At 65.4% G+C, this 57,279-nt stretch carries 47 protein-coding genes and 3 tRNA genes (2 of these 50 cut by a window edge); 16 read left to right on the top strand and 34 right to left on the bottom strand.

Features of this window, described 5'->3' with window-relative positions:
* On the top strand, positions 1-86 hold the 3' end of the coding sequence (gene rmf, locus N5C91_RS25805) for a ribosome modulation factor (protein WP_081519407.1). The gene continues 133 nt to the left of window position 1, outside the view; the window shows 86 of its 219 coding nt (coding positions 134-219); the start codon falls outside the window, past its left edge; its stop codon occupies positions 84-86.
* Positions 87-189: 103 nt separating this feature from the next.
* On the opposite strand, the gene N5C91_RS25800 is transcribed toward rmf, so the two are convergent.
* Both N5C91_RS25800 and N5C91_RS25795 read right to left on the bottom strand, forming a co-directional pair.
* Positions 190-1,215, bottom strand: a complete 1,026-nt coding sequence (locus tag N5C91_RS25800) for a quinone-dependent dihydroorotate dehydrogenase (protein ID WP_279832938.1) — start codon at positions 1,213-1,215, stop codon at positions 190-192.
* A gap of 53 nt (positions 1,216-1,268) precedes the next feature.
* On the bottom strand, positions 1,269-1,490 hold the full coding sequence (locus tag N5C91_RS25795) for a DUF2835 domain-containing protein (protein WP_236198579.1): 222 nt from the start codon (positions 1,488-1,490) through the stop codon (positions 1,269-1,271).
* A gap of 149 nt (positions 1,491-1,639) precedes the next feature.
* Between N5C91_RS25795 and N5C91_RS25790 the strand changes: the two genes are divergently transcribed.
* Complete coding sequence (locus N5C91_RS25790) at positions 1,640-2,521, top strand: DUF6685 family protein (protein WP_236170941.1); 882 nt, start codon at positions 1,640-1,642, stop codon at positions 2,519-2,521.
* A 6-nt stretch (positions 2,522-2,527) separates the two neighbouring features.
* On the opposite strand, the gene N5C91_RS25785 is transcribed toward N5C91_RS25790, so the two are convergent.
* The gene (locus tag N5C91_RS25785) at positions 2,528-2,938 is read right to left on the bottom strand and encodes a helix-turn-helix transcriptional regulator (RefSeq protein WP_236170942.1); all 411 of its coding nucleotides are present in this window, start codon (positions 2,936-2,938) and stop codon (positions 2,528-2,530) included.
* 124 nt (positions 2,939-3,062) lie between these two features.
* On the opposite strand from N5C91_RS25785, the gene N5C91_RS25780 reads away from it, so the two are divergent.
* Positions 3,063-3,275 carry a helix-turn-helix domain-containing protein gene (locus tag N5C91_RS25780; RefSeq protein ID WP_236170943.1) on the top strand — a complete coding sequence of 71 codons (213 nt, stop codon included), beginning with the start codon at positions 3,063-3,065 and terminating at the stop codon, positions 3,273-3,275.
* On the opposite strand, the gene N5C91_RS25775 is transcribed toward N5C91_RS25780, so the two are convergent.
* Complete coding sequence (locus tag N5C91_RS25775) at positions 3,266-3,796, bottom strand: hypothetical protein (protein WP_236170944.1); 531 nt, start codon at positions 3,794-3,796, stop codon at positions 3,266-3,268. The genes N5C91_RS25780 and N5C91_RS25775 overlap by 10 nt on opposite strands.
* Positions 3,797-3,998: 202 nt before the next feature.
* Here N5C91_RS25775 and N5C91_RS25770 point away from each other — a divergent pair, with 202 nt between their 5' ends.
* The gene (locus tag N5C91_RS25770; protein ID WP_138525895.1) at positions 3,999-4,214 is read left to right on the top strand and encodes a hypothetical protein; all 216 of its coding nucleotides are present in this window, start codon (positions 3,999-4,001) and stop codon (positions 4,212-4,214) included.
* Positions 4,215-4,700: 486 nt separating this feature from the next.
* On the opposite strand, the gene N5C91_RS25765 is transcribed toward N5C91_RS25770, so the two are convergent.
* Positions 4,701-9,563: an NAD-glutamate dehydrogenase gene (locus N5C91_RS25765; RefSeq protein ID WP_279832934.1), complete on the bottom strand. Its 4,863-nt coding sequence runs from the start codon at positions 9,561-9,563 to the stop codon at positions 4,701-4,703.
* A 303-nt stretch (positions 9,564-9,866) separates the two neighbouring features.
* Between N5C91_RS25765 and N5C91_RS25760 the strand changes: the two genes are divergently transcribed.
* The 8 genes from N5C91_RS25760 (at position 9,867) to N5C91_RS25725 (ending at position 18,765) form a co-directional block, all read left to right on the top strand.
* Positions 9,867-10,739 (top strand): DUF1353 domain-containing protein, encoded by an 873-nt coding sequence (locus N5C91_RS25760; RefSeq protein WP_279832931.1) that lies wholly within the window; start codon positions 9,867-9,869, stop codon positions 10,737-10,739.
* Positions 10,740-10,800: 61 nt separating this feature from the next.
* Positions 10,801-11,760, top strand: coding sequence for a MoxR family ATPase (locus tag N5C91_RS25755; RefSeq protein ID WP_045211803.1), 960 nt, complete (start codon positions 10,801-10,803; stop codon positions 11,758-11,760).
* A 1-nt stretch (position 11,761) separates the two neighbouring features.
* Positions 11,762-12,706: a DUF58 domain-containing protein gene (locus N5C91_RS25750; protein ID WP_279832926.1), complete on the top strand. Its 945-nt coding sequence runs from the start codon at positions 11,762-11,764 to the stop codon at positions 12,704-12,706.
* Positions 12,703-13,200, top strand: coding sequence for a DUF4381 domain-containing protein (locus N5C91_RS25745; protein ID WP_236170948.1), 498 nt, complete (start codon positions 12,703-12,705; stop codon positions 13,198-13,200). Before N5C91_RS25750 ends, N5C91_RS25745 begins: the two co-directional genes overlap by 4 nt.
* Positions 13,193-14,227: a VWA domain-containing protein gene (locus tag N5C91_RS25740; RefSeq protein WP_279832925.1), complete on the top strand. Its 1,035-nt coding sequence runs from the start codon at positions 13,193-13,195 to the stop codon at positions 14,225-14,227. The genes N5C91_RS25745 and N5C91_RS25740 overlap by 8 nt, the downstream gene beginning before the upstream one ends.
* Entirely contained in the window at positions 14,224-15,984 is a 1,761-nt protein-coding gene (locus N5C91_RS25735; protein WP_279832924.1) for a VWA domain-containing protein, read from the top strand. Before N5C91_RS25740 ends, N5C91_RS25735 begins: the two co-directional genes overlap by 4 nt.
* On the top strand, positions 15,981-17,627 hold the full coding sequence (locus tag N5C91_RS25730) for a BatD family protein (RefSeq protein ID WP_279832922.1): 1,647 nt from the start codon (positions 15,981-15,983) through the stop codon (positions 17,625-17,627). The genes N5C91_RS25735 and N5C91_RS25730 overlap by 4 nt, the downstream gene beginning before the upstream one ends.
* Before the next feature lie 37 nt (positions 17,628-17,664).
* A complete protein-coding gene (locus N5C91_RS25725; RefSeq protein WP_279832919.1) occupies positions 17,665-18,765 on the top strand; it encodes an alpha/beta hydrolase fold domain-containing protein in 1,101 nt (366 codons plus the stop codon).
* Positions 18,766-18,857: 92 nt separating this feature from the next.
* On the opposite strand, the gene N5C91_RS25720 is transcribed toward N5C91_RS25725, so the two are convergent.
* Complete coding sequence (locus N5C91_RS25720) at positions 18,858-19,274, bottom strand: carboxymuconolactone decarboxylase family protein (RefSeq protein ID WP_279832917.1); 417 nt, start codon at positions 19,272-19,274, stop codon at positions 18,858-18,860.
* A gap of 114 nt (positions 19,275-19,388) precedes the next feature.
* On the opposite strand from N5C91_RS25720, the gene N5C91_RS25715 reads away from it, so the two are divergent.
* Positions 19,389-20,186, top strand: coding sequence for a cyclase family protein (locus N5C91_RS25715; RefSeq protein WP_279832915.1), 798 nt, complete (start codon positions 19,389-19,391; stop codon positions 20,184-20,186).
* A 176-nt stretch (positions 20,187-20,362) separates the two neighbouring features.
* On the opposite strand, the gene N5C91_RS25710 is transcribed toward N5C91_RS25715, so the two are convergent.
* The 10 genes from N5C91_RS25710 to N5C91_RS25665 form a co-directional block, all read right to left on the bottom strand.
* Positions 20,363-22,744, bottom strand: a complete 2,382-nt coding sequence (locus N5C91_RS25710; protein WP_236170955.1) for an RND family transporter — start codon at positions 22,742-22,744, stop codon at positions 20,363-20,365.
* Between the two features lie 14 nt (positions 22,745-22,758).
* The gene (locus N5C91_RS25705) at positions 22,759-23,841 is read right to left on the bottom strand and encodes a YCF48-related protein (protein ID WP_236198571.1); all 1,083 of its coding nucleotides are present in this window, start codon (positions 23,839-23,841) and stop codon (positions 22,759-22,761) included.
* A gap of 363 nt (positions 23,842-24,204) precedes the next feature.
* A complete protein-coding gene (locus N5C91_RS25700) occupies positions 24,205-25,572 on the bottom strand; it encodes a DUF1329 domain-containing protein (RefSeq protein WP_236170957.1) in 1,368 nt (455 codons plus the stop codon).
* Between the two features lie 62 nt (positions 25,573-25,634).
* Positions 25,635-27,602, bottom strand: coding sequence for a DUF1302 domain-containing protein (locus N5C91_RS25695; RefSeq protein ID WP_236198570.1), 1,968 nt, complete (start codon positions 27,600-27,602; stop codon positions 25,635-25,637).
* A 487-nt stretch (positions 27,603-28,089) separates the two neighbouring features.
* Positions 28,090-30,762, bottom strand: coding sequence for an aminopeptidase N (pepN, locus tag N5C91_RS25690; RefSeq protein WP_279832911.1), 2,673 nt, complete (start codon positions 30,760-30,762; stop codon positions 28,090-28,092).
* Positions 30,763-30,911: 149 nt separating this feature from the next.
* A complete protein-coding gene (locus tag N5C91_RS25685; protein WP_279832908.1) occupies positions 30,912-31,739 on the bottom strand; it encodes a DUF2797 domain-containing protein in 828 nt (275 codons plus the stop codon).
* Positions 31,739-31,999: a DUF1315 family protein gene (locus tag N5C91_RS25680; protein ID WP_024765109.1), complete on the bottom strand. Its 261-nt coding sequence runs from the start codon at positions 31,997-31,999 to the stop codon at positions 31,739-31,741. The genes N5C91_RS25685 and N5C91_RS25680 overlap by 1 nt, the downstream gene beginning before the upstream one ends.
* 171 nt (positions 32,000-32,170) lie before the next feature.
* Positions 32,171-33,043 (bottom strand): rhomboid family intramembrane serine protease, encoded by an 873-nt coding sequence (locus N5C91_RS25675; RefSeq protein ID WP_279832903.1) that lies wholly within the window; start codon positions 33,041-33,043, stop codon positions 32,171-32,173.
* Entirely contained in the window at positions 33,040-34,020 is a 981-nt protein-coding gene (locus N5C91_RS25670) for a metallophosphoesterase (RefSeq protein WP_279832901.1), read from the bottom strand. The genes N5C91_RS25675 and N5C91_RS25670 overlap by 4 nt, the downstream gene beginning before the upstream one ends.
* A complete protein-coding gene (locus N5C91_RS25665; RefSeq protein WP_236170963.1) occupies positions 34,020-34,907 on the bottom strand; it encodes an NAD(+) kinase in 888 nt (295 codons plus the stop codon). Before N5C91_RS25665 ends, N5C91_RS25670 begins: the two co-directional genes overlap by 1 nt.
* 112 nt (positions 34,908-35,019) lie before the next feature.
* On the opposite strand from N5C91_RS25665, the gene N5C91_RS25660 reads away from it, so the two are divergent.
* Positions 35,020-35,958 (top strand): DUF1853 family protein, encoded by a 939-nt coding sequence (locus N5C91_RS25660; RefSeq protein ID WP_236198565.1) that lies wholly within the window; start codon positions 35,020-35,022, stop codon positions 35,956-35,958.
* Here N5C91_RS25660 and N5C91_RS25655 read toward each other — a convergent pair.
* The 3 genes from N5C91_RS25655 to N5C91_RS25645 form a co-directional block, all read right to left on the bottom strand.
* The gene (locus N5C91_RS25655; protein WP_279832900.1) at positions 35,946-36,890 is read right to left on the bottom strand and encodes a pyridoxal-phosphate dependent enzyme; all 945 of its coding nucleotides are present in this window, start codon (positions 36,888-36,890) and stop codon (positions 35,946-35,948) included. The two genes, N5C91_RS25660 and N5C91_RS25655, sit on opposite strands and share 13 nt — an antisense overlap.
* A gap of 10 nt (positions 36,891-36,900) precedes the next feature.
* Complete coding sequence (locus tag N5C91_RS25650; protein WP_279832899.1) at positions 36,901-38,361, bottom strand: chromosome partitioning protein ParA; 1,461 nt, start codon at positions 38,359-38,361, stop codon at positions 36,901-36,903.
* Between the two features lie 287 nt (positions 38,362-38,648).
* On the bottom strand, positions 38,649-40,682 hold the full coding sequence (locus N5C91_RS25645; protein ID WP_279832898.1) for an NADPH-dependent 2,4-dienoyl-CoA reductase: 2,034 nt from the start codon (positions 40,680-40,682) through the stop codon (positions 38,649-38,651).
* 216 nt (positions 40,683-40,898) lie between these two features.
* On the opposite strand from N5C91_RS25645, the gene N5C91_RS25640 reads away from it, so the two are divergent.
* Together N5C91_RS25640 and N5C91_RS25635 are read left to right on the top strand one after the other, a co-directional pair.
* Positions 40,899-42,017: a carbon-nitrogen hydrolase family protein gene (locus tag N5C91_RS25640; protein ID WP_236198563.1), complete on the top strand. Its 1,119-nt coding sequence runs from the start codon at positions 40,899-40,901 to the stop codon at positions 42,015-42,017.
* A complete protein-coding gene (locus N5C91_RS25635; RefSeq protein ID WP_236198562.1) occupies positions 42,014-43,051 on the top strand; it encodes an AraC family transcriptional regulator in 1,038 nt (345 codons plus the stop codon). Before N5C91_RS25640 ends, N5C91_RS25635 begins: the two co-directional genes overlap by 4 nt.
* A 251-nt stretch (positions 43,052-43,302) precedes the next feature.
* On the opposite strand, the gene N5C91_RS25630 is transcribed toward N5C91_RS25635, so the two are convergent.
* The 15 genes from N5C91_RS25630 to N5C91_RS25560 form a co-directional block, all read right to left on the bottom strand.
* Positions 43,303-43,379: transfer RNA gene (locus N5C91_RS25630), tRNA-Asp, on the bottom strand.
* Positions 43,380-43,475: 96 nt separating this feature from the next.
* Positions 43,476-43,552, bottom strand: a tRNA-Asp gene (locus N5C91_RS25625).
* A 15-nt stretch (positions 43,553-43,567) separates the two neighbouring features.
* Positions 43,568-43,643 (bottom strand) — tRNA-Val (locus N5C91_RS25620).
* Positions 43,644-43,846: 203 nt separating this feature from the next.
* A complete protein-coding gene (locus tag N5C91_RS25615) occupies positions 43,847-44,614 on the bottom strand; it encodes an SDR family oxidoreductase (RefSeq protein ID WP_236198560.1) in 768 nt (255 codons plus the stop codon).
* Entirely contained in the window at positions 44,611-45,822 is a 1,212-nt protein-coding gene (locus N5C91_RS25610) for an O-succinylhomoserine sulfhydrylase (RefSeq protein WP_279832896.1), read from the bottom strand. The genes N5C91_RS25615 and N5C91_RS25610 overlap by 4 nt, the downstream gene beginning before the upstream one ends.
* Before the next feature lie 27 nt (positions 45,823-45,849).
* Positions 45,850-47,355 carry an amidophosphoribosyltransferase gene (purF, locus tag N5C91_RS25605; protein ID WP_236170971.1) on the bottom strand — a complete coding sequence of 502 codons (1,506 nt, stop codon included), beginning with the start codon at positions 47,353-47,355 and terminating at the stop codon, positions 45,850-45,852.
* 106 nt (positions 47,356-47,461) lie between these two features.
* Entirely contained in the window at positions 47,462-48,004 is a 543-nt protein-coding gene (locus N5C91_RS25600) for a CvpA family protein (RefSeq protein WP_138525869.1), read from the bottom strand.
* 104 nt (positions 48,005-48,108) lie between these two features.
* The gene (locus N5C91_RS25595) at positions 48,109-48,765 is read right to left on the bottom strand and encodes an SPOR domain-containing protein (protein WP_236198558.1); all 657 of its coding nucleotides are present in this window, start codon (positions 48,763-48,765) and stop codon (positions 48,109-48,111) included.
* Positions 48,766-48,800: 35 nt separating this feature from the next.
* Complete coding sequence (folC, locus tag N5C91_RS25590) at positions 48,801-50,081, bottom strand: bifunctional tetrahydrofolate synthase/dihydrofolate synthase (protein ID WP_279832892.1); 1,281 nt, start codon at positions 50,079-50,081, stop codon at positions 48,801-48,803.
* Complete coding sequence (gene accD, locus N5C91_RS25585) at positions 50,078-50,953, bottom strand: acetyl-CoA carboxylase, carboxyltransferase subunit beta (protein WP_279832891.1); 876 nt, start codon at positions 50,951-50,953, stop codon at positions 50,078-50,080. The genes folC and accD overlap by 4 nt, the downstream gene beginning before the upstream one ends.
* Before the next feature lie 241 nt (positions 50,954-51,194).
* Positions 51,195-51,818 (bottom strand): phosphoribosylanthranilate isomerase, encoded by a 624-nt coding sequence (locus N5C91_RS25580; protein WP_279832889.1) that lies wholly within the window; start codon positions 51,816-51,818, stop codon positions 51,195-51,197.
* A 57-nt stretch (positions 51,819-51,875) separates the two neighbouring features.
* Positions 51,876-52,733 (bottom strand): tRNA pseudouridine(38-40) synthase TruA, encoded by an 858-nt coding sequence (gene truA / locus N5C91_RS25575; RefSeq protein ID WP_279832888.1) that lies wholly within the window; start codon positions 52,731-52,733, stop codon positions 51,876-51,878.
* A 19-nt stretch (positions 52,734-52,752) separates the two neighbouring features.
* Positions 52,753-55,647 (bottom strand): FimV/HubP family polar landmark protein, encoded by a 2,895-nt coding sequence (locus tag N5C91_RS25570; RefSeq protein ID WP_279832887.1) that lies wholly within the window; start codon positions 55,645-55,647, stop codon positions 52,753-52,755.
* Between the two features lie 168 nt (positions 55,648-55,815).
* Positions 55,816-56,826 (bottom strand): aspartate-semialdehyde dehydrogenase, encoded by a 1,011-nt coding sequence (locus N5C91_RS25565; protein WP_279832886.1) that lies wholly within the window; start codon positions 56,824-56,826, stop codon positions 55,816-55,818.
* Positions 56,827-56,920: 94 nt separating this feature from the next.
* A protein-coding gene (locus N5C91_RS25560) for a FimV/HubP family polar landmark protein (RefSeq protein ID WP_279832884.1) crosses the window boundary here: on the bottom strand, positions 56,921-57,279 show its 3' portion. It continues 829 nt past the right edge of the window; the window shows 359 of its 1,188 coding nt (coding positions 830-1,188); its start codon lies beyond the right edge, outside the window — the gene reads right to left on this strand; it ends in the stop codon at positions 56,921-56,923.

Below are 57,279 nucleotides of genomic sequence, written 5' to 3'. Positions count from 1 at the left end.
GTGAGGGCCGCGGCGACAACTGGGATGGTTTGACCGGCGCCGCCGGTATTCAACGAGTGAACCAATTGCAGCACGCAACAGGCTGAATCCAGGGTCACCCACGACTTCCCCAAGCCGCCCCATCCGGGCGGAAAAGGGCGCAAGCCCAAGGGCTCCGAAAGGAGCCCTACTTATTTCTGCTACCTGTACTTATGCCCGCTTGGCCGCCGCAATGGCGTCCACTGCTTCGCGGATCAGCGCCGGGCCCTTGTAGATGAACCCGGAATAGATCTGTACCAGGCTCGCACCTGCGGCGATCTTCTGCGCTGCGTGCGCGCCCTCGGTGATGCCGCCGGCGGCGATGATCGGCAGGCGACCGCCCAGCTCAGCAGCCAGCACCTTGACGATATGCGTACTCTTCTCGCGCACCGGAGCGCCGGACAGGCCGCCAGCCTCGTTGCCGAATGGCAGGTGCTCGACGCCTTCGCGGCCCAGGGTGGTGTTGGTGGCGATTACTGCATCCATGCCCGATTCGATCAGCGCAGCCGCGACCATCGCGGTTTCCTCGTCGCTCATGTCCGGGGCAATCTTGATCGCCAGCGGCACTCGGCGGCCATGCTGCACCGCCAGGTCTTCCTGGCGCTGGCGCAGTGCTTCGAGCAACTGCTTGAGCGAATCGCCGAACTGCAGGCTGCGCAGGCCGGGGGTATTCGGCGAGCTGACGTTGACGGTGACATAGCTGGCGTGGGCGTAGACCTTGTCCAGGCAGATCAGGTAGTCATCCACCGCGCGCTCGACCGGGGTATCGAAGTTCTTGCCGATGTTGATCCCCAGCACGCCCTTGTACTTCGCCGCCTTGACCCGCTCGATCAGGTGATCGACACCGTGGTTGTTGAAGCCCATGCGGTTGATGATCGCGGTGGCCTGCGGCAGGCGGAAGATGCGCGGCTTGGGATTGCCCGGCTGCGGACGCGGGGTGACGGTGCCGATTTCGACGAAGCCGAAGCCAAGCTGGGCAAAACCGTCGATGGCGTCGCCGTTCTTGTCCAGGCCGGCGGCCAGCCCCACGGGGTTGGCGAACTCAAGGCCCATCACCGTCACCGGCAGGCTCTTCGGAGCCTGCGTCAGCAAGCCGTTGAGCCCCAGACGACCACCGGCACCAATCAGGTCGATGGACAATTCATGGGAGGTTTCCGGGGAGAGCTTGAACAGGAGCTCGCGGGCCAGGCTGTACATGGTCGGGCATCGGTCGGCAAAATGGGGCGCTATTATAGCCAGCCCGCCCTCGCTCAGGCGAGGCGACGCAGCGCCAGCAGCCGCCCGGAATCATCGAATTCCAGCTCGAAACTGCCGTGAACTCCACAGTGAGTGACGAATGGACGCAGATGATGCGCCGGCAGATTGACTCGCCGACCATCGCGACTGACCACTTCGACCCGGTTGGCATGCCCGCGATAGAGGGCCTGCAGCCGATCCACCGGCAGGGAAATATCCAGCACAACGCAAGCCATGGAGGCCTCCAGCAAGTGAAGGAAAGAATTTTGCCACAACGCATGCGCCCAATGGCGCCAGGGTTTTCTATGCTTAGGGCAATTCGCCGCGCATCGGGCCCGGCGCTTCCTGCACTGACCAGCCGGCCATCGGGAGTCTTGCGTCGTCCATGAGTCAACCACCTCGCCCCCGCAGCGTGACCAGCCGGTTGGCCGCCCTTGCCCAGCGCCTGGGCATCGGCAGCGCCGACGGGAAGAACGTCGCCGAGCGAAGCCGGAGCCTCTCGCTACCCTTCGAGCCCCTGCCCGACTGGCCCGCCGGCCTCGGCTGGCAGTCCGGGCCGCCACTCCATCGACTGATCGATCTGCCTCGTGGTGCGCTGTCTGGCCCCGTGCAGGAAGACAAGGCCCGTATTCACGCCGTGCTCAAGCGGCTGGTAGCCAGCCACCGCGAGGAGCATCCCGCCGTCGACGTGCGCAGTATCGATGGCCTGTGCTGCCGCGGCCTGCTCGACAGCCCGCTGGCAGGGCTGGAGGAACTCTCCAATTGCGAGCAGTGCCGCAAGGTGCGGATCATCAGCTACAACGACTTCACCAAGGTGCTGGGCGTGGCCCTGCCCGGGTTCGAGCGCAAGGCGCAATTGCAGTTGCGCAGCGCCGGCTGGCATGGCACGCGGTTGTTCTGGGACGACGACAACCACCCCTGCGAACTGGCCAATGCGGTGGTCTATGCTCGCCGCCGCGGGCTGGAGATCATCCTGCCGGCGAGCATCCAGCGCTTCGAGCTGCAAGCTGCCGCGCTGGATGAACTCGAGCGCGACTTCCACATGCTGGCCATGCCGGCCAAGGCCTGGAGCGATGCCGCCTTCATGGCGCTGCTGCTGGAAACCGGCATGCCCTACGCGCGCTTCGCCCTGTTCAACTCGGAAACCCCGGAGAGCCTGCTGCTGCCCAGGGACCATCCACAGTCGGATGCCTTCGGCCGCGGCCTTCGGGAAGCCGGCGCAGCAGACGTCGTCGGCTATCTGCGCCACGTCGGCAAGGCGGACTGAGGCGTACTACTCCTCGGGGATATCCTCGCGGAGTTGCCGCTCTTCCTCGTCCAGGCTATCCAGCACCGCGTGGTGCCGGGCCTGCCACTCTTCCAGTGTCAGGCCGAGCGTCGCCAGCAACTGCGGGTTGCTCCTGACCAGGTAGACCGCCGCGCGCTGTGCCGAATCCTCGACCTTCCAGCTCACCTCAGCCGGGTCCAGTGGCCCTTCATAGGTGATCCAGCGGCTGAAATCCGGGTATACGCTGCAAACCTTCTGGAAATCGAGGTCACGCATACGCTGATTGCCGTACTCGATGTTCTCCACGTCCTTGGCCTTCATACCAACCACTTCAGCGAAGGCGCGGCGCGACAAGCCTGTCAACGAACGCAGTGCGCGTAGTCTTTCTCCTGCAGTGAACAGGAAACGTTTCTTCATCATGCGTCATCCATCTCCGAGACTGCCAAAGCCCGGAAAAACACCCCAATAACTAGGATAAATTCGCTGTCCATGCCGAAGCAGAAACCATGGATCAGAGATGCTGGATGGTGCGGGAGACGACATGAATGAGGAAAGTGGATTCGACCCGGACCTGGTCACGGGCGGCTATTACGTGACGCCGCAGCGCTTTGCACAGCTGATCGGCCTGAGTGACCGTCAGGCCATTGTGCAGCGCTGGATCGAGCGGGGTGACGTCCCCAGCCTGCGCATTGGCGGCCAGCTCCTGGTGGACCTGGGCGCCCTGCTGCTGATGGCCCAGCCGGATCAGTCCTGATCCGCTTGCTGGGCGGCCTGCAATGCCGGCACGGCGGGAATGCCGATATCCACGCAGAGTGCCAGGACACGCTCGAGGTCGTTGCGATAGACCAGCACGCACTGCAATTCGGTATCCAGCGGCTCACTGAAGTCCACCAGCACATAGCCACCCTTCTCCGGGTACAGCGCGCCGAGCTGGGTCTGGATGCGGTTCAGCGCAGCCAAGGGCTCTGCCTTGCGCAGTTGCTTGGCCTGCAGCACGAAGCTCACGCTCGGGTCGAAGGAAGCACGAATCTCGCCGAACAGCTCCTCGTAGCTGTCGCCCATGAACAGCACGATTTCCGGCAGGCTGCCCACCACTACCCATTCGCCCAGCGGGATGGGGAAGTCGTCGTCGTAGTTGATATCCGCATTGGCGGCGAGGAAGGCTGCCGGATCGGCGTAGGCCTGCGAGGCCTCGCCGGCGATCTGCTGGATCTCGTCCTCCCCCAGGCAGCCGGAGCTGATCAACGTAAGGAGTTCGACGAGTTGCGCTTTCATTGGGGGGAGTCCTGAAGAGAAGTGAACAGCCGGGAAGGATATCTGGATTAGCGGAAAAACGCCGTAGTTGGGGAACCTTCTGACAGACCGATCGGTCGGAAGTCGCCAGAAGCGATAACCACTATTGAACGGGATGATTTCTGCTCGCCTCGAGCGGTTGATAGCCTGACAACCATCCCGAACCAGCCTGCGTGTGAGAACCATGAACCGTGCCCTTGCCCTTCTCTCCCTGACCCTGCCCCTGTGGCTGGTGGGCTGTGCCAGCCAGCCGGCGCCGCAGCATGAGCCCTACAGCGATGAGCAAGTGAAGTCCTTCGCACTGAAGATGCTGGGCGCCAGCAACATGTCCGACGAGTTGTACGCCAAGTACCGCCGGGCGCTGACCGAGCCGCGCGAGGATGGGCGGAGCGGGAGCTGATTTCAGCTCGGCGCCGTTTCTGATTACCTCCGCGAGACGCTCTTGCAGGCAGGCCCTGCCTCCTGCTCTTCTGATCGGGAGTGCCTGCGCTGCCTTGGCGCAGGCGCAGAGCCCGTCCTTCTTCCTTGCGGGTGGCCTCGCAACCTAGGCGATGGCCTCGCCACTCCGTGCGCTTTCTGCTCCGCGAAAAGTCCTTTCGGTTACTCAGGCTTCTGAACAGGGTGCTTCGACACACTCCGCGGATTTTCTGGAAGCCTTTGGTAGCCGAATCCCTATGAAACGTTCGCGAGCAAGCTCGCTCCTACCGCCCAGCCAAACATCGGAGCGCTCTTCGTAGGAGCGAGCTTGCTCGCTAACATGCCCCGCCGCCGCACTAGCAGGCCCGCAAATCCAAGCAAAAAAAGCCCCCGACCACTGGATCACCGCCGAAAAAAAGCCCCGCACTTGGCGGGGCTGGAGCATCAAAAGGTCAATCAGGCGTGAGCATCACACGGGGCAAACGCCCTGCTGGTTGCTCTGCGCCAGGTCGAGCAGTTCGCGATTGGCCACGGCGTACATGGCGTAGTCGGTGCTGGTGGAGGCGCGCAGGTCGGTGAGCATGGCGCGCCAGCGAGCCACCATCGGGGCGTGCTGCTCCAGCCAGAGCGCTACGCGCGCGTCGATCTCCGCCGGGCCATCCTGCATCTGCAGCACGGAGACCGTGATCGCCCGCTGTTGCCAGTCCAGGTCGTCGCGGAAGGCCTCGCGAGCCAATGCCTGCCAATTGTTCTCCACCGGCAGGGAGCTGATCTGCTGCAGGTACCAGGTCAACTCCAGCTCGCTGCCCAGGGCAAAGTAGGCACGCGCCACGTCGGCCGGGTCACGGCCGGTGACGTCCGCCGCTTCGACGATCGGCAGCAGGGTATAGAGGTGGCTGGTGCCGGCGACCATGCGCGCCAGCAGTTCCGGTACGCCAGCGTCGACGTAGGCCTGGTAGCGCGCCTGCCACAGTTCGCGGGTCGGCCCTTCGAGCAGTTCGTTGAGCTTCAGGCCAAGAGCGGCGATGCGCGGACCGAAATGCGCCACGTCACGCGCGGCGTCCTGCTCGTTACGGCGGCTGCGCAGGAACCAGCGCGTCGCGCGGCGGCCAAGGCGCATCAGCTCGTCCATCAGCGTCAGTTGCACTTCCGCCGGCACCTGGTAGTCCAGCGCCTCGATCTGGCGGAACCAGTGCGGCAAATGGAAGACATCACGCACAATCACGTAGGCACCCGCCACGTTCGCCGGCGTCATGCCGGTGGACTCCTTCAGGCGCTGCACGAAGGTAATGCCCATGTGGTTGATCAGGTCGTTGGCGATCTGCGTGCTGACGATCTCGCGCTTCAGGCGGTGCCGGCGCATGGCCGGACCGAAAGTATCGACCAGGGTCTGCGGGAAGGCCGTTTCCATGTCGCGGGTCAGGTAGTCATCGTCCGGTACCAGCGAGCCCAGCAGTTGTTCCTTCAGATCGATCTTGCTGTAGGAAATCAGCACGGCCAGCTCGGCGCGAGTGAGCCCCTGGCCGGCGGCGATGCGTTCGGCAATTCCTTCGTCGCTGGGCAGGAACTCCAGCGCGCGATCCAGTTTGCCGCGGCCCTCCAGGTCACTCATCAGGCGCTTGTATTCGGCGATGCGCTCACGGGCGCGACGCTCGGCCAGGGACAGTGCCTGGGTCTGCTTGTAGTTGTTGCCCAGCACCAGGTCGGACACCTGGTCGGTCATTTCCGCCAGCAGCTTGTTGCGCTGCTTGCTGGTCATGTCCCCGGCGGTCACCACCTCGTTGAGCAGGATCTTGATGTTCACCTCGTGGTCGGAGCAATCCACGCCACCGGCGTTGTCGATGAAGTCGGTGTTGCACGCGCCGCCATTGAGGCCGAATTCGACCCGCGCCAGTTGCGTCATGCCGAGGTTGCCGCCCTCGCCCACCACCTTCACCCGCAGTTCGCGACCGTCGACGCGCAGGCCGTCGTTGGCCTTGTCGCCGACGTCGGCGTGGGTTTCGTCGCTGGACTTGACGTAGGTCCCGATGCCGCCATTCCACAGCAGGTCCACCGGCGCCTTGAGCAGCGCGTGGATCAGCTCGGTGGGAGTCAGGCGTTCGGCGTCGATGTCGAAGCGCGCGCGCACTTCCGGGGTCAGGGTGATGCTCTTGGCGCTGCGCAGGAAGATGCCGCCGCCGGCGGAGATCAGCGAGGCGTCATAGTCGGCCCAGCTGGAGCGCGGCAGGTTGAACAGGCGCTGGCGCTCGGCAAAGCTCGCCGCCGCATCCGGGTTGGGGTCGAGGAAGATGTGCAGGTGGTTGAACGCCGCGACCATCTGCAGCTTGTCCGACATCAGCAGGCCGTTGCCGAACACGTCGCCAGCCATGTCACCGATGCCGATGACGGTCACGTTGTCCTTCTGTACGTCAATCCCGCGCTCGCGGAAGTGACGCTGCACCGACACCCAGCCGCCACGGGCAGTAATGCCCATGCCCTTGTGGTCGTAGCCGGCGGAACCACCGGAGGCGAAGGCGTCGCCGAGCCAGAAGTTGTAGTCGGCGGAGATGCCGTTGGCGATGTCGGAGAAGGTCGCGGTGCCCTTGTCCGCCGCCACCACCAGGTAGGGATCGTCCGGATCGTGGCGCACCACGTTGGCCGGCGGCACGATCTGGCCTTCCTTGATGTTGTCGGTGATGTCCAGCAGCCCGGAGATGAAGATGCGGTAGCAGGCGATGGCCTCGGCCTGGATTTCATCACGCGTGCCACCCAGCGGCAGCCGGCGCGGGATGAAGCCGCCCTTGGCACCAGTCGGCACGATTACCGCGTTCTTCACCTGCTGCGCCTTCACCAGGCCCAGCACTTCGGTGCGGTAGTCTTCCTCGCGGTCGGACCAGCGCAAGCCACCACGGGCCACGTCGCCGAAGCGCAGGTGCACGCCTTCCACGCGCGGGCAGTAGACGAAGATTTCGAATTTCGGCGTCGGTCGCGGGATTTCCGGGATGGCCTTGGGATTGAACTTGAAGCTGAAGTAGCTCTTGTTCTGCCCGCTCGCGTCCGGCTGGTAGAAGTTGGTGCGCAGGGTGGCCTTGATCAGGTCCAGGTAGCGCCGCAGGATGCGGTCCTCGTTGAGCACCTGGACGTTGTCCAGCGCCGCGAGAATCGCCTGTTCCAGCTTCTGCTGCTTGTCTTCCAGGTCCTCGGCGGTGAGCTTGCGGGCCAGGTAGAAACGGGTCTTGAACAACCGCACCAGTTCGCGGGCGATGTCCACGTGGGCGTTCAGCGCGCTGGCGATGTAACCCAGGTCGAAGCCCAGGCGGATCTGCTTGAGGTAGCGCGCGTAGGCACGCAGCAGCGCCACGTCGCGCCAGGGCAGACCGGCGGTCAGCACCAGACGGTTGAAGGCATCGTTCTCGGCATCGCCGTTGACGATGTGGACGAAGGCGTCCTGCAGGGTTTCGTTGAGTTCCTGGATGTTGACGTCCAGGCCCTCGGCGTAGGTGAAGGCGAAGTCGTGGATCCAGTACTCGCGGCCATTGGTGTGGCGCAGGCGGTAGGGGAACTCGCCGAGCACGCGCAGGCCGAGGTTCTCCAGGATCGGCAGGACGTCCGACAGCGCCAGCGGCGTATCGGCGTGGTAGAGCTTGCAGTGCAACTGCTGCTCACCCTGGGCCAGCGGCTGATAGAAGCTCATCACCAGCGGGCGGCTGTCGCCCAGGCTGGACAGGTGCTGCAGGTCCACCACGGCGAAGTGTGGGGCGAAGCGCTCGCGGTAGCCAGCCGGGAAGCCCTTGGGGAAGTCTTCCAGCAGGTTGTTGCCCTGCCCTTCGCCGAAGTTCTCCAGCACCAGCGCGGCGTAGTCGTCCTGCCAGGAGCGGCAGGCCTGGATGGCTTCCTGCTCCAGCTGGGCGGCATCGACGTCGATGCGCACTTTCGGGTCGACGCGCAGGATGAACTGCACGCGGGCCAGGGTGGATTCGGAGAAGAAGGTCCAGAACTCGCAGTCGCTGGCCTTCAGGCGCTCCATCAGCACCTGCTGGATCTTCATCCGCGTTTCGGTGGAATAGATGTCGCGCGGCACGTAGGCCAGGCAGTAGGCGAAGCGGCCGTACGGGTCCTTGCGCAGGAACAGGCGGATCTTGTTGCGCTCCTGGATCTGCACGATGGACATGGCGGTGGCGTAGAGCTCATCCACCGGGGTCTGGAACAGGTCGTCACGCGGCAGGACCTCGAGAATCTGCGCGAGCTCCTTGCCCAGGTGGGCCTTGCTGTCGAAGCCGGAGTTCTTCAGCACGGCGGCGACCTTGCCGCGAATGAACGGGATGTCGAACACGCTCTCGGCATACACCGCCGAGGTGTACAGGCCGAGGAAGCGGAACTCGCGGACCACCTTGCCCTTGGCGTCGATCTCGCGGATCGATACGTAGTCCGGGTAGGCCGGGCGGTGCACGCGGCTGGGCTGGGAGGCCTTGGCGAAGGACAGCAGCACCGGCTCGCGCAGGTAGGCCACCGCGTAGTCCTCGATGTGCAGGTCGTCCTTGTTCAGGCCGGCGCGCAGCAGCTTGGTCAGCCCGAGGAAGGCCTTGTCGTCGTACACCAGGTGGCCACCGTCGGCCTCGTCGTGCACGGTGAATTCTTCATAGCCGAGGAAGGTGAAGTGGTTATCCAGCAACCATTCGAGGAAGGCGCGCACTTCGGCGGTCTCTTCCGCGCGGGCCTTGGCCTTGGACTTGCCCAGCCAGGCCAGCAGCTCCTCGGCCTTGCTGCGCATGGCGGGGAAGTCGGCGACTGCCAGGCGCACTTCGCCGAGCACTTCCAGCAGGGCCTTTTCCAGGGTGCGCAGTTCACCGGCCTGGGACACACGATCGATCTCCAGGTACATCAGCGATTCCTGGTGCACGTCCTTGCCGGTGCTGTTCTTGGGCAGGATCTCCAGCAACTCGCCCTTGGCATTGCGCCGCACGCTGAGCACATTGGTCTGCAAGGTGTGAATGCTGTAGCCGCGGCGATTCAGCTCCATGCGCACCGAGTCGACCAGGAACGGCTGGTCCGGGTGCAACACCTGCACGGCGGTGTGGGTCGACTGCCAGCCGTGCTTTTCATAGTCGGGGTTGTACACCGCCACTTCCGGCTGGGCGGGGTCGAAGCGTTCCAGCAGGCGCCAGGAAGACAAGGTGCAACCGACCAGGTCGGACAACCTGCGCTGGGTCAATTCGTCGAGTGAGATGAAGCCGAAGAACTGCTCGGCGAACAGGGCCACTTGTGGCAGACCCTTGTCGTCGACGTGCTGCGCCAGGGCCGCTTTCAGTTGTTGCTGGAAGTCGGCTTTGCTGGCTGCGGTGAAGAACGCCATGTTGGTACTCCGCTGGGCTCGAATTATTGGATTGAGCGTAGAACGCATATCGTCTTGTGTCGGGCCACAGGTATAGCCGGGCAGTGTGACCCTCGATTGACAGCCCCGACCGGGCGGTCACCGATCCCACCGAGCTTATCGGGACTGGGCCGCCGCTGGCTTACGGGGCTGCGACATATTCGTTCAACGGCATGCAGCCGCCACGCTCAGGGGAAACGACAGAATTTGCGGCACGATCGTTCCGCAACTGCCCGCAGAAATATCAAAGCGCTATCATGCAATCCCTCGCCTGGAACGGACGCCATGCAACGCCACCCTCCCCTGCGCCGCCCGCTGCTGCGCCACCTCGACAACCTGCTGGTCACCCTGCTGGGCGCGGCACTGCTCGTGCTGGCCTGGCTGTTCCTCGATGAGGCCGTGCGGCCGTTGCTGGTCGGCGCGGTTCCGGTCTATCTCGGCGTCCTCCTGCCGCGCATCGTCGGCCGGGGCGAACGTCTGCGTCGTGTGCAGGCTGCGCGGGAACGCTCGGTGGACGAGTGGGGCTTCTGCAGCCGCGACCGCAACGGCCCGTGGATCAACTACATCGACTTCCCACTGGTCCGCGAGGACCCGCTGTTCAAGGACCGCTACTTCTATAGCGAGTGGCTGGTGGTGCACGACGGGCGCATCGTCATCAACCCCGGCCCAGCGCATGTCGACCTGAGCGCCGGCACCGTGAGCTACGACTTCGGCTGCACCCGCACCTACGCCTGGGACGGCTGCTCGCCGAAGGTGCCCTTCTACTGGATCGCGACCCTCGGCACGCCGGACTGGTGGGAGCACCTGGAAAGCGTGCAGTGCCTGCGCCATGGCCAGCAGAAGGAGCGCGTGATGTTCTGGCCGGTGGCGCACCATGCCAGCCTGGTGCATGACGCGCTGTACCAGTTCCTCAACGTCGCGCCGGTGACCAAGGCCGAGGCGGACGAACTGTTCCACCGCATGCTGCTGGAGGCCGGTATGCCGCGCCTGGTGGCCTGGGTCTACCGCTTCGCGGTGGTCCATGGTGGCGCGCGCGACATGCGCCACCAGCTCAACCGCGACAGCTCCCTGCGCCTGCTGACCCCGTTGCCCGGCGACCGGGCGTCGCAGGAACCGCTAGCGCCGCACAAGGCTCGCAGCGCAGCGCTGCAAGAGTGACGGCCGATGCAGTAAAGTAGGCGGCCCGACAGCCCCACCCTTCGTCCAGGAAATCCACGCGATGGAACATCGTGAGTCGCTCCTTGCACTGCGCCAGTATCTCTCCAGCCAGATCCTCGGCCAGGAAAAGCTCATCGAGCGGCTGCTCATCGCCCTGATCGCCGACGGCCACCTGCTGGTCGAAGGCGCGCCAGGCCTGGCCAAGACCAAGGCGATCAAGGACCTCGCCGAGGGCCTGGAAGCCGAGTTCCACCGCATCCAGTTCACCCCCGACCTGCTTCCGGCCGACATCACCGGCACCGAGATCTATCGCCCGGAGAACGGCAGCTTCGTGTTCCAGCAGGGGCCGATCTTCCATCACCTGGTACTGGCCGACGAAATCAACCGGGCGCCGGCCAAGGTACAGTCCGCCCTGCTCGAAGCCATGGCCGAGCGCCAGGTCAGCGTGGGCCGCAGCACTTATGACCTGCCGCCGCTGTTCCTGGTGATGGCGACGCAGAACCCCATCGAGCAGGAAGGCACCTACCCGCTGCCCGAAGCCCAGCTCGACCGCTTCCTCATGCACGTGAAGATCGGCTACCCGGAAGCCTCCGTGGAACGCCGCATCCTCCAGCAGGCACGTGGCGAAGCGCTGCACGGCGAGACCAAGCCGGAGCGCCGGGTCACCCAGGAGGCCATCTTCGCCGCCCGCCACGAAATCCTCGGCCTGTACATGGCCGATGCCGTGGAGGAATACCTGGTGCAGCTGATCATGGCCACGCGCACCCCGGCCAAGTACGACGCCGAGCTCGCCGAGTGGCTGTCCTATGGCGCCAGCCCGCGCGGCTCCATCGCCCTGGACCGCTGCGCACGTGCCCACGCCTGGCTGGCCGGGCGCGACTTCGTCAGCCCCGAGGACATCCAGGCGATGCTCTTCGACGTGCTGCGCCACCGCCTGATCCTCACCTTCGAGGCGGAAGCCGCCGGGATCGACCAGGACCGCGTGGTCCAGCGCATCCTCGACGTGGTTGCCGTCGCCTGACATGCACAATGTCCTGGCGCCCGGCGTCGCGGTTTCCCTTGGCGAGCTGATCGAGATTCGCCACCGCCTGCGCGAAGTCCAGCTGTTCTCCACGCCCTCGCGGCGCAGCCCGTTGATCGGCCTGCACCACTCGCGCCTGCGCGGACGCGGCGTGGACTTCGACCAGGTGCGTGTGTACCAGGCCGGCGACGACGTGCGCACCATCGACTGGCGCGTCACCGCGCGCAGCCAGGAGCCGCACACCAAGCTGTTCCATGAGGAGCGCGAGCGACCGGTATTCGTCCTGGTCGAACAGAGTGCCCGGCTGTTCTTCGGTTCCGGCCTGAGCTTCAAGTCCGTGCTTGCCGCACGTGCCGCTGCCTTCATCGGTTGGGCGGCGCTGGCGCACAACGACCGCATCGGCGGGCTGGTGTTCACCGACAGCGAATGCCACGAGATCAAGCCCAGGCGCAGCAAGCAGAGCCTGCTGCAGTTGTTCAACCTGATCGTGCGGGCCAACAACACCCTGCTCGCCGGCTCCAACCTCAGCCACAGCGGCGACGGTTTCGGCATGGCCCTGCGCCGCGCTCGCGAGGTGCTGCGCCCCGGCAGCCTGATTATGGTGATCTGCGACGAGCGTGCGCTCAGCGAAGTGGCCGAGCAGCAGCTGTCACTGCTGGCGCGGCACACCGACCTGGTGATGCTGCCGGTCTCCGACCCGCTCGACCACGCCCTGCCCGCCGCCGGGCTGCTGAGATTCGCCGAAGGCCAGGCACAGCTGGAACTGGATACCCACATCGACGAACAGCGCCTGGCTTACCGCGCCCTCGGCGAGGCCCGCCGCGAACGCTGGCAGCGCCTCGCCCTGCGCCTGGGCGTACCGCTGCTGCCCTTGACCACCCAGGAAGAACTGGTGGAACAACTGCGCAACCTGCTGGAACAGCACCAGCCGGGATACGCCAAATGAATCCGCTCGATCAGTTGCAACCACTCATCGAGCCGGCTGCGGTGCCCTGGTGGCCGCCGGCGCCAGGCTGGTGGCTGCTCGCCGCGCTGCTGCCGCTGCTGCTCTGGGCGCTGTGGCGCAATCGCCGGCGCTGGCTGCCCAGGCGCAGGGCCAAGGTCGTCACCGATGTGCCGCTGGACCCGCTGCGCGAAGCTGCACTGGAGGAACTCAAGCGCCTGCCGCGCCCCTACGACCGCGCGCCGGCCGGCCCCTGGCTGCAATCACTGAACGGCCTGCTCAAACGCCTGTCGCGGGCGCGCTGGCCGGACAGCCACAGCCACACCCTGAGCGGCCGTGCCTGGCTGGCCTTCCTCGATACCCGCTGTCCGGCCGCCGGCCTGACCCGCTGGATGATCCTGGTGGAAGGCGGCTACCGCGCCGAGTGCAAGCTGGACGACAAGGCCATCGACGGCCTCGCCGCCTCCGTGGAAACCTGGGTGCGCAAGCATGTTTGAGTTCGCCTGGCCGTGGATTTTCCTGCTCGCCCCGCTGCCCTGGGTGATGCGCTTCATCCTGCCGCCGGCCGACAACGGCGAGGCGGCGCTCAAGGTCAGCTTCCTCCAGGAACTCGAGGGCCTTGCCGGCCGTCGCGCCCGTGCGCGCTTGCCGGCCTGGCGCCAGCAGGCGCCCTTCGCCCTGCTCTGGCTGTGCCTGCTGCTGGCCGCTGCGCGCCCGCAATGGGTCGGCGAGCCGCTGCCGATTCCGGCCACCGGCCGTGACCTGCTGGTGGCGGTAGATGTTTCCGGCTCCATGGATTACGCCGACATGACCTGGGACGGTGCCGAAGTCAGCCGTCTGGACCTGGTGAAGAAGCTGTTCGGCGACTTCATCGAAGGCCGCCGGGGTGATCGCGTCGGGCTGATCCTGTTCGGTACCCGCGCCTACCTGCAGGCGCCGCTCACCTTCGATCGTCACACCGTGCGTGTCTGGCTGGACGAAGCACTGATCGGCATCGCCGGCAAGGACACCGCCCTGGGCGATGCCATCGGCCTGGCGGTCAAGCGCCTGCGCCAGCGCCCGGCCGAGAGCCGCGTGCTGGTGCTGATCACCGACGGCGCCAATACCGCCGGCGAGATTTCCCCACAGACCGCCGCCAGGCTCGCCGCCGAAGAACAGGTGAAGGTCTACACCATCGGCATCGGCGCCGATCCCAAGCAGGGTGGCGTCGTCGGGCTGTTCGGCCTCAACCCGGGGCTGGACCTGGACGAGCCGGCCCTCAAGGCCATCGCCGAGAGCACCGGTGGCGAGTACTTCCGCGCACGCAACGGCGAGGAGCTGCAACGTATTTCCGACAGCCTCGACCAGCTCGAGCCGGTGGAACAGAAGCCGACCCAGGCACGTCCGGCCATCGCGCTGTACCGCTGGCCGCTGCTGCTGGCCCTGCTGATCAGTGCGGCGCTGGTGGTCGGCACCCTGTGGCCACCCGAGGACTGGCGCTGGCCGGCCTGGGTCGCGCGTCTGCAGAAGGAGCGCCGGCCATGAACGGCATCTGGCCGCACCTGCTGCACCCGCTCTGGTTGATCCTGCTGCCGCCGCTGGGCTGGTTGCTGTGGAAGCTCTGGCACCGCGAACGCCGCGCCGGCCGCTGGCAATTGCTGCTGCCGCAGGCCTTCCACCCCTGGCTGCTGGCGGGTGGCGGCGGCCGGCACGAGCGCCGCCCGTGGTTCTACCTGGGCATCGCCTGGCTACTGGCGCTGCTCGCCCTGCTCGGCCCAAGCTGGCAGCAGGTGGAACAACCGACCATGGAGCGCAGCGACCCACTGGTGGTGGTGCTGGAACTCACCCCGCAGATGCTCGCCACCGACCTCAAGCCGACCCGCCTGGAACAGGCCCGGCACAAGTTGCTCGACCTGCTGCAGAGCCGCAGCGACGCGCAGACCGCCATCGTCGTCTACGCCGGCAGCGCCCACACGCTGGTGCCGCTGTCCAATGACCTGGGCACCGCGCGCAACCTGCTCGACGCCCTCAAGCCATCGATCATGCCCGAGCCGGGGCAGCGCGCCGACCTCGCCGTGGCCCAGGCGCGGCGCCTGCTGGACAACGGTGCCGAGGGCAACGGCCGGATCCTGCTGATCACCAGTGCGCTGGACGCCCGTGAGCGCCAGGGTATTCGCCAGGCGCTCAAGGGCAAGGGCAAGGACCTGCTGCTGCTCGCCGTGGGCACGCCCGGCGGCGCGCCCATTGCCCAGGAAGACGGCACCTTCCTCAAGGACGACCAGGGCAACATCCTGGTGCCACGCCTGGACGAGAACTCGCTGCGCGTCTTCGCCACCGACATGGGTGGACGCTTCCAGCGCCTGCGCGCCAGCAGCAGCGACCTGCGCTCCCTCGGTCTGCTGGACAGCACCCAGGGCCTGCAGGTGAGCGAAGAAGACGCCCTGCTGCGCCTGCAACGCTGGGCCGACCAGGGCTACTGGCTTCTGCTGCCGCTGCTCCTGCTCGCCGCCTGTGCCGGCCGCCGCGGCTGGTTGTTCAGCCTGCCGCTGTTGCTGCCCCTGCTGTGGGCGCCGCCGCAGGATGCCAACGCCTTCGAGCTCAACGATCTCTGGCTGCGCCCGGACCAGCAGGGCCAGCGCCTGCTCGACGCCGGGCGTCCCGCCGAGGCCGCCGAGCGCTTCGACGACTTCCGCTGGAAAGGCCTGGCGCTGTACCGCGCCGGCGATTATGTCGACGCCGCCCAGGCCTTTGCCCAGGGCGACGAGGCTGCCGACCACTACAACCGTGGCAATGCCCTGGCGAAACAGAACGAGCTGGAGGCTGCCATCGACGCCTACGATCAGGCACTGGAACGCAACCCCGAGCTGGAGGCTGCCAAGCGCAACAAGGCGCTGCTTGAAGACCTGCTGCGCCAGCGCAAGGAAAACCCCGCCGGCGACGGCACCGACCAGCCCCCCCAGCAGAACCAGGACCCCGCCCAGAGCAGCGATCCCCAGGCCGCCAAGCCGCAGGAGCAGCAGCAGGAGGAAGAACACTCCAGCGAACGCGACTCGCAGCCGGCGCCGGCTGCGAAGAACCCATCGCAGGAAGCCGACCGCCCCTCTGCCAGCCAGAGCGACAAACCCGGTGAGAACGCCCGCGAAGAACAGGAAACCAACCCGGAAGATGCCGGTCCACTGGGGGACGAGCGCCGTCAGGCCCTGGAACAGTGGCTGCGGCAGATGCCCGACGATCCGTCCGAGCTGTTGCGCCGCAAGTTCTGGTACCAGCAACAGCAGCAGCGCCAGGAACCCAACCCATGAAAAGGCTGATCTGCCTGACCCTGCTCTGCCTCGCCACCTTCCGCGCCGAGGCCAGCTTCACCGCCAGCGTCGACCGCGCGCGCCTGACCGCGGGCGAGAGCGTCGAACTGACACTGGAGTCGGACGACCCCACGCTGTTCGGCAAGCCCGACCTGAAGCCGCTCGATGAGGCCTTCGTGGTACTCGGCACCCGCCAGGTCAACCGCCTCACCACCCTCAACGGCAAGGCCCAGGCCACCACGCGCTGGATCATCACCCTGCAGCCGCGCACTGAAGGCAAGGTGGAAATCCCGCCGATCCACCTGGGCGGCAACGCCAGCGAGCCGATCGGCCTCGAAGTACTCAAGGCCGAAGACAGCGCCGAGGGCCAGAAGCTCGCCCCGGTGTTCATCGACGCCAGCGTCGACCGCGAGGAAAGCTGGGTGCAGGCGCAGGTGATCCTCACCCTGCGCATCTACCATTCGGTATCGCTGTACGACGACAGCAGCCTCAGCCCGTTGCGCATGAACGATGCCCGGGTCGAGCAACTGGGCGAGCCGCGCACCTATGAAAAGGACATCAACGGTGTTCGCCACGGCGTGATCGAAGTGCGCTACGCGATCTTCCCGCAGAAGAGCGGGACCCTGGAAATTCCCGGCCAGACCTTCAAGGCCACCCAGGTCGCGCAGCGCCGCAATGACGATGACTACAATCCGTTCGGCCCGCAGCCGGGCAAGCAGGTGCTGGTCACCTCGCCGAGCATTCCACTGCAGATCGACCCCAAGCCCGCCGATTACCCGAAGGACGCGCCCTGGCTGCCCGCCCGCTCGCTGAGCCTGAGCGAAACCTGGAGCCCGCAGCCCGAGGAAGCCAAGGCCGGTGAAGCACTGACCCGCAACATCATGCTGCGCGTGGAAGGTCTCTCCAGCGCCCAGCTACCACCGCTGCCGATCCCCCTTCCCGAGGGCCTGCGGCATTACCCGGACCAGCCGCAACTGGCCAACGAAAGCAGCGACCAGGGCATGATCGGCAGCCGCGAGGAGCGCGAAGCGCTGATCGCCGACAAGGCTGGCCCGGTGGAACTGCCGCCAGTGGAAATCGTCTGGTGGAACACCCAGGAGCGCCGCGTCGAACGCACCAGCCTGCCTGCGCGCACATTGCAGGTCGCGGCGAACGCACAGCTGGAGGAACACACCGAAGCCCCCGCCGCGCCCAGCGAGACAATCGTCAGCGATGCGCTGCTATGGCCCTGGCAACTCGCCTGTGCCTTGCTCAGCCTGACCACCCTGCTCGGTTTCGCCCTCTGGTGGCGGGCCCGTAGCCAGCCAGCGGTGATCCGCGTTGCGCAAGCCGGACCGAGCACGCGCACGTTGCTCGACGAGCTGCGCCGCGCCTGCCAGGCCAACGACTCGCACGCCACCCGCCAGGCGCTGGATGCCTGGGCGCGCCAGCAACCGGAAACCCTGGCTGACATGGCGGCTCGCTTCGTGCCCCTGTCCGATGCCCTGGATGGCCTCAACGGCGCGCTCTACAGCGACAGCGAAGGCGGCCGCAACTGGCAGGGCGAGGACCTCTGGCGCGCCATCCGCACCCTGCCCGGCGCCGATCCGGACGCGCCGCCGGCAGCGGAAGCCAGCAGCCTGCCACCGCTCTATCCACGCTGACGGCTATGCTGGAGGCATCCCCGCCAGAGGTGCCTCCATGCCCGCCCCCCGGCTGATTCCAGCGCTGGCCGCCGGCCTGCTGCTGATCTGCAACCCTCTCCTGGCCGGCCCGCTGCACGCAGCCGAGGCCCTGCCGCCGACGCAACCGCTGCAAGGCCCCGGCAGCTCCAACTACGCCCACGCCGACGTGCGCCAGTGGCACTTCAGTGCCGAGGGCAACGAATACTGGGTGTTCACACCGCAGCGCCCTGCCCCTTCCAGCGCCCCCGTCGTGGTCTTCACCCACGGCTGGAGCGTCATGCAGCCCGACCTCTATCGTGCCTGGATCGAGCACATCGTCCGGCGCGGCGCCATCCTCATCTATCCGCGCTACCAGGCGACACTGAAGACGCCGGCGGCGGAGTTCCTGCCCAACGCCGCCGATTCCGTGCGCCACGCCATTGCCGATCTGCAGGCAGGGAAGCTGGGGGTGAAGCCGGAACTGGAGCACGTCGCCTACGTCGGCCACTCGGCGGGCGGTCTGATTGCCAGTGGGCTGGCGGCCTCCTGGCAACGCCTCGGCGTTCCCCGGCCACGCGCGCTGATGGCCGTGGAACCGGGCAAGAGCAGCGGGCCGCGCTGGCGCCAGGTACCGCTGGAGCCGCTGGCGAACATTCCTGCCGGCACGCTGCTGCTGGCGATCTGCGGCGACGAGGATGAGCGCGTCGCCTGCGATGACGCGCGGCGCATCTATACGGAAAGCACCCAGGTGGCGCCGCGCGACAAGGACCTGCTCCTGCTGCGCAGCGACCGTCACGGTAGCCCGCCGCTGCTGGCCAACCACGCGGCACCGACCGCACCGCGCTTCGACCCGCGCTACCCGCCCAGCGACTCGTCCAGCTGGCTGCTCAACCGCGTGCAGGAGCGGGTGAAGCAGCGGCTGAAACAAGGGCAACCCTCGGCCCACAACGCCCTGGCGACCGATGCGCTGGACTGGTTCGGGCCGTGGAAGCTGTTCGATGCGCTGTGCGATGCGGCCTTCTACGGCCAGGACCGCGATTACGCACTGGGTGGTGGGCCGGCGCAGCTGTCCATGGGGCGCTGGAGCGATGGCACGCCAGTGAAGGCGATGCAGCGGTTGTCGGCGCCAGCGCCCTGACAATCCATCGCCGGCCCGGGTTCGCGAGCAAGCTCGCTCCTACAGGCACGCCCGGAGCGTTTATGTAGGAGCGAGCTTGCTCGCGAACAGTCTCAACCGCCGCTGTTCTCCATCACCGCTCCCTTGAACACATCGTCCAGCGGCACCTGGTAACCGATGGCGAGGCGGTTAGTCTCGTTGGCCATGGCGACCACCGCCATCAGCTCGCCGAGCATGGCGTCGTCCATCCCCGCCTTGCGCGCCGCTGCGCCGTGGGAGCCGATGCAGTAGTTGCAGTTATTGGTGACACTGACGGCGACATAGATCAGCTCCTTCACCAGCGGGTCCAACTGCCCCGGCCCCATCACTTGCTTGAGGCTTTCCCAGGTGCGCTTGAGGGTCTGCGGATGATTGGCCAGGGCTTTCCAGAAGTTGTTCACCCAGTCGATCTTGCGGGTCGCCATGATGTCGTCGTAGACGGCACGGACTTCGGGGCTGGCTTCGGTGTATTCGATGAGCTGGAAGGACATGGTTGCTCCCTGACGATTTTGGAATAAGAAAAGCAGAATTCAGAATTGGATGATTGGACAGGCGATGGAGAAAGATAAGGCGTTCTCTCCCATCCCCGTCAAGGAATCAGACCCATGCAACGCCTCCCTGCCCTGCTCTTTGCCGCCGCCCTGCTACCTGCCGCGAGCCAGGCCGCCCAACCCGGCCTGTGGGACACCTACGCCAGCCTCAGGCAGCACGACTGGGTCGACCTGACCCACGCGTTCGACAGCAATACGCCGCACTGGAAAGGCTTCGAGCCCATGGGCCGCAAGACGCTCTACACCGTGGACAAGGATGGCTTCCAGGTGGAGCTGTACAGCCACGTCGGGCAATGGGGCACCCATGTCGACCCGCCAGTGCACTTCCACAAGGGACTGCGCAGCGTTGACCAACTCGACGTGAAGGAACAGTTCCTGCCGCTGGTGGTGTTCGATATCCACGAGCAGGTGGCGAAGAACCCGGACTACGTGCTGAGCCTGGCCGACGTGAAGGCCTGGGAAGCCAAGCACGGGCCGGTGCCGCAGGGTTCCTTCGCCGCGCTGCGCAGCGACTGGTCGCAGCGCTGGCCGGACCAGGCGAAGATGCAGAATCAGGACGCCAAGGGTGTCGCGCACTATCCGGGCTGGAGCAAGGAGGCCCTGGTGTACCTCTACGAGACGCGCAAGATCACCGCGTCCGGCCACGAGACCACCGACACCGATCCGGGCATCGCCACCAGCAAGGACGACTATTCGCTGGAGTCGTACATCCTCGGTACCAACCACTACCAGATCGAGCTGCTCGCCAACCTCGACAAGGTACCCGAGGCCGGCGCGCTGGCGGTGGTGAGCTTCCCGAAGATCGCCCAGGGCACCGGCTTCCCGGCGCGGGTGTTTGCCATCCTGCCGTGACCCATCGATAGGCCGGCGTGAAGCGGCACCGATCGCGGACGGAGTCCGCTCCTACGTGATCTCATGCATCGTATGAGCGGACTCCGTCCGCGATAGATCCCCGGCGGCTCCGAACTCGGTCCGGCGCCAAAAAAAACGCGGCCCGAGGGCCGCGTTTTTTACTGCTCGAGCGTCGATCAGTGAACCAGGATCGAAGCCTTCTTCTGACGCACCTTCTCCGGGTTGATCAGGAAGCGCGCCAGCGCCGGCAGCAGCCACAGAGCACCGAACATGTTCCAGAGGAGCATGAAGGTCAGCATCAGGCCCATGTCGGCCTGGAACTTGATCGCCGAGAAGATCCAGGTAGCCACGCCGATGGCCAGGCACAGACCGGTGAAGAGCACTGCTTTACCAGTGGACTTCAGCGTCTCGTAGTAGGCCTCCTGCAGGGACAGGCCCTGGCGCAGGAAGGACTCCAGGCGGGTGTAGATGTAGATGCCGTAGTCCACGCCGATACCCACGCCCAGCGCGATCACCGGCAGGGTCGCGACCTTCACGCCGATGCCCAGGGTGGCCATCAGCGCGTTGCCCAGCACCGAGGTGAGGATCAGCGGCAGCACGATGCACAGGGTCGCGGCGAAGGAGCGGAAGGTGATCAGGCACATGATCGCTACGCAGATGTACACCAGGATCAGGATGGTCAGTTCCGAGTGCTTGATCACATCGTTGGTAGCAGCCTCGATACCGGCGTTACCGGCGGCGAGCTTGAACTTCAGGTCATCCTTCTCGTTGGCCTTGGCGAAGTCCTGCACGACGGCCACGGCGCGGTCGAGAGTCTCGGCCTTGTGGTCGTTGAGGAACACCAGCAGGGGCGCCAGCGAGCAGTTGCTGTTGAACAGACCTTCCGCGCGGCTGATGGAGTTGTTCAGCACGTCCTGGTTGCGCGACAGCGACTCCCACTTCAGGTTGCCTTCGTTCATGCCCTTGATCATCTGCTTGGAAACAGTGACCAGGGAGATGGCCGACTGCACGCCCTGGGTGTTCTCCAGGCGCCAGGCCAGCTCGTCGATGGCGGACAGGGTCTTGTGGGTGGAGCAGCCTTCGGCCTCGGACGCCACCATCACCACCAGCACGTCGGAGCTGGTCGAGTAGTTGCGGATGATGAAGTCGTTGTCCAGGTTGTAGCGCGAGTCCGGACGCAGCTCCGGCGCGCCCTGGTCGAGGTCACCGATCTTCAGGTGATGGCCCTGCCACATGCCGCCGGCGAACATCGCCAGGGCGATGACCACGGAGATCGGTGCCACGGACGGGCTGGCGAAGTTGGACAGCGCGCGCCAGAAGGGATGGTCGCGCACGGCGTCTTCCTTGCTGCGTTGCACCGCCTTCTTGCTGATGCCGATGTAGGAAATGGCGACCGGCAGCAGGATCAGGTTGGTGAACACGATCACCGCCACGCCGATGGAGGCGCCGATGGCCAGTTCGCGGATCACGCCGATGTCGATCACCAGCAGGGTGATGAAGCCGACGGCGTCCGCGAGGATGGCGATCATGCCCGGCAGGAACAGTTGGCGGAAGGTACGGCGAGCGGCCAGCAGCGGAGTTTCCGCGTCACTGGACTGCAGGGCGATACCGTTGATCTTCTGCACACCGTGGGAAATACCGATGGCGAAGATCAGGAACGGCACCAGCATCGAGTACGGGTCCAGCCCGAAGCCGATCAGGTGCAGGATGCCCAACTGCCAGATCACCGCCACCAGGGTGGTGGACAGCACGGCGATGGTGGAGCGCACGCACTTGGTGAACCACAGCAGCAGCACCAGGGTGATGACGAAGCAGATGCCGAAGAAGCCGACCACCATCAGCAGGCCGTCGATCAGGTCACCGACCTTCTTGGCGAAGCCGGTGATGTGGATCTTCACGTTGGGGTTCTGCAGCTGGTACTTGTCGCGGATCTTCTCTTCCAGTTCATGGGAGAACTGGCGGTAGTCCAGCTTCATCAGCTTGCCCTGGTCCTTCGGGTCCGGGTAGACCTCCAGCAGCGGCACGTCGACGATGCTCGACTTGAAGTTGTTGGCCACCAGGCGGCCGATCTGACCGGACTTGAGCACGTTGTTGCGCAACAGGTCGAGGGCCTTGGCGGAACCGTCGTAGGTCTGCGGGATCACCTCGCCACCGGCGAAGCCTTCCTCGGTCACTTCGGTCCAGCGTACGCTCGGGCTCCACAGCGACTTCATGCCGGAGCGGTCAACGCCGGGGATGTAGAAGACCTCGTCATGGATCTGCCGCAGCGTCTCCATGTACTCCTTGGTGAAGATGTCGCCGTTCACCGCTTCCACCGAGATGCGCACGGTGTTGCCGAGGTTGGCCAGGTCGTTGCGGTGCTCCAGCATGTTCTGGATGAACGGGTGCTGCAGCGGAATCATCTTCTCGAAGCTGGTGGACGGGCGCACCTGCGTGGCCGACCAGGCGAGGAAGACGGTCACCAGCAGGCACGCGATGATCACGAACGGCCGGTGGGTGAAGATGATGCGTTCCAGGAAAGTCGCCTTGTCCTGTTGATGCTTGTTCAGAGCGTTCATTGCGGCTCCCCGGCTTATTGTTGTTCTGTCAGCTCGGCGCCGGTCGCCGAAGCCAGGTGGATACCGCCCTGGCCGACCAGCACCAGGTTGCCATTGCCGGCCGCACTCACGCCCGCGAGGGACAGGCGATCCGGACGGTTGACGACGCTGAAGCTGACGCCGTCGTCCTTGCTCTCCAGCACGCTGCCGCCATGGCCGACAACGACGATGGTGCCGTCATCCAGCAGGCTGCCTTCGGAAAGGCCGAACTCCAGTTCGCCGCCGTTGGCGGTGGGCAGGCTGACCTGCTGCCAGGTGCTGCCGAAATCGGTGGAACGGAACAGGTGGCCGCGCAGGCCATAGGCCAGGACGGTGCCAGCGTGGGTGGTGCCGGTGGCGCCGAACAGCGAGCCCTCGTAGGGACCCTGGAGTTTTTCCCAGGTCTCGCCCCAGTCCTTGGAGCGGAACATGCTGCCCGCCTCGCCGACCACGAACAGGCCGGAATCCTTCACCGCCGTGATGGCGTTGAGGTGGAACTGGTCTTCGTTGTCCAGGCGGTCGCTGACGTCTTCCCAGCTCTTGCCGCCATCGGTGGTTTCCAGCAGCGCGCCATAGGCGCCCACGGCCACACCGTGGTTCTCGTCCTGGAACCAGATATCCAGCAGCGGCGCTTCGCGCTTGAGGTCTTCGAACTGGCGCACCCAGGTGGTGCCGCCATCAGTGGTGGCCAGGACCTGGGCGTCATGGCCGACGGCCCAGCCCTTCTTGTCGTTGACGAAGAACACCGAGGTCAGCAGCTGGCGGGTCGGCACGGTGGCCTGAGTCCAGTTCTTGCCCGCATCGTCGGAATAGAGGATGTGCCCGTGGTCCCCCACCGCGACCAGGCGCTTGCCAGCATGGGCGATGCTCAGCAGCAGGCTGCTGGAAGCCTTGGCGGACATGATCGAGTTGGAATCACTGGCGGCGTCCGTGGCGGCAACGGCGTGCAACGGAGCCAGGGACATCATCAGGAAGGAAAACGCGCCGAGCAGGGAAACCGTCTTGCGCGACATCGGGAAGGAGCTTCGCACTCCCGACACGGGCTGCTCGCTCGAAGTGCGCCACAGGGGCTCACGCATATGCCTTTACCTCTTTTTCTTATGCAGGCGGTATGTAGTTTGGAGCTATATAGCCAGCCTTTTCCGGGGCTGACAATTAACCGCACGTTATCTTTTGTTAAGCCCCGGCTGCCTCACTCGAAAGGATGAGTGCATTTTGCCATCCCGGCCGAAAGGCGCGCGGCTGGCGGCCTCCAGCGGGTGGAGCGGTAACACTTTCACACCCTCAGGCTTTCGCGCAGGCATGAAAAAGCCCCGCCAAGGCGGGGCTCTGTGTGCAGGACCGGGGGCGACGCCCAGTCCTTGCTCGCGAACGTGTCAGTCGGCAGCACCGACGCTGGGCGGTTCGCGAGCAAGCTCGCTCCTGCAAGCCTGAAGGCTGACTCAGCGGGTGCCGCGGCGACGCAGTGCGGACGGGCTGAAGTAGGAGTCGTCCGGTACGGCCTGGCTGAAGTCGATGGTGGTCGGCTCTTCGTTGTCCAGGTTCTGTACGTGGTAGCGACGGGCCTGCAGGTCGTGGAAGGTATCCAGAGCGGTCCAGGTGGTGGGCAGCTCGTAGTAGTTCTTCAGGTAGGCCAGCGAGACGCGCCACAGTTCGCCGCGACCGTCGTACTGGTCGACTTCGGCGGCGCCCCAGCTGTCCTCGTCGAGGAACAGTACGCGCTTGGAGTAGATGTGGCGTGCGCCCGGCTTCAGGGTGCCTTCCACGATCCACACGCGGTGCAGTTCGTAGCGGGTGTATTTCGGGTTCAGGTGGTTGGGGGTCAGCAGATCCTTGTACTTAACCTCAGGGCTGGACACCTTGTAGTTGTTGTACGGGATGTACATTTCCTTCTTGCCGATCAGCTTCCAGTCGTAGCGGTCCGGCGAGCCGTTGAACATGTCGGTGTCGTCGGCGGTACGCAGGCCGTCGGCAGCGGCGATCGGCGTGTCGTAGGCCAGGTTCGGCGCACGGCGCACGCGGCGCTGGCCGGCGTTGTAGCCCCAGGCCTGACGCGGTTCCTTGACCTGATCGAGGGTCTCGTGGACCAGTGCGGCACCACCGGCCAGGCGAGCCGGGCTCTTGGTGAACGACAGGTAGTAGAACAGCAGGTTGTTCAGGTCGGCGAAGCTCTTGCCCTGGATGTAGTACTTGAACAGCGCTTCCTGCTGCGAGGTCACCAGCGAGTAGTCGCCGTTGCGCTGCACGGCCACTTCCGAGGCGCGACGCACGACGTAGGTGCCACGATAGCGGGCGATGTGGTTCCACACCGCTTCCACGCCGTTCTGCGGGATCGGGAACGGGATGCCGCCGAAGGCATCGACGAAGCCGTTGCCGCCCTCGGCCAGCTTGGCGCTGGTGGCGTTCTTGAAGGTGTTGTCATACACCCACTGCGGCGCCGAACCACTGCGGCGGCTCGGGTACACCGGCATCTGGAAGGTGTCCGGGTAGGTGGCGAACAGCGCCAGGGTGCCCGGGGTCAGGTTGGCCTTGTACTGGTCAAGGTTGGCCTTGGTGATGGTGTACAGCGGCTTGTCGGCGGCGAACGGGTCGATGTGGTGCTGGCCCGGCTTGTAGCCGGCCGGCGCCTGGGTGATGCCACCGGTCCAGGCCGGGATGGTGCCGGCGGCGTTGCCGGCCTTTTCCGCGCCCAGCGGAGTCAGGTTCGACTGCAGCTTGGCCGCATCCTGCGGGGACACCGCCGCCAGGGCGCTGCCGGCGGACAGGGCCAGGGCCACGGCGGCGCCGACCAGGGTACGCATGTTGCGCATGTTGCTTCTCCGTGAGGTGCGCGCGGCGGGTACTTCTGACGCCCGCCGCACGCTTGTCGTTATCAGAAGGAGTACTTGACGTTGAAGCCGACGTTGTCGCGGTCGCGGCCAGCGTTGTTCTGCCCGGCACCGTAGAACTCGGTGTACTGCAGTTCGGCTTCCAGGGCGTTCAGGTAGGTGGCCTTGACGCCCAGGGTGTAGGCCTTGCGGCCTTCGATGAAGTTGCCGGTCTGGTAGGAGTTGCCTTCGAAGTCGTCCTTGTAGACGGCATAGGGCGAGATGTTCACGCCGGCGAAGACATCGTTCCAGGTACCCGACAGCAGCAGGGTGTAGCCGTAGGCGTTCTTGTTCACCTGATCGTCGCGGTCGTAACCGGAGATGTAGGCGCCGTTGCCGCGGCCGGAGTAGTAGCGGGTGCTGCCATCGTACGCGGTGTACTGCAGGTCGCTGCCGCGCAGGTGTTCGGAGGCGAGTTCCGCCACACCCATCAGCGAGTCGAAGGACAGCGACGGGCCGAAGTTGTAGATGGTGCCCAGCGAGGTATTGAAGGCCTCGACGCGCTCGTAGTTGTGGATCTGGTCGCGAATCGAGACGTCACCGCCACCGATGTTCACGGTCTTGCCACTGGCCAGCGCCGGAGCCTGGACCAGCAGGTCGCCGAGCAGGTCGTTGGTGGTGGCAATGCCGATCGGCAGGTTCGGGCGGTAGGCCAGCTCACCGAACACCGAGGCGTCGCCCACGGTGGTGTTGAAGCTGAAGCCGTACATGCGGATGTTTTCCACATATTCACGGCGGGCGTTGACCTGGTTGGCCACGTCCACGGAGGTCGCGCCGTTCACCAGGCTCAGCACCTGGCCGGCCAGGGCGTTGCCGCTGCCTGCGGCGCTCACCAGCTGGTCGTAGGAGGTGAAGCCACCGACGCCGGCGAGCTGGTCGAGATCCACGCCAGCGTAGTCGCTGTTCAGGTCGGCGTAGATGGTCGGTTCTTTGGAGTGGTAGTTGACGAAGTAGAAGCCGAACTCGGTGGAGTTCAGCTCTTCAGCCACGTAGTGGAACGCCACCCCGAACTGGCCATCGTTCTTGGCGTTGATGTCCTTGCCGACATTGGCGACCTTGAACACACCGTTGGAATCCAGGTACTGAGTGCCCTGCAGGCCGCCCACATGACCTGCAGAGAGCTGCGGGTAAAGGCTCTGGAACAGCGGGTTGGAGAGCGCGCCAACGGTGGTGTAGGCGGTGTTGCCGCCATCGGCGAACAGGTCGGTCTCGGAGAAGAAGGTGCCAACCGGGTCGATGCGCGTCTCTTTCCAGTTCCACTGGTAGAAGGTGTCCATCGACAGGTTGTCGGTCAGGCCGATGTTGAAGCTCACAGCCTCCACCGGCATCAGCACTTCCTTCAGCTCGGAGCCTGGCAGGCGGAACTTGGCGGCGTCCACCGGGTTGGTGGTGTTGACGCCACCGCGGTAGAAGATGCCCTCGCCCCAGTTGAACACCTGGCGGCCCAGGCGTGCGGTCAGCGGGTGATCGGCGACGTCCCAGTTGCCGTAGACGTAGGCATCGAGAATCTCGGCGCGGTTACCAGAGGCATCGCGGGTTTCGCTGGTGAAGCGGTCGCTGTTGGGGTACGTCTGGCTCGGCTGCGCCGGATGGTTGTTGTCGTAGTAGTCGTTGCGCTTGTCCATGATCTGGGTGTCATAGAAAGCCGAGCCACGTACGAACAGACCGTAGTTCTTGTAGGTCGCTTCCAGGTCGGAAGTGATCTTGTACACCTCGGAAACCAGACCAGTATCGAAGTTGCGGTTGCCGTCGTTGCCGTTGATGTCGTTGTTGGTCTTGTCCTGGCCCTGCACGCGCCACAGGGCGCCGTAGGACACGGTGCTGTCCAGCGAGCCGGTGACTTCGTTATCGAGGAAGCTGAATTCGACGGCAGTCGCCTGGGCGGACATCAGCAGCGGCAGGATGCCTGCCAGGGCGAAGCCCGCACGAGCAGGCGCATAACGCAAGACGGGCTTGCGAACTGGGATTTCCATTAGGACTCACTCCATGGACTGATCATTCTTTGGCGGTGCCGCCACTGCGTGCGGTTCACCGTTTTCAGCCGTTATTCCACGGCCTTGTTGTCGTCGATCTGAAGGAAACTCCCCCAAGGTGCTCGACACGCCTCCCGCCCCATCGGACGGGCAAAGGCTAAGCGGGGTCCGTCGGTGCAACCCCAGTGCCAAGAGCACGAATAACTGGATTCTGCTTACAAAAAATAAAGAATCAGCGCGCTACTTTTTGTGACTGGTCATTCACTGATCAAACCAGGTGGCCGATTGCGCCATTTACCACACCCCATGGCGCAATCCGCCCCTGAAGGCGCGACGCAGACACATCGGCACTTTTCGCTCAATAGCGCAAAGCGATAAGCAAGACGCCAGTCAATTTCGATAGGTAACAAAAAGGTGTTACCAACAAAAGTTGGTAACACCTTTTCGAAAGTGCCATGCGCCCCTGGAACGGGGCGCGGAGGGTGTGTTACGCGAGGCTCTTGCTGACCACCTCGTAGACATCGCTGGACAGCTCGCCGGACGCCAGAATGCGCTCCAGTTCGGCCTTCATCAGCGCCTGGCGCTCAGGCGCATACTTGCGCCAGCGGGTCAGCGGCGTCAGCAGGCGCGAGGCGATCTGCGGGTTGAGCGCGTTGAGGGTGATGATCTGGTCGGCGAGGAAGCGGTAGCCGGCGCCATCCGCGCGGTGGAAGTTGACCGCATTCTGGTTGGCAAAGGCGCCGATCAGCGCGCGGATCTTGTTCGGGTTCTTCAGGGTGAAGGCCGAATGCTTCATCAGCTCCTGCACACGCTCCAGCCCACCCGGGAGGGTGCAGCCGGCCTGAACGCTGAACCACTGGTCCATCACCAGCGGGTCGTCCTTGAAATAGTCGGCGAACATCGCCAGCGCCTCGGCCTTCTCCTTCTCGAAGGAAGAGTTGACCAGCACGGCGAGCGCGGTCAGGCGCTCGGTCATGTTGTCGCAATCCTTGTACTGCTCCTGGCAGGCAGCGAGCACTTCGGCCTTGCCGCTCTGAATGAGGTAGGACAGCGCGATGTTCTGCAGGCTGCGACGGGCAATGTGCGAGGCCTCGGCAACGTAGGCAGTCTCGCGGGATTGCGTGCGGTTGGCCTGGTAACGCTCCCACAGCTGTTCATGCAGCGCCGCGCCGATCTGCTGGCGGGCGAACTCACGGGCCGCGTGGATCGCCTCGACGTCAGCCACGTCGCTGATCTCGGTGAGGTAGGCCTCGCTGGGCAGCGAGAGCATCTCGGCGACCATGGCCTGATCCAGGCCGGTGTCCAGCAGCAAGGTACGGAAGGCGGTGACCAGACGCTGGTCGAGCACCAGCTTCTCGCCACGCTGGTGCTGGCCGATCAATTCCTGCAGGACCTGCACGGCCAGCTGCTGGCCGGCTTCCCAGCGATTGAAGCCGTCCTCATCAAACTGCATGAGGAACATCAACTGGTCGCGGTCGTAGGGGAAGCTCAGCTTCACCGGCGCGGAGAAACCACGCAGCAGCGACGGCAGCGGCTTCTCGGCGAGACCGACGAAGGTGAAGGACTGCTCGGCTTCGGTCACCTGCAGCACACGGTCGCTACCGTGGGCGTGCTCTTCGCCCTTGAGGCGCAGCGACAGGGCGTTGCCCAGCTTGTCGATCAGGCCCATCTGCACCGGGATGACGAAGGGCAGCTTCTCGCTCTGCCCCGGCGTCGCCGGGCAGCTCTGGCGGAAGGTCAGGGTGTAGCTCTGCGCGGCGGCGTCGTAGCTCTCCTCCACCGCCAGGCGCGGAGTACCGGACTGGCTGTACCAGCGCTTGAACTGGGTGAGGTCGACGCCGTTGGCGTCTTCCATGGCCTTGATGAAATCGTCGCAGGTCACGGCCTGGCCGTCATGGCGCTCGAAGTACAGGTCGGTGCCCTTGCGGAAGCCGTCGGCGCCCAGCAGGGTGTGGATCATGCGCACCACTTCCGAACCCTTCTCGTAGACGGTCAGGGTGTAGAAGTTGGAAATCTCGATGAAGGAATCCGGGCGCACCGGGTGCGCCATGGGGCCGGCGTCCTCGGCGAACTGGTTGGTGCGCAGGAAGGCCACGTCCTCGACACGCTTGACGGTGCGCGAGTTCATGTCGGCGGAGAACTCACTGTCGCGGAACACGGTGAAGCCTTCCTTGAGCGACAGCTGGAACCAGTCGCGGCAGGTCACGCGGTTGCCCGACCAGTTGTGGAAGTACTCGTGGGCGACCACGCCCTCGACGCGCTGGTGTGCGGCGTCGGTGGCGGTCTCGGCCTTGGCCAGCACGCAGCTGGAGTTGAAGATGTTGAGGCCCTTGTTCTCCATGGCGCCCATGTTGAAGTCGTTGACCGCGACGATCATGAAGATGTCCAGGTCGTACTCGCGGCCATAGACCTTCTCGTCCCAGCGCATCGAGTTCTTCAGGCTGTCCATGGCGTGCTGGACCTTGTCGATGTTCTCCGGCTCGACATAGATGCGCAGGGTGACTTCGCGCTCGCTCATGGTGGTGAACTGGTCTTCCACGCACCACAGGTCGCCGGCAACCAGGGCAAACAGGTAGGCCGGCTTCTTGAACGGGTCCTGCCAGGTCGCCCAGTGGCGGCCGCCCTCTTCCGCGCCGCTGGCCACCGGGTTGCCATTGGAGAGAAGCACCGGGTACTTGTGCTGCTCGGCGGAGAGCGTGGTGGTGAAGCTGCTCATCACGTCCGGGCGGTCGAGGTAGTAGGTGATCTTGCGGAAGCCCTCGGCCTCGCACTGGGTGCAGAACATCTTGCCGGACTTGTACAGGCCTTCCAGCGCGGTGTTGCTTTCCGGGTGGATGCGCACGGTGCTGTCGACGGTGAAGTTCATCGCCGTCGGCTGCAGGGTCAGGTGGTTCTCGTCCAGCTGGTACTGGCCGGCCTCGAGAGCCTGGTCATCCAGCGCCACCGACAGCAGCTCCAGCTGCTGGCCGTCGAGCACCAGCGGCGGCAGGCCGTCGCCCGGAGCGCCGGCCGCACGATCAGGGTTGCGGCGCATCACCAGCTGGGCGTGGACCAGGGTGTGGTCCTCGTACAGCTCGAAGGTCAGGTTGGTCTCGTCGATCAGGTACTCGGGAGCCTGATAATCCTTGAGGTAGATGACTTTCGGTTGCTCGGTACGCATGGCTTTTGGCCCCTTGGCAGGCGGCCGGCGCGATAGGCCGGCCGGAGGAATCTGGTACTGACTCTAGCGAGCTAGAACGAAGCGGGCGAGTCGCGCACGCATCTATCCCTAGATGCGTGCCACGAGCCGGAAATTCAATGCAGTGTCGATCAGGCGCTGATGGCCAGCTGGTACGCGGTGAATTTGCGCACGTTGATCACGCCGGTATCGAAGATCAGGTACTGGCCCTTGATACCCTGCAGGGTACCTTCTACCACGGGCGTCTTGTCCAGATCGAAGCTGGTGATCTTGGCCAGATAGGCCTCCACCGGATAGCGGATCTCGATGGGCTCCAAATCGATCACCGGCTGGATCGCCTGCAGGCCGAAGCGCTGCTGCAGGGCGACGATACCCTCGGCGCAGGCGTCGAAGATCTGCTCGCGGATAGCCACCAGGTCCAGCGGTTCGGCCTCGCCCTTGAGCAGCGCACGCCAGTTGGTGCGGTCAGTAACCTGGCTGCGCAGCAGGTCCTCGACGAAGCCGGACTGCTGACGGGTCGCCACACGCATGATCGGCAGCGCCTGGCGCGCACCCTGGTCGATCCAGCGGGTCGGCACCTGGGTGGCGCGGGTGATGCCCACCTTCGCCCCCGAGGAGTTGGCCAGGTACACCACGTGGTCGGTCATGCAGAAGCGCTCGCCCCACTCCGGCTCGCGGCAGGAGCCATCTTCGTAGTGGCACTTCTCCGGGCTCATGATGCAGCTGTCGCACTGCGCCAGCTTCGTGAAGCACGGGTAGCAGTAGCCCTGGGCGAAGCTCTTCTTGGTCTTGCGCCCGCAATGGCAGCAATTGATCTCGCCCAGATACTCCAGGCGCACCGTCTTGCCGATCAGCGGGTTGACCGGGACCTGTGCATCGCCCAGGCGGAAGGCGTACTGCACGGGGCTTTCCAGGCGCGCCGACATCTTGTCCAGGGCGCCGCGTCCAATCTCTTGCATCAGTGCAGCGAGTTGGAAGAGAAGATCATGTTCGGGATCGGCTCGGCGTGGGACGCGCATTCCTGCGGCCCCATGTAGCCGGTACGCTGGTCCTCGGGCAGGTTGTCCATCTCCCAGGCGATCATGGCCTGCAGCGACAGCTCCTTCTGCTCCTGGGACAGCTTGCGGCCGTCGGGCCATTTGCCGATTTCCACGGCCAGCTTGAGGCTCTCGTAGATTTCCGGGGTGATGTTCTGGATCATTTCGGCGAAGGACGACATTGGCCGGCTCCTGCAGGGGAAAAACGAAGCGGGCATTCTACCGGGCCGAACGCCCGGGCGCACGAACGCTGGTCAATTAGGGCGATAGCTGTTCGTAGGATGGGTGGAGCCTAAGCGATACCTATGCTGTTGGTGCACTGATCGATGGGTATCGCTGCGCTCCACGCCATCCTACGGCGCAGGCGCATGTCGCCGTGCCAGCAGCCCTCCAATCAGGCCGCTCAGGCAACCGGCCAGCAGCCCGCCTACATGAGCGCCGTTGGCAATGGAGCCGAAGCCGAGCAGGTCGATCACACCCGACAGGCACACCAGCAGCCAGATCAGCATCATCGCCACCACGCCCTTGGGCAGGTTGTAGGCCGGCGTCGGCGCCATGCGCTGGAAGATCCAGCAGTGGCCGAGCAGGCCGTAAAGCACGCCGGACAAGCCGCCGAACAGGCTCGGGCCGCTGACGCCGTACTGCACGACGTTGGAGATGAGGCCGAAGCCCAGGCTCAGCCCCAGCAGCAACCAGGGCCCCTGGCGGTACTCGATACGCCGGCCCAGCTCCCAGTACCACATGGCGTTCATCGCTAGGTGCAGCCAGCCGAAGTGGATCAGCATGGGGGTGAACAGGCGCCACCACTGCCCCTGCGCCAGCGAATCGGACAGCGGGTAGAACAGCGCGCGATCCTCGCCGACCATCTGGAAGTTCTGGAAGGTGAACCAGCGCAGCGTCTCCGGGGAAGTACCGAGCAAGGTCACGGCGGCCACCACGAAGGTCACCAGCAGCACCGCCGCGGTCATGCGGCTCATCTTCAGTTGCTGGACGAACCCTGGCCCGCGGCGCTCGGCCTGCGCCTGCACGGTGAACTCCGGGTCGCCCTGCGGATAGCGCTCGTACAGGCTGCGAACCTGCTCGGCCAATTGCGCGTTGGGCACCCAGAGCACCTGTTCGCCGGACTCCTCACTGACCCGGAACGGCACATTCAGCCGGCGCAACAGGCCGACGAACGCCCCCAGATCGACCGCCGAAGGCAGCCGCATCGCTTCGATAGCGCTCACTCTTCGCCCTCCGGACGCTTCACATCCACCCACACGAACTTGTTGCGGTCCAGCCGCGTTTCCTCGTCCAGCCGATAGGCCGCGAGCTTGCCGTACATCACCGCGCTGTAGTCCAGGCAGGCGAGGTTCGGGCGGATCGGCGCCGGCGTGCCACGCCGCCAGTAGTGGCCGACGAACAGCAGTGGCTCATCCGCACCGTAGGTCAGCAGGCGCGACTTCTGCTCTTCGCTCAGACGTTCGCTGGCCACTTCGTCGGGCAGCGCGTCGGGCTGGAACACGATGTCGCCATAGGTTTCCGGCGCACGGTCTTCTTCCCAGAACTTGGTGCGGAAAAAGGCGCGGGTAAAACCATCGCTGCCGGTCAGGGTCAGGCCGTTGGGCAGGCGCATGTCCGTGCCGCGCAGCAGGCGGTCGCAGGCCTGCTGGGCGAAACTGCCCGGTTCGGCGGTGGCCATCAGGAAGGCCTCGTCGATGCGCCCGTCCGGGAACTGCTGGCGCAGGGCGTCGATCACGCCATGGTCCCAGCAGGCGTGGACCATGCGGAAACGCCCGGCATCAAGGAACAACGGCATCTCCTGGAACCAGCCGAGGAAGTCGCGCCAGTCCGCCGGGTGGCCTTCGAACTGCTCCAGCGTCTCGCGGATCAGCCGAGCGTGGCGCGGCGTGTGCTCGCGCACATACTGGCGGCCACTGCCCGGCGCGGCTGGCATGGACCAGCCGAGGGCGTTGAACTCATGGTTGCCCATGATGCACAACGCTTCGCCGCCGGCGACCATGTCGTGCACCCGGTGCAGCGCCTCGCGGATACGCGGACCACGGTCGATGATGTCGCCGAGGAACAGCGCCTGGCGCCGCGCATGTCGCCACACGCCGCCCTGCAGACGGTAGCCGAGGCGCTCCAGCAGGTGGTCGAGGGTATGCGCGCAGCCGTGGATATCGCCAATCAGGTCGTAGCCGCGTGCGGGGTCGAGTTCCATCACTCGCTGCTCCCGAGGCGGCTGCCCCAGCCCAGCTTGGTCCGGCAGACTTCGTAATAGTTGTGGTCGATGGGATGGATCAGGCGCAGCTTCTGCGGCTTCTTGCTCACCGTGACGGTGTCGCCCGGCGCGCAGGTGAAGTGGTTCTGGCCGTCGCAGGAGACCTGCGGGTAGATCTGCATGTTCGGCGAGACGACGATCTTCAGCTCACTGTTGCCGTCGACCACGATGGGCCGGCTGGAGAGCATGTGCGGGTACATCGGCACGACCACGATGGCATCCAGCTTGGGATGCATGATCGGCCCGCCGGCGGACAGCGCGTATGCAGTGGAGCCGGTCGGGGTGGCGACGATCAGACCGTCGGCCTTCTGGCTGCAGACGAACTGGCCGTCGATGTACAGCTCGAACTCGATCATCCGCGTGGACTTGCCAGGGTGCAGCACTACGTCATTCAGCGCATCGCCCTGACCGATGGATTCGCCATGCCGGCGCACCAGGGCATCGAGCAGGAAACGGCTCTCGACGATGTACTGACCGCCAAGCACCTCGGCGACTTTCGTCTCCAGCTCGTCGGGGCGGATATCGGTGAGGAAGCCCAGGCTGCCACGGTTGATCCCCAGTACCGGCACCTTGTGCCGCGCCAGGGCGCGTGCAGCGCCGAGCATGCTGCCATCGCCACCGACGACGATCACCAGATCGCAGATCTCGCCCATGATCTTTCGTGAGCAGGTCTGCAGGCCATGGCCCGGCAGGACCTCGGCAATGGTGTCCTCGAGGATCACATGCAGGTGGCGCTCGGTGAGGAATTTCTTCAGCCGACGGATGGTTTCCAGGACCTGGTTGCTACCCAGGCGGCCGATAATGCCGATATTGCGAAAGGGTTCCATGGGACTCCGGACGGCGTTGCGCTACTCGAATGGCGGAATTATGGGCGAAACCCGGAAGCAGCGGCAAACGCCAGCGTGGCCGCTGCGCCGGCATACCGGCTAGGCTTCAGGCATGACCGACTTCACCGCCCTGCTCGACGAGCTGCTCATCGACCTGCGCCAGCCGCAGGTCCGCGATCTCGCCTGGACGCTGCTCTCCCCGCCGTTGCTGCAGCCCGGCAGTCCCGCGCTGCGCCACCCGCTGGCTGCCAGCCGCTGGTATTCGCGGCCCGCGCTGCTGGCGGACTGGCTGCGCAGCCAGGAACAGGCGCCCGGCGAATTGCTCGCGCAGCTCGAATCCGCGCCGCACCAGCGCCTGGGCCGCTACTACGAACGCCTCTGGCAATATGCCCTGGAACACGCACCGGACCTGCGCCTGCTGGCCGCCAACCTGCCGGTGCGCGATAACGGCCAGACGCTCGGTGAGCTGGACCTGCTGCTGCAAGACGACGACGGCCTGCATCACCTGGAACTGGCGATCAAGCTCTACCTCGGCCCCAGCGACGACGGCCCCGACTCCTGGCTCGGGCCGGGCGCCGAGGACCATCTGCTGCGCAAGATCGAGCACTTCTACCAGCATCAGCTGCCGCTCTCCTCCACCGCCGAGGGGCTGGCCGTGGTACGCGAATACAGCGACGCGGCGCCATCACCCGGCCTGTGGCTCGGCGGTTACCTGTTCTACTCCTGGCCGACGCCCTGCCCGCCCCCCGCGGGGGCCAGCGACAACCACCAGCGCGGCCGCTGGCTGCACCGGCGTGCCTGGCCGGCCTACCACGCACAGCACCCGCAGGGTTGGCAGGCGCTGTCGCGCAAGGGCTGGCTATCTCCGGCCGCCGAAGATGAATGCTGGAGCACAGAGCGCTTCAGCACCTGGCTGGCCGAGCTACCGGAAGACGGTTTCCCGCAGATGCTGGTACGCCTGGAGCAACGGCACGGTCGCTGGCGCGAGCAGGAACGCCTGTTCCTGGTGGGCGACCGCTGGCCGCGGGTGCACAGCGGTTATTCGCGCTGAGCAGCCAGCGCTATCAATTCCTCCTCCAGCGCTCGCCGCCCCTGCAGACCGCCACTGTGGATCGCGACGATGCGAGCGCCGCGCTCGATGCGCCCTTCTGCGACCTCATCGCGCAACGCCAGCAACAGCTTGCCGGTGTACAGCGGTTCCAGCGGTACGCCGCACTCGGCCTCGGTCGCCAGAATGAAGCGCGCCAGCGTCGGGTCGATCCGCGCAAAACCACCACGACTGGCGTCGACCAGACGGTAGTCGGCATCGGGCACACCGCCTGCCCTCAACAGCTCAGGCACCTGCGTTTCGACGCCATGCCCCGGCGGCACCGCCAGGGCACCGACCACGCAATGCTTGCCCTGCTCGCCGAGCACCAGGCCGGCCAGGGTCGTGCCGGTGCCGCAGGCCACCCAGAGCTGCTGATAGTCGTCCCAGCCGAGGGCATCGAGCTGCTGGCGAACCTGCGCGACCAGGGGCGCACAGCCCTGCGCACCGGCGAAGCCGCCACCGCCCTCGGCCACCGCCAGCAAATGTGGGTAGCGCTCGCGCCAGGGTGTCCAGAAATCGGCCTGGTGGCGCCGGCGATAGCCGCCGTAGCCGAGCCAGTGGAGCTGCATGCCGAGATGGCGCAGATCAGCCACCGTGGGATTGTCCTGCTCTTCTCCGCGCAGCAATCCGACGGTCTCGAAGCCAAAGCGCGCGCCAGCCGCTGCCACTGCATGCAGGTGGTTGGAATGGGCGCCACCCAGGGTCATCACGCCACTCAGGCCGAGATCGGCCGCCTGCTGGAGGTAAGGCGCGAGCTTGAACCATTTGTTGCCGGAGACCCGCTCATCGACGAGGTCCAGTCGCAACAACGCCAGCTCGACGCCAGCGCGGTCGAGCCAATCCAGGCGGATACGTTGCAGAGGGGCTTCAGGGCGCCAGCCGGGGAACCGCAAGGCGCCCCGTTCAGCCGCTGGTGACGCTGCGTAGCCGGCCGGCAGTCTTGTGTCGGGAGCAGCAATTGCTGTCGCCTTCGACGAAGCGGCCGGGAGTTTCCACGCGATCGATGGGCATGGCGCAACGCTCGCCGTTGGACAGCCGTCCCTCACAGGCGGGTTGCTGGTAATGGGCGAGCCAGCTGCGGTACTGGTCTTCGGCGACGAAGCACTTGGCGGCGGCGTAAGCCATGGGGTTTTCCTGGTAACGGGCGACATCCTGCAGCGACAGGGTCAAATGACCGGCGCCGGGATGGTACACCACGAAGATCACCCCCATGCCCGCCAGGCGCTCCAGCACCGAACCATCCGCCGCCTTGGCCGACAGGGTGTCGAGCTCCAGGCGCAGGCCTTCGGCGCCCTGCTGCAGTTGTGCGGCTATCTGGCGCAGCTGCTCGGTTTCCTCGCGCAGTTGCTCGGCCTCCTGGCGCAGTTGCTGGTTCTCCTGCTGCAACTGCTGGTCCAGCTCATTGCGGTAGCCCAGCTCGACGTCGCGGACAGAAATCTGCTCCTTGTAGCGAGCCTCCAGACTGGCCATGCGAGTGCGTGACTCTTCCTCGATCTGCTGGCGCAGCTGTTCCAGCTCGTCGCGGCCGCTCTGTTCGATATGCCGCAACTGCGCCGTCAATTCCTCGCGACCGCGCTGGAAGCCATTGGCCTGGCCGTCCAGTTCACGGCGCAAGCCGGCGTTGATTTCTTCCTCACGCTTGAGGCCTTCACGCACGGCAGCCAGTTCGGCCTGCAGTACCCTGACCTGCTCCTGTGCGCCGAGCTTCAGGCGGCTGAGCTCCTGCTCATGCTGCTGGCTGATCTGCGACAGGCGAGCCTCATGCTGGCCGAGCAGTTCGGCGGTCTTCTGCTGGTGTTCCTCGAGCATCGCACGGGCCAGCTTCTCGGCCTCCTCGCGAGATTCCTCGGTCGGTGCGTACCACTGATGCTCGTCGGCCATCTGCAGGCGCGCCAGCTCCACGGCGGCAGGCTCTTCCTCCACCAGCACACCGAGATTGTTGCGCTTGACCGCCTCGCGCAGTTGCACCAGATGGTTCTGAGCGGCATCCAGGCTCGGGTCCCACAGGTGCATCTGATGCCAGGACACCGGGCACTGGCTGCGGCAGGCCAGGCGAATGGGGCCGGCGCCCATGTCCGGGCCGCGTCCGGCGCGGTCGGCGAGATTGCGCAGCGGCAGATTCCAGCCGCGGTCGGCTTCGCCCTTCTCGTCGAAGTCGAGATAGAAGAACACCACGGCCTTGACCAGCAGGCGCGGGTTGATCAGCACATAGGCAAGTTGCATCTGCTGATCGGCGTATTCCGACATCTGCACGACGTTGTCGAGCAGTGCCTCGAATTCGGGGTAGAGCATTTCCCTGCAGACGCCACGGTCATTGAAGAAGACCACGGCTTCCACCATTTGAGGCTTCTTCTGCATGCTCATCGATTGACCTCTGGGCTGGTGCGGGAGGAAGTCTGAAAAAAGGGTCTGTCAGAAATGCAGCACCCAGACAGCGGGAAAATCCCGACATCCGAGCAAGTCTAGGGGAATTAATGTCGCAGGCAATGTGACTGGGTTGGCACCCGACCCGGCGGTCAGGCCGGGCGGTTAACTGGCTGGATAATTCTGTGACGCGGTTGGATTTTCGGGGCGATATCCGGGCCCGGAAGGGAACTTTTCCGGGCCCGGTTTTGCGACTCAAGTCTCAGCCGACTGAGCGTTCTGCAGGATCAGAGCTCGGCAGCGAGGCGCGAGCCCTGGTTGATGGCGCGCTTGGCATCCAGCTCGGCAGCCACGTCGGCACCGCCGATCAGGTGCACGTTCTGGCCGGCAGCGACCAACCCCTCATGCAGCTCGCGCAGCGGATCCTGGCCGGCACAGACGACCACGGTGTCCACCGGCAGCACCTGCGGTTCGCCGCCGGCGATGCTGATGTGCAGGCCGTCGTTGTCGACCTTGAGGTACTCGACACTGTTGAGCATCTGCACCTGCTTGTTCTTCAGCCCGGTGCGATGGATCCAGCCAGTGGTCTTGCCCAGACCGTCGCCGACCTTGGACTTCTTGCGCTGCAGCAGGAACACCTGGCGCGCCGCCGCGTGCGGGTGCGCCTGGATGCCGGCGATGCCGCCACGGGCTTCAAGGTTCTCGTCGATGCCCCACTCCTGCCAGAAGGCATGGCGGTCCAGGCTGGTGGATTGACCGGCATGGGTGATGTATTCGGAGACGTCGAAACCGATGCCGCCAGCGCCGATCACGGCGGCAGTCTTGCCGACCGGTTTGCGTTCGAGGATGGCATCCAGGTAGCTGATCACCTTGGCGTTGTCGATGCCCGGGATCGCCGGGGTGCGCGGCACGATGCCGGTGGCCAGGATGATCTCGTCGAAGCCGCCCTTGACCAGGTCATCGACGCTGACGCGGGTATTCAGGCGCAGGTCGACCCCGGTGGTTTCCACCTTGCGCTTGAAGTAGCGCAGGGTCTCGTAGAACTCTTCCTTGCCGGGTACGCGCTTGGCGACGTTGAACTGCCCGCCGATCTCGCCGGCGGCGTCGAACAGGGTCACCTCATGGCCACGCTCGGCCGCCACGGTGGCAGCAGACAGGCCCGCCGGACCGGCGCCGACCACGGCGATCTTCTTCACGTGGGTGGTCGGGATGTAGTTCAGCTCGGTCTCGTGGCAGGCACGCGGGTTGACCAGGCAACTGGTGAGCTTGCCACCGAAGGTGTGATCCAGGCAGGCCTGGTTGCAGCCGATGCAGGTGTTGATCTCGTCGGCACGGCCTTCGGCGGCCTTGTTGACGAAGTCCGGGTCGGCGAGGAACGGACGGGCCATGGAGACCATGTCGGCGTCGCCCTCGGCCAGCACCTGTTCGGCCACTTCCGGGGTGTTGATGCGGTTGGTGGTGATCAGCGGGATTCCGATCTCGCCGCGCAGCTTGGCGGTGACCTTGGTGAAGGCCGCGCGCGGCACCTTGGTGGCGATGGTCGGGATACGCGCTTCGTGCCAGCCGATACCGGTGTTGATGATGGTCGCGCCGGCCTGCTCGATGGCCTTGGCCAGCAGGACGATCTCGTCCCAGGTGCTGCCACCTTCCACCAGGTCGAGCATCGACAGGCGATAGATGATGATGAAGTTCGGGCCTACGGCCTCACGCACGCGGCGGACGATTTCCACCGGCAGGCGCATGCGGTTCTCGTAGCTGCCACCCCAACGGTCGGTACGGTGGTTGGTGTGGGCGGCGAGGAACTGGTTGATGAAGTAGCCTTCCGACCCCATGATCTCGACGCCGTCGTAGCCGGCCACCTGGGCCAGGCTCGAGCAATTGACGAAGTCTGCGATCTGCTTCTCGATGCCCTCTTCATCCAGCTCGCGCGGTTTGAACGGGTTGATCGGCGCCTGGATGGCGCTGGGCGCGACGGATTTCGGGCTGTAGGCGTAGCGGCCGGCATGGAGGATCTGCATGCAGATCTTGCCGCCCGCCTCGTGCACCGCCTGGGTGACGATCTTGTGCTTCTCGGCTTCTTCCGGGGTGCTCAGCTTGGCCGCGCCGGAATACACACCGCCTTCCTCGTTCGGGCCGATGCCGCCAGTGACCATCAGGCCAACGCCACCGCGGGCGCGCTCGGCGAAGTAGGCCGCCATGCGCTCGAAGCCCTGCGGCTTCTCTTCCAGGCCGGTGTGCATGGAGCCCATCAGGGTGCGGTTGCGCAGGGTGGTGAAGCCCAGGTCCAGCGGTGCGAGCAGGTGCGGGTAAGTGGCGGTCATGTTTCCTCCGGCATTCACGATGATGCCGCCCCCTCAGCCCGCGGCCGTGGAACGGCAAGGCATGGGGAGCGGTCGGTATGGGGCAGACTCTAAGGAGCGCACCCTCGCCGCTCAATGATCGAAAATGACAAGTTACTGACCAAAGATGACACGCCGTCTTGGCAACACCCGGCCCAACCCCTACCCTGTGGTGCATCCCATGAGTACCTGTCCTTTATGCGCAAGCTGATCTTCCTCGTCCTGGTGATCCTCTTCGCCGGCTATGCCGGCTGGGCCGAGCGTCGCCCGGTGGGCCACTACCTGTCCGACCTGCGCAGCCAGGTCTCGCTCAACCAGGGCCAACCGTCCGAGCGCGGCAACCTGCTGGGCGTGCAGCCCGAGCTCTATACCCAGGACTACCAGAGCGTCGAGCGCCTGCGCCTGAAATTCCGCGCCTACCTGGCCAAGGCCCGCGACGAAGGGCTGATCAATCCGCGCACCGTGGTGGTCTTCCCCGAGCACATCGGCACCTGGCTGGTGGCCGCGGGCGAGAAGCCCGAGGTCTACCAGACCGAGCACATCGCCGAGGCCATGGAATGGATGGCCGCCAGCAACCCGCTGAAACTGGCACGCGGCTGGCTCGGCGCCAAGGGCGAGGACCGCATGGCCGACGCCCTGTTCCGCATGAAGGCAGTGGACATGGCCCACGACTACCAGACGCTGTTCGGCGGGCTGGCCAGGGAATTCGGCGTGACCATCGTCGCCGGCTCCATCGTGCTGCCCAACCCGCGCATCGTCGAAGGGCAGATCCGCACAGGCAACGGTCGCCTCTACAACGTTACTCAGGTCTTTGGCAGCGACGGCCTGCCGCTGGGCAAGCCGCAGCGCAAGCTGTTCCCCATCGACGACGAGAAAGGCTTCACCCGTGGCGGCGACCCGGATGACCTGCAGGTCCTGCAGACCCCGGCCGGACGCCTGGGCGTGCTGGTCTGCGCCGACAGCTGGTACCCGGTGAGCTACCAGGCTCTGGCCGCGAACAAGCCCGACATCATCGCAGTCCCGGCCTTCCTTACCGGCAACGGCAACTGGAACAAGCCGTGGAAAGGCTATAACGGCGGCGCGACGCCGGACGACGTGCGCATCAAGCCGGGCGAACTCACCGAAGGCGAAGCCTGGGAGCGCCTGGCCCTGGCCGGCCGCCTGGGTGAAAGCGGCGCCCATGCCGGCATCACCGTATTCATGCGTGGCCACCTATGGGACCTGGGCAGCGACGGCCGCAGCCTGGTGGTCAGCGGCGGCAGCCACACCCTGGCGCCCGAAGGCCCCGGCGCGCGCCTGATCAACCTCTGGCTATGAACCGCCCAACCATGCGCCTCGGCGACCTGTCAGTGGGTTTTGTCCACAGCCTCGCCGATGCGCTGGAAGAAAGCGGCGTCGCCGCGCACCCCCTGCTTCAACAATACGGGCTGGACGCCGCACGCCTGGGCGAACCCGGCGCGCGTCTCTCCATTCCTCGCTACATGCGCCTGGGCCATGCGGCCATCCAGCAGAGCGGCGACCCCGCCCTGGGACTGCGCATGGGCCAGTTGAGCCGACCGAGCCAGAGTGGCCTGGCCGGCGTGACCGCCGCGCAGGCACCGAACCTGCGCGCCGCCGCTCGTGCACTGATCCGCTTCGAGCCGCTGTACGCACAGAACTACCGCGGGCAGAGCAGCTTCATCGAGGACGCCAGTGGCGCCTGGCTGCGCTTCTACTCCATCAGCCCGTACAACGCCTACAACCGCTTTGTCGTGGACTCTGTGCTGGCTGGCTGGGTCAGCATGCTCGGCAGCATCGGCGCACAGCCGCTGCGCCCGGAGAAGATCGAGATCGAATACCCGGCGCCGGCCTGGGCATCACGCTTCGAGGAGATGCTCGGCTGCCCGGTGGAATTCGGTGCCGAGCACAACCAGTTGCGCCTGGACCAGTCGGCCCTGGCGCGCGGCAATCCGGACCACTGTCCGAGCACCTGGCGGCAATTGCTGGATATCTGCGAGAAGGAGCTGGAGCAACTGACCCGCACACGCAGCCTGCGCGAGCGTGTCGCCCAGTTGCTGGGCCCGATGCTCAACGGACGCGAGCCGGACCTAGAGGAAGTCGCCGCCCGCCTCAAGCTGCCAACCTGGACACTGCGCCGCAAGCTGGCGGAGGAAGGCACGCAGTTCCGCAGCATCCTCAACGACACGCGCCGCGACCTGGCGATGATCTACATCCGCGACACCGACCTGGCCTTCGGCGAGATCGCCTATCTGCTCGGTTTCGCCTCCGCCGAGGCGTTCCAGCGCGCCTTCAAGCGCTGGAGCGGGCAGACGCCCGGGGAATTCCGCCGCGCCCAGCGCCACAGCGCCTGATCACATCTCCGTGGCGTCGTCGGCCGGCTCCGGCAGATCCTGTTCCACGGCGTGCAGTTCGAGCAGCTCTTCCTGATAGTCGTCCATTGGCTTTCTCCTGACCGTTCGATCCGGTTTTAGCAAAGACCATGGGAAAAAAGCTAGACGCTGAAAGTGAACGACCTGTGACAGCGTCTTACAGAACAGCACCAGGAATTTTCGGACGGAAACGAAAAAGCCCCCAGGTATCGCTACCTGAGGGCTTTCGAATATGGCGCAGCGGACGGGACTCGAACCCGCGACCCCCGGCGTGACAGGCCGGTATTCTAACCGACTGAACTACCGCTGCGTGTCGGTTGGACTTTCGTCCGGTACAGCAACCTCCTTGCGCCTGGAGTGAATCACTCGACAAGCTGGTTCGGGGTAGGAACCAAGGAGGGGGAAATGGCGCAGCGGACGGGACTCGAACCCGCGACCCCCGGCGTGACAGGCCGGTATTCTAACCGACTGAACTACCGCTGCGCGTAACTGCGAGAGTGGTGGGTGATGACGGGATCGAACCGCCGACCCTCTGCTTGTAAGGCAGATGCTCTCCCGGCTGAGCTAATCACCCTTCGTCTCGAAGTGGGGCGCATTCTACAGCCGGCGAATCCTAAGTCAATGCCCTGATTGAAATTTTTTTCATTTCCCGCAAAAAAAGTTCGGTGTGCGGTCAGCGACCTCGGTGCAGCTCGCGAACAGCCCACCCCCGGAGTCGGAGAGCCACAAAAGAAAAAGGGCGACCCGCGGGCCGCCCTCCTCTTCCACGCTCGACTCTCAGTCGAGGTAGATCATCTTGCGCGTCATGCCGCCATCGATCACCAGCTCCTGGCCGGTGACGAAGCCGGCGCCGTCGCCGATCAGCCAGGATACCGCTGCTGCGACGTCCTCCACCGTACCAACGCGACCGACCAGGTGCTGGTCATGATCCAGCTCGGTCAGCGGCTCGGCCTCGCGCTCGCGCAGGTCACGGGCATCAATCCAGCCGGGAGAAATCGCGTTGACGCGGATATCCGGCCCCAGGCTGCCGGCCAGGGCATGGGTCAGCGACAGCAGGCCGCCCTTGCTCGCTGCGTAAGCTTCGGAGTTCGGCTCGGACTGGTGCGCACGGGTCGAAGCAATGTTGACGATTGCACCGCTGTGCGCACGCAGGTACGGCGCACAGTGCTTGGCCAGCAACATCGGCCCGGTGAGGTTCACCGCCAGGGTGCGGTTCCACTCGTTCAGGCCGAGGCTCTCCAGGGCGGTGTTGTGCGGCCTGGCGATGGCCGCATTGCTCACCAACGCGTCCAGGCGGCCGAACTGACCGATCAGCTCGGCAACGGCCGCGGCAACCTGCCCCTCATTGGCCACATCCAGCGCGATGAAGCTGGCACGCTCGCCCAGCGCCGCAGCCACCTTCGGGCCACGCTCGCGGTCGATGTCCGCCAGCACCACCTGCCAGCCCTCGGCGACCAGCCAGGCGCTGATGCCCAGACCAATGCCGTGCGCCGCCCCGGTTACCAGGACGACGCGGCCGTTGCCAAGGATGTCCGCCATGCTCACAGCGCAGCCAAGCCTCGCGCCAGGTCGGCCTTGATGTCGTCGACATCCTCCAGGCCTACGGCGACGCGGATCAGGTTGTCACGGATACCGGCGTTCTCGCGCTCGGCCGGCGACAGGCGACCGTGGGAGGTCGTGGCCGGGTGAGCGGTGGTGGTCTTGGTGTCACCCAGGTTGGTGGTGATGGAAATCATCCGGGTGGCATCGATGCAGCGCCACGCCGCGTCCTTGCCGCCCTTAACCTCGAAGCTCACCACCGCACCGAAGCCCTTCTGCTGACGCTTGGCCAGTTCGTGCTGCGGATGACTGGGCAGCCCGGAATAATAGACGCGCTCGACGCCCGGCTGTTGCTCCAGCCATTCAGCGACTTGCTGGGCGGAGGCACTGTGGGCCTGCATGCGCACGCGCAGGGTTTCCAGGCCCTTGATGAAGATCCAGGCGTTGAACGGGCTGAGGGTCGGGCCGGCGGTGCGCAGGAAGCCGACGACGGGCTCCATCTGCGCGCGGCGACCCGCCACCACGCCGCCCATGGTGCGACCCTGGCCGTCGATGTACTTGGTCGCCGAATGGATCACCACATCCGCACCCAACTTCAGCGGCTGCTGCAATGCCGGGGTGCAGAAGCAGTTGTCCACGGCGAGCAGCGCGCCCTTGGCATGGGCGATCTCGGCCAGCGCGGCGATATCCACCAGCTCGGCCAAGGGGTTGGACGGCGATTCGACGAAGAACAGCTTGGTGTTCGGCTTGCACGCCGTCTCCCAGGCTTTCAGGTCGCTCAGCGGCGGATAGTCCACCTCGATACCGAAACGCTTGAAATACTTCTCGAACAGGCTGATGGTCGAGCCGAACACGCTGCGCGAGACCAGCACGTGGTCACCAGCGCTGCACAGACTCATCACCAGGGACAGGATGGCCGACATGCCGGTGGAGGTGGCCACCGCCTGCTCGGCGCCTTCCAGCGCAGCGATGCGCTCCTCGAAGGTGCGCACCGTGGGGTTGGTGTAGCGCGAATAGACGTTGCCCGGCACTTCACCGGCGAAACGTGCAGCCGCGTCGGCGGCGCTACGGAACACGTAGCTGGAAGTGGTGAACAGGCCTTCGCCGTGCTCGCCTTCCGGGGTGCGGCGCTGGCCGGCGCGCACCGCCAGGGTGTCGAAACCGACGCCCTCGAGGTCGCTGTCCAGCCGGCCGGCTTCCCAATCCTGAGCCATGCCCTGCTCTCCCTATTCGTTTCTAGATCAGTCGTTATACAGATCGATGATGGCGCTGACGGCGGCGACCTTGGTCTTGGTCGCATCGTTGCGCGCCTGCTCGATCTTGTTCAGATAGGCCTCGTCGACGTCGCCGGTAACGTACTCACCATTGAACACGGCACAGTCGAAGTGCTCGATCTTGATCTTGCCGCCCTCGGTGGATTCGATCAGGTCCTGCAGGTCCTGATACACCAGCCAATCGGCGCCGATCAGCTCGCCGACTTCCTCGGTGCTGCGGTTGTGCGCGATCAGCTCGTGGGCGCTCGGCATGTCGATGCCGTAGACGTTGGGGTAGCGTACGGCGGGAGCGGCGGAGCAGAAGTAGACGTTCTTCGCGCCGGCCTCGCGGGCCATCTGGATGATCTGCTTGCAGGTGGTGCCGCGCACGATGGAGTCGTCCACCAGCATCACGTTCTTGCCGCGGAATTCCAGCTCGATGGCGTTGAGCTTCTGGCGCACCGATTTCTTGCGCGCGGCCTGGCCGGGCATGATGAAGGTACGGCCGATGTAGCGGTTCTTCACGAAGCCTTCGCGGAACTTCACGCCCAGGCGGTTGGCCAGTTCCAGCGCGGCGGTGCGGCTGGTGTCCGGGATCGGGATGACCACGTCGATGTCGTGATCCGGACGCTCGCGGAGGATCTTGTCGGCCAGCTTCTCGCCCATGCGCAGGCGGGCCTTGTAGACCGAGATGCCATCGATGATGGAGTCCGGACGCGCCAGGTAGACGTGCTCGAAGATGCACGGCGAGTACTGCGGGTTGGCCGCGCACTGGCGGGTATAGAGCTTGCCTTCCTCGGTGATGTACACCGCTTCGCCCGGCGCGAGATCGCGAATCAGGGTGAAGCCGAGGACGTCCAGCGCCACGCTTTCCGAGGCAATCATGTATTCCACGCCGTTCTCGGTGTGACGCTGGCCGAAGACGATCGGGCGGATCGCATGGGGATCGCGGAAACCGACGATACCGTGACCGGTGATCATCGCCACCACGGCATAGCCGCCGACACAACGGGCATGCACGCCGGCAACGGCGGCGAACACGTCTTCCTCGGTGGGCTGCAGCTTGTTGCGCACCGCCAGCTCATGGGCGAACACGTTGAGCAGCACTTCCGAGTCGGAGTTGGTGTTCACGTGGCGCAGGTCGGATTCGTAGATTTCCTTGGCCAGTTGCTCGACGTTGGTCAGGTTGCCGTTGTGCGCCAGGGTGATGCCATACGGCGAGTTGACGTAGAACGGCTGGGCCTCGGCGGAACTGGAGCTGCCCGCAGTGGGGTAGCGCACGTGGCCGATGCCGATCTTGCCGACCAGGCGCTGCATGTGACGCTGCTGAAAGACGTCACGGACCAGGCCGTTGTCCTTGCGCAGGTACAGACGGTCGTCCTGACAGGTGACGATCCCCGCAGCGTCCTGGCCACGATGCTGGAGAACGGTGAGGGCGTCATACAGCGCCTGATTGACGTTCGACTTGCCCACGATACCGACGATGCCACACATGCGACGCAACCCCTAGTTGGTGTTCAGGCTAAAACAAATCCTTATTCGGCAGTATCCACCGGACCTGCCGTAGCGGCGACGGCTTCCCGTCGCCTCTGCCTGCCCGTCACTGGGCCGGCAGCAGAGACCCCACTCCAGATGGCGGAGTGATGGTAACGCCGGACATCCACTGCCCGGCAAACGTCAGAATGAAGTTCTTCGACCAATCGGCGACCATCAGGAAATGCGGCATCAGCACCGATTGCTGCCACCACGGGTCCTGTTGCACCGGCGCAAGGCTGAGCAGGCCGACCAGCAGCACCACCAGCAGCACCCCGCGGGCGCCACCGAAGACCATGCCGAGCACACGGTCGGTGCCGGACATGCCGGTCACCCGGACCAGCTCGCTGATGAGGAAATTGACGAGTGCGCCGAGCAGCAGCGTGACGACGAAAAGCAGAGCGCAAGCAGCGATGACGCGCCCCGAGGGCAGCTGAATATAGGGTGCGAGATGCTCGGCCAGCGCGCCGCCGAACATCCAGGCGACCGCACCGGCTACGATCCAGGTGACCAGCGACAGGGCTTCCTTGACGAAACCACGGCTCAAGCTGATCAGGCTGGAAATGACGATGATGCCGATCATCGTCCAATCGACCCAGGTAAATGCCACGTTGCGGCCCAGAAACGGAAAGGCCCCGCATTTTAGCAGAGGCCTTCGATTTAGAAGAGCCCCAGTTTGCCATGGGGCTGATTGAGTGAAGCTAACGAACCAGCTCAGCCACGTTCAGGCTGGAAGCGCACCACGAAGCCATTGAGCTTCTGCTGCTTGCCCAACTGGTCGCGCAGGCGGTCCGCCTCGGCGCGTTCGACCACCGGGCCGACGAACACCCGGTTCATGCCGTCGAAGCTGCGCACATAGGCGTTGTAACCCTGGCTGCGCAGGGACTTCTGCAGTTCATCGGCGCGGGCGCGATTGGACAGGCTGGCCAGCTGTACCGACCAGCTCACCGGCAGATTGTTGCTGTCCAGGCGCTGCGCTGGCTGCTGCGCCGGTGCGGCCGCAGCGGCAGCCTGGGGCGCTGGCTGAGCAGGTTTGGGTGCGACGGGCTGCGGGGCCGGAGCTTTGGGTTGTGGCGCTTGCGCCTGCTGGGTCGGCAGGCTGGCGATAGGCGCGGCAGGCGCCTGCGCCGGCGCAGCTTCGGCCGGTGGCACGGCATTCTCCGCATCCTCGGCCTGCGGCTCGGGAACCTCGGTGGGCTGCACTTCGACCGTGGGCATGGCCGGCGGCTTGGGCATCACGGGCGCCTCGACGACCACCTGGCGCACATCGTCCTCGCGGGAGAACAGCATCGGCAGGAAGATGACCGCCAGCGCCAGCAGCACCAGCGCTCCGACTACCCGCTGCTTGAGCCCCTTATCGAGCAACGCCATGCACAACTCCCCTTAGGTGTACTTGATTGAGCAGCTTATTGAGCAGCCTTGGCGAGCCACTCCAGGGCATCCGCCACGCTGTAGAACGATCCGAACACCAGAATCTCGTCATCAGTGCCCGCTGCATCGCACTGCGCTACCAGCGCCGCGGCAATGTCGCCGTGGCAACTGACCTGCGCCCCGCGCGCCTGAAGCGCGGCTTCCAGTTCCTCGACAGGACGACTGCGGCCGGTGGGCAGTGGTGCAACGGCCCAATCCTGCACCAAGCCGAGCAGCGGTTCCAGTACGCCGTCGAGATCCTTGTCCGCCAACAGGCCGAATACCGCATGGCGCACGCCCTGGGGCGGCGCTGCACGCAGACGGCTGGCCAGGTATTGCGATGCGTGCGGATTATGCCCGACGTCGAGCAGCAAGTGGCGCTCTTCGCCGTGCCATTGCACGGTGCGGCGATCCAGGCGCCCGGTAACACGAGTGCGCAGCAGCGCGGCGACCAGTTGCTCGTGCTGCCACGGCAGGTCCAGCAGGGCGTAGACCTGCAAGGCCAGTGCCGCGTTCTCCATCGGCAGGTCAAGCAGCGGCAGATTGTGCAGCGACAACGCCTCGCCCGATGCGGAGCGACCACGCCAGTGCCAGTCGCCCTCGCCCATCGCCAGGTCGAAATCGCGGCCGCGCAGGACCAGCGGTGAACCCAGTTGGCGAGTCTGCTCCAGGATCGGTGCCGGCGGCTCCAGGTCGCCACACACGGCGGGCTTGCCGGCGCGGAAAATGCCGGCTTTCTCGGAGGCCACGCTTTCGCGGGTGTCGCCCAGCCAGTCGGTGTGATCGATGCCGATACTGGTGACCACGGCGACATCGGAGTCGATCAGGTTGACCGCATCCAGGCGTCCACCCAGGCCGACCTCCAGCACCACGGCATCGAGGTTGGCGCGTTCGAACAGCCAGAAGGCCGCGAGGGTGCCCATCTCGAAGTAGGTCAGGGAGATTTCGCCACGCGCCGCCTCGACGGCGGCGAACGCCTCGCAGAGCGCCTCATCGCTGGCCTCAAGACCATCGATGAGCACGCGCTCGTTGTAGCGCAGCAGGTGCGGGGAGCTATAGACCCCAACGCGCAGGCCCTGCTCGCCGAGCATCGCCGCGAGGAAGGCGCAGGTGGAACCCTTGCCGTTGGTACCGGTGACGGTCACCACGCGGGGCGCGAGACGCCCCAGGCCAAGCCGGCCGGCTACTTCACGGGAGCGATCCAGCCCCATGTCGATTGCCGTGGGGTGGAGTTGTTCGAGGTAGCTGAGCCAGTCGGCAAGGGTACGTTGGGTCATCCTGCGAGCGCGGTACTTGGAGTGTGGGTGAACTTGGCGAGCACCTTGGCCAGGCGCGGACGCAGCTTGGCACGGTGAACGATCATGTCGATGGCGCCGTGCTCCAGCAGGAACTCGCTGCGCTGGAAGCCTTCGGGCAGCTTCTCGCGGACGGTCTGCTCGATCACCCGCGGGCCGGCGAAGCCGATCAGCGCGCGCGGCTCGCCGACGATCACGTCGCCGAGCATCGCCAGGCTGGCGGAAACGCCGCCGTAGACCGGGTCGGTCAGCACGGAGATGAACGGAATGCCTTCTTCGCGCAGGCGAGCCAGTGCAGCGGAGGTCTTGGCCATCTGCATCAGCGAGATCAGGGCCTCCTGCATTCGCGCACCGCCCGAGGCCGAGAAGCAGATCATCGGGCAACGGTTTTCCAGGGCGTAGTTGGCAGCGCGCACGAAGCGCTCGCCGACGATGGAGCCCATGGAGCCGCCCATGAAGGAGAACTCGAAGGCGCTGACCACGACCGGCATGCCCATCAGCTTGCCACTCATGGAGATCAGCGCGTCCTTCTCGCCGGTGTCTTTCTGCGCAGCGGTCAGGCGATCCTTGTACTTCTTGCTGTCACGGAACTTCAGACGGTCGACCGGCTCCAGCTCTGCGCCCAGCTCCTCGCGACCTTCCTCATCGAGGAAGATATCGATGCGCGCGCGGGCGCCGATGCGCATGTGGTGATCGCACTTGGGGCAGACGTCGAGGGTCTTTTCCAGCTCCGGACGGTACAACACCGCCTCGCAGGACGGGCACTTGTGCCACAGGCCTTCCGGTACCGAGCTCTTCTTCGCCTCGGAACGCATGATGGAAGGGATCAGCTTGTCTACCAGCCAGTTGCTCATGCTCTCGTCTCCAGTGCAGGGACGCGGCGCGATGGGTTGCGCGTGCCCCTGAGCAAATTCATCGTCGCGGTTCCGAGCTCAAGGCTGGAACCCCTCGCAAACAAAGGCGCCGCCCGAGGGCGTCGCCATGAATACACCACTGGGTCGCCGGCGACAGCCACCGACGAGTCCCAAACGCTGCCGTGCAGCGATTGGGTAGTGGACGGCGGCAGGCCGCTCGTCGTCACATGAAGATTCCGCGTCACGCCACCGAACGACACTGGGCGATGAAGTCGCGGATCTTCTGCGCATCCTTGATGCCCTTGCTTGCCTCCACCCCGCCGCTCACGTCCACGGCATAGGGGCGCACCTGGGTGATCGCCTCGGCCACGTTGGCGACCGTCAGGCCGCCGGCCAGAATCAACGGACGCTGTACGTCCTGCGGCACCAGTGACCAGTCGAAGGCCAGCCCGGTTCCGCCAGGGACGCCTTCCACATAGGTATCGAGGAGGAAACCGCTGGCCTGCGGATAGTTCGCGATCTGCGCCGCCACGTCGTCGCCCGGTTTCACGCGCAAGGCCTTGAGGTAACGCTTGTGCCAGCCCGCACAGGCCTCCGGCGTTTCGTCGCCATGGAACTGCAGGACATCCAGCGGCACCGCATCGAGGATTTCCCCCAGCTCGCAGCGACTGGCATCGACGAACAGGCCGACGGTACTGACGAAGGGCGGCAACGCCGCAACGATTGCCCGCGCCTGCTGGATGCTCACTGCCCGCGGACTCCTGGCGTAGAACACCAGGCCGATGGCGTCGGCGCCCGCTTCGGCGGCCGCCAGGGCATCCTCGACTCGGGTAATACCGCAGATTTTGATGCGAACGGCAGACAAGATGCAGCAACCTTCAGGCAAGTGATCGATCGATGGTAGCAAATGACCCTGGCAACGTCAGCCAACGACATCCGGCAAACTTGAAAGGAAATGTGGCCCCAGGTAGCGCTCGGGCAACACGAACTCCTCCGGGTATTCCACGCGCACCAGGTACAGCCCGTAAGGGTGCGCGGTGACACCCCCGGCGCGGCGATCTCGCGCCTCCAGTACTTCGGCCGCCCACTCCACCGGCCGCTCACCGGCGCCGATGGTCATCAGCACACCGGCGAAGTTGCGCACCATGTGGTGCAGGAAGGCGTTGGCGCGAATATCCAGCACGATGAAGCGGCCGTGCTCGATCACCTCGAGGTGATGCACGGTTTTCACCGGCGACTTGGCCTGGCACTGCACGGCACGGAACGAGGTGAAATCATGGGCGCCGACCAGCGCCCGGGACGCTTCGCGCATGCGCGAAGCGTCCAGCGGACGGTGATTCCAGGTGACCTCCTCGGCCATGTGCGCCGGGCGGATCTGGTCGTTGTAGATCACATAGCGGTAGCGCCGTGCCATGGCGCTGAAGCGCGCATGGAAATGTGCCGGCATCACCTTGGCCCAGGTCACGCTGATATCGTTGGGCAGGTTGGCATTGGTGCCCATGACCCAGGCGATGAGCGAGCGCTCGGCGGTGGTATCGAAATGCACCACCTGCCCGCTCGCGTGCACCAGCGCGTCAGTGCGCCCCGCGCACATCAACGAAACGGGGTGATCAGCCACCCGGGACAGGGCCTTTTCCAGCGCCCCCTGCACGGTTGGCACACCATTCTCCTGGCGCTGCCAGCCGCGATAACGCGAGCCTTTGAATTCGACGCCCAGGGCAATCCTGGAAACGCCAACGGCGGCCGAATCGGCCGCCGCTGAGAGTACTGCTTCAATCATCTATATGGAGCCTTCCGGCTCAGGCGATACGCCCGAGCAGTTCACGCGCTTCCTGCTGCTGGTTGTCGTTACCCTCGGTGAGTACTTCGTCGAGGATGTCGCGGGCGCCTTCAGTGTCGCCCATGTCGATGTAGGCACGCGCCAGGTCGAGCTTGGTAGCCGCTTCGTCAGCGCCGGAGAGGAAGTCGAAATCGTCCTCGTCGTCGGCAGCCTCGCCCGGCAGGTCCAGGTCGCCAGCGGCGAAGCTGTCTTCAACCGGCGGTGCGACTGGCGCTTTGGGTTCGTCGTTCTGCGCGGAGAGGCGATCCAGTTCGGCGCTCACTTCGTCCAGTTGCGCAGCGAAGCTGTCATCGGCCTTGGCCGGCAGCGGCTGGTCATCCGCCAGGGACAGGTCGAAGTCATCCGGCAGGTCATCGACCTGAGGTGCCTTGCTGTCGATATCCAGGCTGAACTCCTCGGGGCTCACGCCGGACAACGAGGCAGTGTCATCGTCCAGGCTCAGCAGGAAGTCATCTTCCGCCGAAGCCAGGGTGGAATGCGCGTCCTTCTCCAGGTCGCTATCCAGGTCCAGGGAGAAATCGCTCAGATCGTCGACCAGCGATGGAGCCTCGACCTTGGCAGCCGGCTCTTCCGGCAGGTCCAGGTCGAAGGCGAAGTCGTCCTCGACCTTGTTCGCGCTCGGCGCCTCGGCCGGCGAGTTGCCCAGGCTCAGGCTGTCGTCCAGATCGAAGCTGCCGAAGGACAGCTCATCGCTCGGCTGCGCGGCCGGGGCGGCCGGCTTGTCTTCGCCCAGGTCGAGGTCATCGAGCGCCAGGTCGAAGGCATCGTCCAGATCGCCGTGGGGCTGAGCAGCAGGCTCTGCAGCGGCGCTGGGGGTATCGATGGCAAAGTCGTCCAGGCTGAAGCCGTCGAGGTCATGCTCATCATCGGCAGCCGCCGCGGCAGCAGCCAGCCCGCCACCTACGGCAGCGAGGGTGACCATGCCCGGGTAGCGGGATTTCAGTTGCTCGACCTGCGGTTCGGCACCGCCGATTTCGCGCAGCTCGTTTTCCTGGCGGGCGAAACCTTCGCGGTCACCGATCTCGGCATAGACCTCCATCAGCTTCAGACGCAGGTCAGCACGTTGCGGCTCGTCGTAGATGGCGCCCTGGAGCAGTTCGGCGGCCTGGTTGAAGCGGCCGTAGGCAATGTAGATATCCGCTTCGCCGAGCGCGTCGCTGGTCTGCGCGGCAACACGCTCGGGCGCAGCTTGCGCCGGGGCGGCGACTTCGGCGGCCTGCGGTACGTCCAGGGTGTCGAGTTCGCTGCCGGCGAGGGCCAGGTCATCGTCCAGGTGCGGCTCGTCGTCACCGGCGTAGGCAGCAAGGCTTTCCTGCTCCTTGGCGGCGCGACGGCGGGAAATGATCATCAGCAGGACCAGCAGCGCCAGCAGCGCGCTGCCGGCGATGGCGCCCAGCCAGATCGGGTTGGCCAGGATCTCGTCGATGAAGCTGGTCTCGGCCTGCTCGACCGGCACCGCGACGGGAGCGGGAGCAGGTTGCGGCTTCTGCGCCTCAGGCGCGGGGGCCGGCGCAGCAGGAGCCGGGGCTGGTGCCGGAGCCGGAGCCGGTTGTGCTTCGGCAGCCGGGGCTGGCGGCGTGCCCGCATCCCCGCCCGGGGTCGGTGCAGCCGGTTGTTCTGCTACCGCAGGAGCCGGCGGAGTAGCCGGTTGGGCGGCCGAATCGGCACCCGGCACCGGAGCAGGCACGGCAGCCGCGCCATTGGCGGCGGACTTGTCGCTGCCCAGTTCGCTCTGCAGCTTCGCCAGCTGCGCATCCTTCAGCGCGATGAGTTTCTGCAGCTTGTCCATCTGGCTCTGCAGATCGGTCATGCGGCTGGTCAGCTCGTCGTTCTCGCGACGGGTGCTGTCGAGACTTTCCTTGGTGACGGCCAACTTGTCAGCGACGGCCTGACCGTCCTTGCTGCCCTTGTCGCCACCCTTGGCCTTGCCGTTTTCGCCGGAAAGCAGGCGCAGGCTGTCCTTGCTATCAGCCTGGGCCGGGGCGTTACCGGCATTGGCGCGCGGAGTGGCGTCCAGCTGGCGAGCGCCGCCAGTGGGCAAGCTGCGGCCTTCACGCCAGGCGGTGTATTGCTGGTTGACCTCGGTGACCGCTGCCGGCTGGGTGCGCGCCTTGATCTGCTCCGCATCGGGCAGGCGCAGTACCTGGCCACTCTTCAGGCGGTTGATGTTGCCGCCAAGGAAGGCATCGGGGTTGAGGTCCTGGATCGCCAGCATGGTCTGCTGCACGGAAACGCTGCCATCCGGGCGCGCACGCGCGGCGATTTCCCAGAGGGTGTCGTTCTTGCCGGTACGGTACTCGTTGCCTTCCAGGCGACGAGACGGCGCAGGCGCCGCAGCGGGGCGCGGCGCGGCAGCGGCCGACGGGCGCGGTGCTGCCGTGGCGGCCGGACGCGCCACCGGAGCCGGCGCCGCCATCGGCGCGCGCGGCACCGCGGCAGCGGTCTGCGGGGAGTACAGCGGCGGGTCCAGCAGCACGGTGTATTCACGCAGCAACCGGCCATTGGGCCAGAGCACTTCCACGAGGAAGTTGAGGTAGGGTTCCTGCACCGGCCGGTCGGAGGTCACGCGAATGACGCTCTTGCCGTTCGGCTTGACGATGGGAGTGAACTTCAGCCCGGTCAGGAAATACTGGCGGTCGACGCCAGCCTTGCTGAAGTCTTCCGGCGAAGCCAGCTTCGGGATTACCTCGGCCGAGGACAGGTCACGAACTTCGACCAGTTCGATCTCGGCGTCCAGCGGCTGGTTCAGTGCCGAACGCAGGTGGATGTCTCCCAACCCCAGCGCATGCGCCATGCCCGAGGTCAGTGCCGAAGCAGCTGCGATTGCCTGCACCAGTTTACGAAGCCGGACCATATATTAATCCCTTGTTTTAATAGCTTTTTTCTGGATTAGAACGACGTCTATCGGGCGCCGCTGCCCACTACACCCTCCGTTTTCACGGTGGTGCTCTCCCCTGTCAGCGACGTTCCCGGCCAGTATTGCCAAGCTAGAATACTTCTTCAAATATTCGGTAAGTATCTTTTACAGATAGTGTTTTATCAACAATTCGCCCAAGTTCACAGCATTTAGGGCTGCGCCTTTTCTCACATTATCTGACGCAATCCACAAATTCAGTTCGCACGAATCTGTCAGACCGGTCCGTAGGCGACCGACGTAGACACTATCCTGCCCCTGTGCATCGCCGATGACAGTCGGGTAGTCGTCTTCCACCACCTCGATGCCTTCGGCTGCCTCCAGCGCGGCACTGACGGCGGACAGCGAGATCGGCGCCGCAGCCTTGATGGACAGCATCAGGGCATCACCGAAGAACACCGGTGCCAGGCTGCAGGCCACGCTCAGGCCGCCCTTCAGTTCAGGGAACAGTACCGAGAGCTCTGCCGCGATGCGCCGCTCGACCGCGGAATAACCCTGCGCATCGACAGCGCCCAATTGCGCCAGCATGTTGAAGGCGAACTGGCGATCCAGCAGGCGCGGCTCCAGCGGGCGGGCATTGAGCAGCTCGGCAGTCTGCCGCGCCAGTTCCTGCACACCCTCGCGCCCCAGGGCGGAAGCGGACAGGCAGGCGGCCACATTCACCTGGCGAAGCTCCAGCACGCCACGCAGCGCGGCAAGCACTTCGGCAACCTCGGCGGCCGGTGCCGCCGGAGCGGCAATCAGCGCGGGAAGCGACAGGGTTTCGACGGCATCGCCGTTCACGCAGGCCTGGGCCAGCAGTGCAGCGGTGTTGTTCAGCGAGGCACCACTGAGATCGATCACGCTGCAGCCGGCCGCGCCGGCACGGGCAGCACAGTCGGCGGCGGCTTCGGCGCCCACGGAGAGGAAGGCCAGGCGCACCTTGGCGAAGTCGAACTCATCGAGTTTGGCGACCCGGATGTTGCGCCCACGGAAGGCTATCGACTTGCCGGCGGATTCACCGCTGGCCAGCAGATACAGATTGGCGACGGGGAAGTCGCGCTCTTCCAGCAGTTCGACCAAAGCCTCGCCAACGAGTCCTGTGGCGCCAACTACGGCAATGTCGAGTGTTTCAGGCATCGGGGTCTCACAATCGGTGGGAAAAGTAGCGCAGCACTTTACTGCCCCCACCGGCGGCGAAGCAATCGAGGGCCCCGCCGCCTATCGCCGCAGCTCAGGGGTGCGGCGCGCCATCCGCCGCCTGGGCGGTCAGCGGTGCGGATGCCTGGGCGACTTCCGCCGCAGCCTGGGGGTTGCCCGCAGGTGAAGCGACCTGGGCCTTGGCGCGATCCTGCTCGGCCAGACGCGCGATCAGCCCGGCGATCTGCGAGTCCTTCAGCTCGATCAGCTTGTTCAGCTTCTGGGTCTGGCTTTCCAGGTCGGAAATCCGGCTGCGCAGCTCCTCGCCCTCGCGGCGCGCACTGTCCAGACCCTCCTGGGCCACAGCGAGCTGCTCGGCGTCGACCTTGCCCTTGTCCTTGCCTGGCTGGCCGGAGACCAGGCGCAGGTTGTCGCGCTCTTCCGCCTTTGCCG

The organism is Pseudomonas sp. GD03903, assembly GCF_029840045.1.
Taxonomy (GTDB): domain Bacteria; phylum Pseudomonadota; class Gammaproteobacteria; order Pseudomonadales; family Pseudomonadaceae; genus Pseudomonas; species Pseudomonas pseudonitroreducens.
This window is presented reverse-complemented; position numbering and strand designations above follow the sequence as displayed.

Excerpts from the sequence above, each read along its gene's own strand:
- N5C91_RS25800 (WP_279832938.1), bottom strand. The coding sequence starts at position 1,215 with ATGTACAGCCTGGCCCGCGAGCTCCTGTTCAAGCTCTCCCCGGAAACC.
- N5C91_RS25795 (WP_236198579.1), bottom strand. The coding sequence starts at position 1,490 with ATGGCTTGCGTTGTGCTGGATATTTCCCTGCCGGTGGATCGGCTGCAG.
- N5C91_RS25790 (WP_236170941.1), top strand. The coding sequence starts at position 1,640 with ATGAGTCAACCACCTCGCCCCCGCAGCGTGACCAGCCGGTTGGCCGCC.
- N5C91_RS25785 (WP_236170942.1), bottom strand. The coding sequence starts at position 2,938 with ATGAAGAAACGTTTCCTGTTCACTGCAGGAGAAAGACTACGCGCACTG.
- N5C91_RS25780 (WP_236170943.1), top strand. The coding sequence starts at position 3,063 with ATGAATGAGGAAAGTGGATTCGACCCGGACCTGGTCACGGGCGGCTAT.
- N5C91_RS25775 (WP_236170944.1), bottom strand. The coding sequence starts at position 3,796 with ATGAAAGCGCAACTCGTCGAACTCCTTACGTTGATCAGCTCCGGCTGC.
- N5C91_RS25770 (WP_138525895.1), top strand. The coding sequence starts at position 3,999 with ATGAACCGTGCCCTTGCCCTTCTCTCCCTGACCCTGCCCCTGTGGCTG.
- N5C91_RS25765 (WP_279832934.1), bottom strand. The coding sequence starts at position 9,563 with ATGGCGTTCTTCACCGCAGCCAGCAAAGCCGACTTCCAGCAACAACTG.
- N5C91_RS25760 (WP_279832931.1), top strand. The coding sequence starts at position 9,867 with ATGCAACGCCACCCTCCCCTGCGCCGCCCGCTGCTGCGCCACCTCGAC.
- N5C91_RS25755 (WP_045211803.1), top strand. The coding sequence starts at position 10,801 with ATGGAACATCGTGAGTCGCTCCTTGCACTGCGCCAGTATCTCTCCAGC.
- N5C91_RS25750 (WP_279832926.1), top strand. The coding sequence starts at position 11,762 with ATGCACAATGTCCTGGCGCCCGGCGTCGCGGTTTCCCTTGGCGAGCTG.
- N5C91_RS25745 (WP_236170948.1), top strand. The coding sequence starts at position 12,703 with ATGAATCCGCTCGATCAGTTGCAACCACTCATCGAGCCGGCTGCGGTG.
- N5C91_RS25740 (WP_279832925.1), top strand. The coding sequence starts at position 13,193 with ATGTTTGAGTTCGCCTGGCCGTGGATTTTCCTGCTCGCCCCGCTGCCC.
- N5C91_RS25735 (WP_279832924.1), top strand. The coding sequence starts at position 14,224 with ATGAACGGCATCTGGCCGCACCTGCTGCACCCGCTCTGGTTGATCCTG.
- N5C91_RS25730 (WP_279832922.1), top strand. The coding sequence starts at position 15,981 with ATGAAAAGGCTGATCTGCCTGACCCTGCTCTGCCTCGCCACCTTCCGC.
- N5C91_RS25725 (WP_279832919.1), top strand. The coding sequence starts at position 17,665 with ATGCCCGCCCCCCGGCTGATTCCAGCGCTGGCCGCCGGCCTGCTGCTG.
- N5C91_RS25720 (WP_279832917.1), bottom strand. The coding sequence starts at position 19,274 with ATGTCCTTCCAGCTCATCGAATACACCGAAGCCAGCCCCGAAGTCCGT.
- N5C91_RS25715 (WP_279832915.1), top strand. The coding sequence starts at position 19,389 with ATGCAACGCCTCCCTGCCCTGCTCTTTGCCGCCGCCCTGCTACCTGCC.
- N5C91_RS25710 (WP_236170955.1), bottom strand. The coding sequence starts at position 22,744 with ATGAACGCTCTGAACAAGCATCAACAGGACAAGGCGACTTTCCTGGAA.
- N5C91_RS25705 (WP_236198571.1), bottom strand. The coding sequence starts at position 23,841 with ATGCGTGAGCCCCTGTGGCGCACTTCGAGCGAGCAGCCCGTGTCGGGA.
- N5C91_RS25700 (WP_236170957.1), bottom strand. The coding sequence starts at position 25,572 with ATGCGCAACATGCGTACCCTGGTCGGCGCCGCCGTGGCCCTGGCCCTG.
- N5C91_RS25695 (WP_236198570.1), bottom strand. The coding sequence starts at position 27,602 with ATGGAAATCCCAGTTCGCAAGCCCGTCTTGCGTTATGCGCCTGCTCGT.
- pepN (WP_279832911.1), bottom strand. The coding sequence starts at position 30,762 with ATGCGTACCGAGCAACCGAAAGTCATCTACCTCAAGGATTATCAGGCT.
- N5C91_RS25685 (WP_279832908.1), bottom strand. The coding sequence starts at position 31,739 with ATGCAAGAGATTGGACGCGGCGCCCTGGACAAGATGTCGGCGCGCCTG.
- N5C91_RS25680 (WP_024765109.1), bottom strand. The coding sequence starts at position 31,999 with ATGTCGTCCTTCGCCGAAATGATCCAGAACATCACCCCGGAAATCTAC.
- N5C91_RS25670 (WP_279832901.1), bottom strand. The coding sequence starts at position 34,020 with ATGGAACTCGACCCCGCACGCGGCTACGACCTGATTGGCGATATCCAC.
- N5C91_RS25665 (WP_236170963.1), bottom strand. The coding sequence starts at position 34,907 with ATGGAACCCTTTCGCAATATCGGCATTATCGGCCGCCTGGGTAGCAAC.
- N5C91_RS25660 (WP_236198565.1), top strand. The coding sequence starts at position 35,020 with ATGACCGACTTCACCGCCCTGCTCGACGAGCTGCTCATCGACCTGCGC.
- N5C91_RS25650 (WP_279832899.1), bottom strand. The coding sequence starts at position 38,361 with ATGAGCATGCAGAAGAAGCCTCAAATGGTGGAAGCCGTGGTCTTCTTC.
- N5C91_RS25645 (WP_279832898.1), bottom strand. The coding sequence starts at position 40,682 with ATGACCGCCACTTACCCGCACCTGCTCGCACCGCTGGACCTGGGCTTC.
- N5C91_RS25640 (WP_236198563.1), top strand. The coding sequence starts at position 40,899 with ATGCGCAAGCTGATCTTCCTCGTCCTGGTGATCCTCTTCGCCGGCTAT.
- N5C91_RS25635 (WP_236198562.1), top strand. The coding sequence starts at position 42,014 with ATGAACCGCCCAACCATGCGCCTCGGCGACCTGTCAGTGGGTTTTGTC.
- N5C91_RS25610 (WP_279832896.1), bottom strand. The coding sequence starts at position 45,822 with ATGGCTCAGGATTGGGAAGCCGGCCGGCTGGACAGCGACCTCGAGGGC.
- purF (WP_236170971.1), bottom strand. The coding sequence starts at position 47,355 with ATGTGTGGCATCGTCGGTATCGTGGGCAAGTCGAACGTCAATCAGGCG.
- N5C91_RS25595 (WP_236198558.1), bottom strand. The coding sequence starts at position 48,765 with ATGGCGTTGCTCGATAAGGGGCTCAAGCAGCGGGTAGTCGGAGCGCTG.
- folC (WP_279832892.1), bottom strand. The coding sequence starts at position 50,081 with ATGACCCAACGTACCCTTGCCGACTGGCTCAGCTACCTCGAACAACTC.
- accD (WP_279832891.1), bottom strand. The coding sequence starts at position 50,953 with ATGAGCAACTGGCTGGTAGACAAGCTGATCCCTTCCATCATGCGTTCC.
- truA (WP_279832888.1), bottom strand. The coding sequence starts at position 52,733 with ATGATTGAAGCAGTACTCTCAGCGGCGGCCGATTCGGCCGCCGTTGGC.
- N5C91_RS25570 (WP_279832887.1), bottom strand. The coding sequence starts at position 55,647 with ATGGTCCGGCTTCGTAAACTGGTGCAGGCAATCGCAGCTGCTTCGGCA.
- N5C91_RS25565 (WP_279832886.1), bottom strand. The coding sequence starts at position 56,826 with ATGCCTGAAACACTCGACATTGCCGTAGTTGGCGCCACAGGACTCGTT.